60 protein-coding genes (2 of these 60 running past the window's edge) are annotated in these 56,178 nt (G+C 60.4%); 57 read left to right on the top strand and 3 right to left on the bottom strand.

Annotation, left to right across the window (positions count from 1 at the left end; translation table 11 throughout):
• From pseC to ACXX83_RS16665, 48 genes are all read left to right on the top strand, one after another.
• Positions 1-1,180, top strand: the 3' portion of a protein-coding gene (gene pseC / locus ACXX83_RS16900) for a UDP-4-amino-4,6-dideoxy-N-acetyl-beta-L-altrosamine transaminase (RefSeq protein WP_458549125.1). 11 nt of this gene lie to the left of the window's left edge; only the last 1,180 of its 1,191 coding nucleotides appear in the window; its start codon lies off the left edge, out of view; it ends in the stop codon at positions 1,178-1,180.
• A complete protein-coding gene (locus ACXX83_RS16895) occupies positions 1,180-1,800 on the top strand; it encodes a pseudaminic acid biosynthesis-associated methylase (RefSeq protein ID WP_458549124.1) in 621 nt (206 codons plus the stop codon). Before pseC ends, ACXX83_RS16895 begins: the two co-directional genes overlap by 1 nt.
• Positions 1,797-2,504 carry a pseudaminic acid cytidylyltransferase gene (pseF, locus tag ACXX83_RS16890; protein WP_217836004.1) on the top strand — a complete coding sequence of 236 codons (708 nt, stop codon included), beginning with the start codon at positions 1,797-1,799 and terminating at the stop codon, positions 2,502-2,504. The genes ACXX83_RS16895 and pseF overlap by 4 nt, the downstream gene beginning before the upstream one ends.
• On the top strand, positions 2,501-4,006 hold the full coding sequence (pseG, locus tag ACXX83_RS16885) for a UDP-2,4-diacetamido-2,4,6-trideoxy-beta-L-altropyranose hydrolase (RefSeq protein ID WP_458549123.1): 1,506 nt from the start codon (positions 2,501-2,503) through the stop codon (positions 4,004-4,006). The genes pseF and pseG overlap by 4 nt, the downstream gene beginning before the upstream one ends.
• Positions 3,999-5,051 carry a pseudaminic acid synthase gene (gene pseI, locus ACXX83_RS16880; protein WP_217836002.1) on the top strand — a complete coding sequence of 351 codons (1,053 nt, stop codon included), beginning with the start codon at positions 3,999-4,001 and terminating at the stop codon, positions 5,049-5,051. Before pseG ends, pseI begins: the two co-directional genes overlap by 8 nt.
• Positions 5,052-5,278: 227 nt before the next feature.
• The gene (locus tag ACXX83_RS16875) at positions 5,279-6,205 is read left to right on the top strand and encodes a ketoacyl-ACP synthase III (RefSeq protein WP_056721553.1); all 927 of its coding nucleotides are present in this window, start codon (positions 5,279-5,281) and stop codon (positions 6,203-6,205) included.
• 89 nt (positions 6,206-6,294) lie between these two features.
• Positions 6,295-7,587: a motility associated factor glycosyltransferase family protein gene (locus ACXX83_RS16870; protein WP_217836001.1), complete on the top strand. Its 1,293-nt coding sequence runs from the start codon at positions 6,295-6,297 to the stop codon at positions 7,585-7,587.
• Positions 7,584-7,850: a hypothetical protein gene (locus ACXX83_RS16865; protein ID WP_217836000.1), complete on the top strand. Its 267-nt coding sequence runs from the start codon at positions 7,584-7,586 to the stop codon at positions 7,848-7,850. The genes ACXX83_RS16870 and ACXX83_RS16865 overlap by 4 nt, the downstream gene beginning before the upstream one ends.
• A 244-nt stretch (positions 7,851-8,094) precedes the next feature.
• Positions 8,095-8,946 (top strand): flagellin domain-containing protein, encoded by an 852-nt coding sequence (locus ACXX83_RS16860; RefSeq protein WP_015096259.1) that lies wholly within the window; start codon positions 8,095-8,097, stop codon positions 8,944-8,946.
• A 72-nt stretch (positions 8,947-9,018) separates the two neighbouring features.
• Positions 9,019-9,372: a flagellar protein FlaG gene (locus ACXX83_RS16855; protein WP_217835999.1), complete on the top strand. Its 354-nt coding sequence runs from the start codon at positions 9,019-9,021 to the stop codon at positions 9,370-9,372.
• A gap of 83 nt (positions 9,373-9,455) precedes the next feature.
• Complete coding sequence (gene fliD / locus ACXX83_RS16850; RefSeq protein WP_458549122.1) at positions 9,456-10,892, top strand: flagellar filament capping protein FliD; 1,437 nt, start codon at positions 9,456-9,458, stop codon at positions 10,890-10,892.
• Positions 10,893-11,021: 129 nt separating this feature from the next.
• Positions 11,022-11,417 carry a flagellar export chaperone FliS gene (fliS, locus tag ACXX83_RS16845; protein ID WP_217835997.1) on the top strand — a complete coding sequence of 132 codons (396 nt, stop codon included), beginning with the start codon at positions 11,022-11,024 and terminating at the stop codon, positions 11,415-11,417.
• A 10-nt stretch (positions 11,418-11,427) separates the two neighbouring features.
• The gene (fliT, locus tag ACXX83_RS16840) at positions 11,428-11,724 is read left to right on the top strand and encodes a flagellar protein FliT (protein WP_015096255.1); all 297 of its coding nucleotides are present in this window, start codon (positions 11,428-11,430) and stop codon (positions 11,722-11,724) included.
• Between the two features lie 172 nt (positions 11,725-11,896).
• Positions 11,897-13,372, top strand: a complete 1,476-nt coding sequence (locus ACXX83_RS16835; protein WP_458549121.1) for a sigma-54 dependent transcriptional regulator — start codon at positions 11,897-11,899, stop codon at positions 13,370-13,372.
• A gap of 128 nt (positions 13,373-13,500) precedes the next feature.
• A complete protein-coding gene (locus tag ACXX83_RS16830) occupies positions 13,501-14,706 on the top strand; it encodes a sensor histidine kinase (RefSeq protein ID WP_458550211.1) in 1,206 nt (401 codons plus the stop codon).
• Positions 14,707-14,711: 5 nt separating this feature from the next.
• Positions 14,712-16,097, top strand: a complete 1,386-nt coding sequence (locus ACXX83_RS16825; protein WP_458549120.1) for a sigma-54-dependent transcriptional regulator — start codon at positions 14,712-14,714, stop codon at positions 16,095-16,097.
• Positions 16,098-16,347: 250 nt separating this feature from the next.
• Positions 16,348-16,674 carry a flagellar hook-basal body complex protein FliE gene (fliE, locus tag ACXX83_RS16820; RefSeq protein ID WP_102674967.1) on the top strand — a complete coding sequence of 109 codons (327 nt, stop codon included), beginning with the start codon at positions 16,348-16,350 and terminating at the stop codon, positions 16,672-16,674.
• Between the two features lie 16 nt (positions 16,675-16,690).
• Positions 16,691-18,478, top strand: a complete 1,788-nt coding sequence (gene fliF / locus ACXX83_RS16815; protein WP_458549119.1) for a flagellar basal-body MS-ring/collar protein FliF — start codon at positions 16,691-16,693, stop codon at positions 18,476-18,478.
• Positions 18,471-19,490: a flagellar motor switch protein FliG gene (gene fliG, locus ACXX83_RS16810; protein WP_007983391.1), complete on the top strand. Its 1,020-nt coding sequence runs from the start codon at positions 18,471-18,473 to the stop codon at positions 19,488-19,490. The genes fliF and fliG overlap by 8 nt, the downstream gene beginning before the upstream one ends.
• A gap of 4 nt (positions 19,491-19,494) precedes the next feature.
• Positions 19,495-20,292, top strand: a complete 798-nt coding sequence (gene fliH, locus ACXX83_RS16805; protein WP_217835993.1) for a flagellar assembly protein FliH — start codon at positions 19,495-19,497, stop codon at positions 20,290-20,292.
• Entirely contained in the window at positions 20,282-21,640 is a 1,359-nt protein-coding gene (gene fliI, locus ACXX83_RS16800; RefSeq protein ID WP_217835992.1) for a flagellar protein export ATPase FliI, read from the top strand. Before fliH ends, fliI begins: the two co-directional genes overlap by 11 nt.
• A gap of 6 nt (positions 21,641-21,646) precedes the next feature.
• Positions 21,647-22,096, top strand: coding sequence for a flagellar export protein FliJ (gene fliJ, locus ACXX83_RS16795; protein WP_102699429.1), 450 nt, complete (start codon positions 21,647-21,649; stop codon positions 22,094-22,096).
• Between the two features lie 137 nt (positions 22,097-22,233).
• Positions 22,234-22,533, top strand: a complete 300-nt coding sequence (locus ACXX83_RS16790; protein WP_126046775.1) for an STAS domain-containing protein — start codon at positions 22,234-22,236, stop codon at positions 22,531-22,533.
• A gap of 5 nt (positions 22,534-22,538) precedes the next feature.
• Complete coding sequence (locus ACXX83_RS16785) at positions 22,539-24,245, top strand: ATP-binding SpoIIE family protein phosphatase (protein WP_458549118.1); 1,707 nt, start codon at positions 22,539-22,541, stop codon at positions 24,243-24,245.
• 84 nt (positions 24,246-24,329) lie between these two features.
• Complete coding sequence (locus ACXX83_RS16780; protein WP_217838457.1) at positions 24,330-24,629, top strand: Hpt domain-containing protein; 300 nt, start codon at positions 24,330-24,332, stop codon at positions 24,627-24,629.
• A 100-nt stretch (positions 24,630-24,729) separates the two neighbouring features.
• Positions 24,730-26,097, top strand: coding sequence for a flagellar hook-length control protein FliK (locus ACXX83_RS16775; protein WP_458549117.1), 1,368 nt, complete (start codon positions 24,730-24,732; stop codon positions 26,095-26,097).
• Between the two features lie 238 nt (positions 26,098-26,335).
• Positions 26,336-26,839, top strand: coding sequence for a flagellar basal body-associated protein FliL (fliL, locus tag ACXX83_RS16770; protein WP_095963853.1), 504 nt, complete (start codon positions 26,336-26,338; stop codon positions 26,837-26,839).
• A 9-nt stretch (positions 26,840-26,848) separates the two neighbouring features.
• Positions 26,849-27,817, top strand: coding sequence for a flagellar motor switch protein FliM (gene fliM / locus ACXX83_RS16765; RefSeq protein ID WP_015096242.1), 969 nt, complete (start codon positions 26,849-26,851; stop codon positions 27,815-27,817).
• A 66-nt stretch (positions 27,818-27,883) separates the two neighbouring features.
• Positions 27,884-28,330: a flagellar motor switch protein FliN gene (gene fliN, locus ACXX83_RS16760; RefSeq protein ID WP_015096241.1), complete on the top strand. Its 447-nt coding sequence runs from the start codon at positions 27,884-27,886 to the stop codon at positions 28,328-28,330.
• Positions 28,331-28,786 (top strand): flagellar biosynthetic protein FliO, encoded by a 456-nt coding sequence (gene fliO, locus ACXX83_RS16755; protein WP_225923705.1) that lies wholly within the window; start codon positions 28,331-28,333, stop codon positions 28,784-28,786.
• Complete coding sequence (fliP, locus tag ACXX83_RS16750; protein ID WP_015096239.1) at positions 28,786-29,544, top strand: flagellar type III secretion system pore protein FliP; 759 nt, start codon at positions 28,786-28,788, stop codon at positions 29,542-29,544. The genes fliO and fliP overlap by 1 nt, the downstream gene beginning before the upstream one ends.
• Positions 29,541-29,810, top strand: a complete 270-nt coding sequence (fliQ, locus tag ACXX83_RS16745; RefSeq protein ID WP_015096238.1) for a flagellar biosynthesis protein FliQ — start codon at positions 29,541-29,543, stop codon at positions 29,808-29,810. The genes fliP and fliQ overlap by 4 nt, the downstream gene beginning before the upstream one ends.
• 3 nt (positions 29,811-29,813) lie before the next feature.
• On the top strand, positions 29,814-30,596 hold the full coding sequence (gene fliR, locus ACXX83_RS16740) for a flagellar biosynthetic protein FliR (protein ID WP_217835989.1): 783 nt from the start codon (positions 29,814-29,816) through the stop codon (positions 30,594-30,596).
• Positions 30,597-30,599: 3 nt separating this feature from the next.
• Positions 30,600-31,739 (top strand): flagellar biosynthesis protein FlhB, encoded by a 1,140-nt coding sequence (gene flhB / locus ACXX83_RS16735; protein ID WP_458549116.1) that lies wholly within the window; start codon positions 30,600-30,602, stop codon positions 31,737-31,739.
• A 196-nt stretch (positions 31,740-31,935) separates the two neighbouring features.
• Entirely contained in the window at positions 31,936-34,065 is a 2,130-nt protein-coding gene (gene flhA / locus ACXX83_RS16730; protein WP_217835987.1) for a flagellar biosynthesis protein FlhA, read from the top strand.
• A gap of 11 nt (positions 34,066-34,076) precedes the next feature.
• Positions 34,077-35,405, top strand: a complete 1,329-nt coding sequence (flhF, locus tag ACXX83_RS16725) for a flagellar biosynthesis GTPase FlhF (protein WP_217835986.1) — start codon at positions 34,077-34,079, stop codon at positions 35,403-35,405.
• Between the two features lie 116 nt (positions 35,406-35,521).
• A complete protein-coding gene (gene fleN, locus ACXX83_RS16720; protein ID WP_007975361.1) occupies positions 35,522-36,352 on the top strand; it encodes a flagellar synthesis regulator FleN in 831 nt (276 codons plus the stop codon).
• On the top strand, positions 36,349-37,089 hold the full coding sequence (gene fliA / locus ACXX83_RS16715; protein ID WP_007975362.1) for an RNA polymerase sigma factor FliA: 741 nt from the start codon (positions 36,349-36,351) through the stop codon (positions 37,087-37,089). The genes fleN and fliA overlap by 4 nt, the downstream gene beginning before the upstream one ends.
• 167 nt (positions 37,090-37,256) lie before the next feature.
• Positions 37,257-37,628: a chemotaxis response regulator CheY gene (locus ACXX83_RS16710; RefSeq protein WP_003183998.1), complete on the top strand. Its 372-nt coding sequence runs from the start codon at positions 37,257-37,259 to the stop codon at positions 37,626-37,628.
• A gap of 21 nt (positions 37,629-37,649) precedes the next feature.
• Entirely contained in the window at positions 37,650-38,438 is a 789-nt protein-coding gene (locus tag ACXX83_RS16705) for a protein phosphatase CheZ (protein WP_217835985.1), read from the top strand.
• 48 nt (positions 38,439-38,486) lie between these two features.
• Positions 38,487-40,748 carry a chemotaxis protein CheA gene (locus tag ACXX83_RS16700; protein WP_458549115.1) on the top strand — a complete coding sequence of 754 codons (2,262 nt, stop codon included), beginning with the start codon at positions 38,487-38,489 and terminating at the stop codon, positions 40,746-40,748.
• Between the two features lie 48 nt (positions 40,749-40,796).
• On the top strand, positions 40,797-41,927 hold the full coding sequence (locus tag ACXX83_RS16695) for a protein-glutamate methylesterase/protein-glutamine glutaminase (protein WP_458549114.1): 1,131 nt from the start codon (positions 40,797-40,799) through the stop codon (positions 41,925-41,927).
• Positions 41,927-42,667: a flagellar motor protein gene (locus ACXX83_RS16690; protein ID WP_007980738.1), complete on the top strand. Its 741-nt coding sequence runs from the start codon at positions 41,927-41,929 to the stop codon at positions 42,665-42,667. Before ACXX83_RS16695 ends, ACXX83_RS16690 begins: the two co-directional genes overlap by 1 nt.
• 15 nt (positions 42,668-42,682) lie before the next feature.
• Positions 42,683-43,573 (top strand): flagellar motor protein MotD, encoded by an 891-nt coding sequence (gene motD / locus ACXX83_RS16685; protein ID WP_458549113.1) that lies wholly within the window; start codon positions 42,683-42,685, stop codon positions 43,571-43,573.
• A 43-nt stretch (positions 43,574-43,616) separates the two neighbouring features.
• Positions 43,617-44,405, top strand: coding sequence for a ParA family protein (locus ACXX83_RS16680; RefSeq protein ID WP_217835981.1), 789 nt, complete (start codon positions 43,617-43,619; stop codon positions 44,403-44,405).
• Between the two features lie 126 nt (positions 44,406-44,531).
• Positions 44,532-45,467, top strand: coding sequence for a CheW domain-containing protein (locus ACXX83_RS16675; RefSeq protein WP_217835980.1), 936 nt, complete (start codon positions 44,532-44,534; stop codon positions 45,465-45,467).
• A gap of 73 nt (positions 45,468-45,540) precedes the next feature.
• Entirely contained in the window at positions 45,541-46,026 is a 486-nt protein-coding gene (locus tag ACXX83_RS16670) for a chemotaxis protein CheW (RefSeq protein WP_007980742.1), read from the top strand.
• Complete coding sequence (locus tag ACXX83_RS16665) at positions 46,027-46,419, top strand: DUF2802 domain-containing protein (RefSeq protein WP_458549112.1); 393 nt, start codon at positions 46,027-46,029, stop codon at positions 46,417-46,419. It begins immediately after the preceding gene.
• A 188-nt stretch (positions 46,420-46,607) separates the two neighbouring features.
• On the opposite strand, the gene ACXX83_RS16660 is transcribed toward ACXX83_RS16665, so the two are convergent.
• Positions 46,608-46,907: an EscU/YscU/HrcU family type III secretion system export apparatus switch protein gene (locus ACXX83_RS16660; RefSeq protein WP_458550210.1), complete on the bottom strand. Its 300-nt coding sequence runs from the start codon at positions 46,905-46,907 to the stop codon at positions 46,608-46,610.
• A gap of 472 nt (positions 46,908-47,379) precedes the next feature.
• On the opposite strand from ACXX83_RS16660, the gene ACXX83_RS16655 reads away from it, so the two are divergent.
• Positions 47,380-48,300, top strand: coding sequence for an EamA family transporter (locus ACXX83_RS16655; RefSeq protein ID WP_458549111.1), 921 nt, complete (start codon positions 47,380-47,382; stop codon positions 48,298-48,300).
• 270 nt (positions 48,301-48,570) lie between these two features.
• Here the strand turns inward: ACXX83_RS16655 and ACXX83_RS16650 are convergent, their stop codons facing one another.
• Both ACXX83_RS16650 and fliK read right to left on the bottom strand, forming a co-directional pair.
• On the bottom strand, positions 48,571-48,900 hold the full coding sequence (locus tag ACXX83_RS16650) for an EscU/YscU/HrcU family type III secretion system export apparatus switch protein (protein WP_217835976.1): 330 nt from the start codon (positions 48,898-48,900) through the stop codon (positions 48,571-48,573).
• Entirely contained in the window at positions 48,897-50,471 is a 1,575-nt protein-coding gene (fliK, locus tag ACXX83_RS16645; RefSeq protein ID WP_458549110.1) for a flagellar hook-length control protein FliK, read from the bottom strand. Before fliK ends, ACXX83_RS16650 begins: the two co-directional genes overlap by 4 nt.
• Positions 50,472-50,670: 199 nt before the next feature.
• Here fliK and ccmA point away from each other — a divergent pair, with 199 nt between their 5' ends.
• From ccmA to ACXX83_RS16605, 8 genes are all read left to right on the top strand, one after another.
• A complete protein-coding gene (gene ccmA / locus ACXX83_RS16640; protein ID WP_458549109.1) occupies positions 50,671-51,306 on the top strand; it encodes a cytochrome c biogenesis heme-transporting ATPase CcmA in 636 nt (211 codons plus the stop codon).
• On the top strand, positions 51,303-51,971 hold the full coding sequence (ccmB, locus tag ACXX83_RS16635; protein ID WP_007980754.1) for a heme exporter protein CcmB: 669 nt from the start codon (positions 51,303-51,305) through the stop codon (positions 51,969-51,971). The genes ccmA and ccmB overlap by 4 nt, the downstream gene beginning before the upstream one ends.
• Before the next feature lie 73 nt (positions 51,972-52,044).
• Positions 52,045-52,800 carry a heme ABC transporter permease gene (locus ACXX83_RS16630; protein WP_015096219.1) on the top strand — a complete coding sequence of 252 codons (756 nt, stop codon included), beginning with the start codon at positions 52,045-52,047 and terminating at the stop codon, positions 52,798-52,800.
• Entirely contained in the window at positions 52,797-52,973 is a 177-nt protein-coding gene (gene ccmD, locus ACXX83_RS16625; RefSeq protein WP_007980758.1) for a heme exporter protein CcmD, read from the top strand. Before ACXX83_RS16630 ends, ccmD begins: the two co-directional genes overlap by 4 nt.
• A complete protein-coding gene (gene ccmE, locus ACXX83_RS16620; protein WP_007980760.1) occupies positions 52,970-53,425 on the top strand; it encodes a cytochrome c maturation protein CcmE in 456 nt (151 codons plus the stop codon). Before ccmD ends, ccmE begins: the two co-directional genes overlap by 4 nt.
• Before the next feature lie 3 nt (positions 53,426-53,428).
• Positions 53,429-55,417, top strand: coding sequence for a heme lyase CcmF/NrfE family subunit (locus tag ACXX83_RS16615; RefSeq protein WP_007980762.1), 1,989 nt, complete (start codon positions 53,429-53,431; stop codon positions 55,415-55,417).
• On the top strand, positions 55,414-55,950 hold the full coding sequence (locus ACXX83_RS16610) for a DsbE family thiol:disulfide interchange protein (RefSeq protein ID WP_126046738.1): 537 nt from the start codon (positions 55,414-55,416) through the stop codon (positions 55,948-55,950). The genes ACXX83_RS16615 and ACXX83_RS16610 overlap by 4 nt, the downstream gene beginning before the upstream one ends.
• A protein-coding gene (locus tag ACXX83_RS16605; protein ID WP_458549108.1) for a cytochrome c-type biogenesis protein crosses the window boundary here: on the top strand, positions 55,947-56,178 show its 5' end (the start). 242 nt of this gene lie beyond the right edge of the window; 232 of the gene's 474 nt are visible here — the first part of the coding sequence; its start codon is at positions 55,947-55,949; the stop codon falls past the right edge of the window. The genes ACXX83_RS16610 and ACXX83_RS16605 overlap by 4 nt, the downstream gene beginning before the upstream one ends.

Here is a 56,178-nt window from a genome sequence, read left to right as displayed (position 1 = left end):
CGCTCGGCAAAGCCTCGATCAGGCGGACATCGACGCCGTGGTCAGCGTCCTGCAGTCTGACTGGCTGACCCAGGGGCCGACCATCGAGCGCTTCGAGCGGGCGATGGCCGAGCGCTGCGAAGCTGATTTTGCCGTGGCAGTGTGCAATGCCACGGCGGCCCTGCACATCGCTTGCCTGGCGGCCGGGCTCGGGCCGGGCGACTGGCTGTGGACGACACCGAACACCTTTCTCGCCTCGGCAAACTGTGGGCGCTACTGCGGTGCCGAGGTGGATTTTGTCGATATCGACCCGCTCACCTGGAACCTCGACGCCGGTGCGCTGGCTGTCAAGCTGGAGCGGGCCGAGCGTGAAGGCAGGCTGCCGAAAGTGCTCGTGGCCGTGGCGTTCTCGGGCCAGAGTTGCGACATGCGCAGGATTGCCGCACTGGCCAAGCGCTATGGCTTTACGGTGATCGAAGACGCGGCCCATGCCGCCGGTGCCTCCTACGCCGGGCGCCCGGTGGGGTGTGGCGAGTTTGCCGCGATGACCGTGTTCAGCTTTCACCCGGTGAAGATCATCACCAGTGCCGAGGGCGGCATGGTCATGACCAATTGCCCGGAACTTGCCGAGCGTTTGCAACGCCTGCGCAGCCACGGCATGACCCGGGATCCGCAGCAAATGACCGGACCCAGCCACGGTCCCTGGTACTACGAGCAGGTGGAACTGGGGTTCAATTACCGCATTACCGACCTGCAGGCGGCCCTTGGCTTGTCGCAGTTGAACAAGCTGGATGAGTTTATCGAGCGTCGACGTGAACTGGCGGCGCGTTATGACCGCTTGCTGGCGTATCTGCCGTTGACACTGCCCGGTGCACAACCTGAGGCCGAGTCGTCCTGGCACCTGTATGTGGTGCGGCTGCAACTCGATCAGATCACGCTCACCCATCGAGAGGTGTTCGAGAGATTGCGGGCCGCCGGGATTGGGGTGAACCTGCACTATATCCCCGTGCATTTGCAGCCTTACTACCGTGACCTGGGGTTCGCCGAAGGTGATTTCCCGCAGGCCGAGCGTTATTACGCCGAAGCCATCAGCTTGCCGTTGTATCCGTTGCTCAGTCATGAGCAACAGGACTATGTGGTCGAGCAGATGCAGCAACTGATCGAAATCATCCAGCCATTGCGACGTGTGGGAAATGTGTGATGCGTGAACTGACTGAGCAGGAGGCTTTCTGGCAGGGCGAATTCGGCAACCAGTACGTTGACCGCAATCTCGGACAGCCGCTGGTGGCGGCCAACCTGGCGCTGTTCGCCAAGGCACTGACACGGGTCGGACACCTCGACAGCCTGTTGGAACTGGGCACCAATGCCGGTAACAACCTGCAGGCTCTGCACCAGCTGTTGCCGCGCTGCGAGTTGTTCGGCGTGGAGATCAATGCCAATGCGTGCGCCGCTGCCAAGACGTTGGGTATTGCCCACCTCTGGCACGGCTCGCTGTTCGATTTCCCTCGCGAGCGCACCTTTGACCTGACCCTGAGCAAAGGCGTACTGATTCACCTGGCACCGGAGTTGCTGCCGGCTGCGTACGCGCAACTGTATGAGCTGAGCCAGCGCTACATATTGATCGCCGAGTACTACAACCCGGCGCCGGTCGAGGTTCCGTATCGCGGCAACAGCGGCAAGTTGTTCAAGCGCGATTTTGCCGGTGAAATGCTCGATCGCTATGACGACCTGCAACTGCTCGATTACGGTTTTGGCTACCACCGCGATCCACAATTCCCGGTGGATGACATTACCTGGTTTGTCCTGGAAAAACGCCGTTGAACAACGTCGCCATCATCCCGGCCCGCGGTGGCAGCAAACGCATACCCCGCAAGAATCTCAAGCCGTTCGCCGGTGTGCCGATGATTGCCCGCTCGATTCAGGTTGCCCTGGAGTGCGGGTTGTTTTCCCGGGTGGTGGTCAGCACCGACGACGAGGAAATCGCCGGGCTGGCGCGCGACTGTGGCGCTCAGGTGCCCTTCATGCGCCCGGCGGAACTGGCCGACGACTTCACGGGCACCGCCGCGGTGATCGCCCATGCCCTGCAAGCATTGCGCGAACAGGGGGATAATTTTGACCGGGCCTGTTGCATCTACGCGACCGCACCGTTGTTGCAATCGCGATTTCTTGTCCAGGGGCTGAGTCTGCTGGAACAGCATCCCGACAAGTCTTTTGCATTCTCGGTGTGCGACTTCGGTTTTCCGGTCCAGCGAGCCCTGACCCTTGATGAGCAGGGCGCCCTGACGGCGCTGTACCCGCAGTATCGTGATACCCGCTCCCAGGATCTGCCGAGCGCCTATCAGGATGCCGGGCAGTTCTACTGGGGGCGCAGCGATGCCTGGCTGCGTGGCGAAGTGCTGTATTCACCGTACAGCCTGCCGGTCATCCTGCCGCGGCATCTGGTGCAGGACATCGACACACCGCAGGACTGGACGCGCGCGGAATACCTGTATGCCGCGCTCAAGGCCGCAGGTGAGCTGCAATGAGAGTGCTGATTCGTTCTGACGCCTCGCCGACCATCGGCAGCGGCCACATCGCGCGCTGCCTGTGCCTGGCCCGCGTATTGCGCCGGCAAGGCAGCCACGTGGCTTTCGCCTGTCGCTTGCTGCCGGGGCATCGGCTGGAGGCACTGCGGGCCGAAGGTTTCGAAACCTTTGAACTGCCCGAGCGCTACAGCGACGAAGACCCGGAGCAAGCCATCGAATCCATGTTGCCCTGGCAGGCGGACATCGCCGCGCTCGGGCCGTTGCTGGAACACCAGCCGGCGTTCGACTGGATCATTGTCGACCACTACGGCCTCGATCATCACTGGCAGACCGCCGCCCGGCGCTTTGCGCCACGGATCGCCGTGGTCGATGACCTCGCCACGCGGACCTACAGCGCCGACCTGTTGCTGAACCAGAATCTCTCGGGTACGCCAGAGGCTTATACCTCGCTGCTGGCGCCCGGCTGCCGGACTTTGTTCGGTCCGCGGTTCGCCATGTTGCGCGACGAGTTCTGCTGCCCGGCCATCGAGATCAAGCCACGGGCTCGACGTGTACTGGTGAATTTTGGCGGGTTCGACGCGGCCATGCAGACCCATCATGCAATGCTGGCGCTGGCGGACTTTCCCGAACTGGAGGTCGATTTTGTCGCCGGTGCGGGTAATCCGGCCTGGGCGCAGATGCAGGCGTTGGCGGCCAGTCGCCCGCATTGGCGCCTGCACAGTTTTGTCAGCGACTTTTATCGATTGATGACCGAAGCCGACCTGTTTGTCGGAGCGGGAGGCGGCACCAGTTGGGAACGGGCGGCCATGGGGTTGCCGACGATTTGCATTGCCGTATCGAACAACCAGCAGGCCAACGGCGAGGTCATGGCGGCCGCAGGCGCTCATGTGTTCATGGGGGCGCGCGAGCAAGTCAGTGTCGAGCAACTGCGCCTGGCCATCGGCTTTGTCGCGGGTAACCAGGGTTTACGCCAGAGCCTGGCGCGGCAATCGCGACAACTGGTCGATGGACGGGGTGCGCAGCGGGTGGCGGCTGCACTGGCGGGTGCAGTGCTGAGGGTGCGAGCGGCGACCCTGGGTGATGCGCAACTCTTGTTCGATGGGCGCAACACTGAGGCCGTGCGTCGCTGGTCGCTGGAGACCGGCGTGATCGAATGGTCGGCGCATCAGAACTGGCTGACGGCGAGCCTGAGCAATGTCCGGCGGCTGTTGTTGATTGCCGAGGCTGATGACGGCCCTGTAGGTGTGCTGCGCTATGACCTGCGTGGCTTTACCGCCGAAGTGTCGATTTATCTGTTCGAAGGCCGGTTCGGCCTGGGCTGGGGCAGGGCGCTGCTGGCCCGTGGAGAATCTGTTGTGAAGGCCCACTGGCCGGAACTGGAGTCGCTCAACGCCCAGGTCATGCCCGCTAACCAGCCGTCGCTGAAGGTCTTTCGCGAAGCCGGTTTTACCCAGAGTGACTGCGCGTTCACGCGCGTATTGAAGGATCACGCAGATGACTAGCTTCAAGATTGGCGAGCGCCTGATCGGTGCCGATGCACCGCCCTTCATCATTGCCGAGATGAGCGGCAACCATAACCAGTCCCTGGACATGGCGCTGCAAATTGTCGAGGCCGCGGCCAGGGCCGGTGCCCATGCGTTGAAGCTGCAGACCTACACGGCCGACACCATGACCCTGGACCTGGCCGAGGGCGAGTTTTTCATCAAGGACCCGAACAGCCTGTGGGCCGGTACTTCGTTGTACGCGCTGTACGAAAAGGCCCACACACCCTGGGAATGGCATGCACCGATTTTCGCACGGGCCAAAGAACTGGGCCTGCTGGCGTTCTCCACGCCATTCGATGACAGCGCCGTGGACTTTCTCGAAAGCCTCGACGTGCCGGCCTACAAGATCGCCAGTTTCGAAAACACCGACCTGCCGCTGATACGCCGGGTGGCCGCGACGGGCAAGCCGCTGATCATTTCCACCGGCATGGCCAGCATCGCCGAACTCGATGAAACCGTGCGCGCCGCCCGCGAGGCCGGGTGCAAGGATCTGGTGCTGCTCAAATGCACCAGCACCTATCCGGCATCACCGGCGAACAGCAACGTACGTACGATTCCTCATTTGCGCGAGTTGTTCGATTGCCAGGTGGGGCTGTCCGATCACTCCATGGGTGTCGGTGTGTCCGTGGCGGCGGTGGCGCTGGGTGCAACGGTGGTGGAAAAGCATTTCACCCTCGAGCGTGCGGCCGGTGGCGTCGATGCCGCTTTCTCGCTGGAGCCCTCTGAACTGGCCAGCCTGGTGATTGAAACCGAACGCGCCTGGCAAGCCATGGGGCACGTGCATTACGGCGTCAGCGAGGCCGAGCGCCCATCCCTGATGTACCGTCGATCGCTGTATGTCACCCGGGACATGGAGGCCGGCGAGCCCTTCAATGCGACCAACCTGAGAGCCATCCGTCCGGGGCTCGGGCTGGCGCCCAGGCATGCCCCAAGCCTGCTGGAACGCCGTGCCCGTCAGGCCATCAAGCGTGGAACCGCGCTGGATTGGTCGTTGGTCGAATAACCCATAAGCGGGGTGAATCGGCAAAATAGAGTGACCTGCGAGTCATAACGCGCATCTTCACTGTATTGTATTGACCGGGAAGATGGCGCCTGACCCCTTTATCGGGTTCAGTGATAGCCCTTTACGCTTCCCGGCCGTCGCCCCAGGGTGACGCAAATCCAGGTTTGTCGGCGCCCCTCGATTCCTGCGAGTGGTGGTATTGGGCTGTTTATTATTGGGAAGCCGTAATGATTGGCATAAAAAGCATTGCGAGCTACGTTCCTGTAGCCGGCGTGGACAATTACGCACAAGGTGCAAAATTCGAGAAGGATGAAGAATTCATCCTGGGCAAGATCGGTTCGGCTTTCCTGCCGCGCAAGGGCGTTGATCAGGAAACTTCCGATCTGTGCGTTGAAGCGGCCAATGCGCTGTTTGCCAGCAACCCTGATCTGAAACGTGAATCCATCGATGCGTTGATCGTCGTCACCCAGAACGGTGACGAAGAAGGCCTGCCGCATACCGCGGCCATCGTGCAGGACAAGCTCGGCCTGCCGACCAATGTCGCCGCGTTCGATATTTCCCTGGGCTGTTCCGGTTACGTCTACGGCATCTATGCGATCAAGGGCTTCATGGAGGCCGCCGGCCTGAAGAACGGCCTGCTGATCACTGCCGACCCGTATTCGAAGATCGTCGACCCGGAAGACCGCAACACCACCATGCTGTTCGGCGATGCCGCCACCGCCACCTGGATGGGTGAAAATCCGACCTGGGCACTGGGCAAGGCCAAGTTCGGCACCGACGGTTCCGGCGCTCCACACTTGAAAGTCACCGACGGCGTGTTCTTCATGAACGGTCGCCAGGTATTCAACTTCGCACTGCTCAAGGTGCCGGCGCATTTGCACGAGTTACTGGGCGAGTCGCAACTGAGCGCTGACGACATCGATGCGTTCTGCATTCACCAGGGCAGCGCGGCGATTGTCGACGCGGTGGCACGGCGCTTCGAGGAGTGTCCGCAGAAGTTCATCAAGGACATGGTCGAGACCGGTAACACGGTGTCGTCGAGCATTCCATTGCTGCTGGAAAAGCATATTCTCGATTCCGAATGGAAGCGCGTTGCGCTCAGCGGTTTCGGAGTGGGGCTGTCATGGGGTTCGGCGATCATCTATCGTCCTTGAGTAAAAGTCTTTTCATAAAAGGCCGGTACAAAAAAGCGCCCAAGGGTTAACCTTGAGCGCTTTTTTGCTTGTAAGGAATGCGAGGTAGCATGAGCGAATGCTTTGAAGACAATGCTCAGGTTATCCAGCGGCGCTGGCCGCCGCTGTATGCGCGATTGAAAAAGGAAGATCGCCTGGCCGTCGAGGTCGACCTGATCGAGGGGCGGGACTCGACGTTGTGCGTGGGCGGTATCCAGCTCACCAGCCGGCATGATCGTCTGCACGAGGCGCGCCTGCAGGCCGCCAGCCTCCCGCTCGACAAACCACAGCTGCACGTTTACGGCACCGGTTTCGGCGATTTGCCTTGCGTTCTGCTGGAGCGCGCGGGGCTTGAAAAGCTATACGTCCATATTCTCAACGGCGCACTGTTCGCGCTGGTGTTGCAACTGATCGACCAGCGCCAATGGCTGAGTGATCCGCGCGTGCAACTGCTGTATGCCGGCGATATGTCGGACATCTGCACACCGTTTTTTGCATTGCCGGCCGAATTGCTGCTGGCGGATGATTTCAGCGCGAAGATTCGTGATCGCCTGGTCAGCGAAGTGCACCTGAGTTTCAACAATCGGGAATTCGATCCGCAGTCGCCGGCCATTCAGCAGCGCTTGCAGGATACCCTCGAAGTGCTGCTGGCCGATGATGATGTGGCACAGCTATTTGGCACCTGCTCCGATCGTGAAATCTATGTGATCGGCACAGGGCCCAGTCTTGAAGGGAATTTCGAGCGCCTGGCCGCCGTACGCAATCAAACGCCACGACCTCTGTTCATCACTGTGGATACCGCTTACAAACCCCTTCGCGAGCACGGGATCAAACCTGACCTGGTCGTGAGCATTGACCAGCGCATCAGTGTGCTGCACTTGCCGGGCGAGGGCTCCGAAGGCATTCCGCTGGTGTACTTGCCATTGAGCGATCCATACATGCTCAAGGCCTGGAAAGGCAAGCGATACGGCGGTTACTCCGCCAGCCCGATCTATGCGGCGTTGCGTGGGCAACACCCGCGTGCACAACTCTACGTCAGTGGCAGCGTGATCCATCCGGCGGTCGATCTGGCAGTGAAAATGGGCGCGCAGCGCATCACGCTGTTCGGTGCCGATTTTTCCTTTCCAATGAACAGGACGCATACCGGCTGGAATGATGGGGATCTGGGGCCACCCGTGAATCAGGCCAGGCACTGGGTGCACGATGGTCATGGGCAGAAGGTCAAGACACAGTTGAATTTCCGCAGCTACCTGTGCGAGCTCGAGCGATACATCGCGAGGCATCCCGAGGTGCGTTTTTTCAATAGCAGTCGGGCTGGGGCAATGATTGCCGGGACGCAGTTCAATCAGGATTTCGTGCAATGAAGCCTCTAGTGGAAGGCATCGATGAGTGCCGGCAGTGCGCGGGGTTGTTTCGCCTTGGGCGTGATGTCGAAGCGGCGTTGATCATGGTTGATCTGTTCGATGAAACCCAGCGACTGTTTGCTAAGGCACCCCAGGATGCTCAGCAGGCCTGGGCTTTGATGCTCAGGCAAATGCTGGACTGTCAGGAGCGCCAGGATTGGCTGGGACTTGCCGACTTCATGGAGTATGAGCTGGTCGATTTGCTGGAAAGCCTGCCGGCCTGAATGGGTGGCGACGGCTTTGGCACGGGCCTTTGTGGGCCGGACAGTTTCATGGCGTCATTTTTTTACGGTTGAGGGGGCGCTAAGCCCTTGTTTTCTCGGAGGTGGCAGGGTGATGGCAATTTTTTTTAAAAAAGCCCTCAAGCAACCTGCCAACCCGACGATAACTATTACGAAGGTTCTCTAGGCCATACCCGGCGGTTGCCAGGGCCGGAAGCCGCAGTACCCAACCAACGAGGAATTCGTCATGGCTTTAACCGTAAACACTAACACCACGTCGCTGGGCGTTCAGAAAAACCTGAACCGTGCTACCGATGCACTTTCGACCTCGATGCAGCGTCTGTCTTCCGGCCTGAAAATCAACAGCGCCAAGGACGACGCCGCCGGCCTGCAGATCGCAACCCGCATGGCTGCACAGATCCGTGGTGGTACCCAGGCAATCCAGAACGCCAACGACGGTATCTCCGTTGCCCAGACCGCTGAAGGCGCTCTGCAGGCTTCGACCGACATTCTGCAGCGTATGCGTGAACTGGCTGTTAAAGCACGTAACGGTACCAACAGCACTGCTGACCAGACCGCTACCAACTCCGAATTCGCTCAGATGTCTGACGAGATCACTCGTATCTCTGCTTCGACCAACCTGAACGGCAAAAACCTGCTGGACGGTACGGCTGGCACCATGCAGCTGCAAGTTGGCGCCAACACTGGTTCGGCCAACCGCATCGACCTGGTACTGAGCTCCAAGTTCGACGCCGTTTCCCTGTCCGTAGGCAGCGGTACTGTTGTTCTGACCGGTGCAACTTCCGCCACCCTGTCGGCCAACATCGACAACGCGATCACCGCTATCGACGCTGCTCTGGCATCGATCAACGCCACCCGCGCAAACCTGGGTGCTTCGCAAAACCGTCTGACCAGCACCATCTCCAACCTGCAGAACATCGTGGAAAACACCACTGCTGCACAAGGCCGTGTTCAAGACACCGACTTCGCCCAGGAAACCGCGAACCTGACCAAGCAGCAAACCCTGCAACAGGCTTCTACCTCGGTTCTGGCACAGGCCAACCAACTGCCTTCCGCTGTACTGAAGCTGCTTCAGTAATTTCGGAATGAGTTTGGGCGGGGGAGTGTGCTTGCACGCTCTCTCGCTTTTTTACTTTAAGAGGTGATGGGCATGGAGATGAGCGTAAAGCTTGGCGTGTCTTATCCGGCTCCCCAGCCAGCGAGCACCGTCACGGACAAGGCGCCGGAAAAGCCTAAGGCCGTCAACGTGGCTGCGGAGGCGGACAAGAAGCCGGACAAGGATGACACCCATCTGAAGCAGGCGGTGCAGCAGATCGAAAAGTTTGTACAGTCGATCAAGCGCAACCTGGAGTTCTCGATCGACGAGCAATCCGGAAAGGTCGTCGTCAAAGTGATTGCAAGCGAAACGGGCGAAGTCGTGCGACAGATTCCCTCCGCAGAGGCCCTCAAGCTGGCAGAGAGCCTGAGCAATGCGAGCCACGTATTGTTCGACGCCAAAGTCTGATAGCTGGCATGAATAGTGTTTGTACGTTCTTTGGACGCAGGTAAAGGTCAAAAGAGTGGCAGCAACCTGAAGGGAGACTAAAAATGGCAAGTCCAATTTTGCCGGGCACGGGCCTTGGCTCTGGCCTGGATATCGGTGCGATCGTTACTGCGCTGGTCAACGCCGACAAATCGGCGAAACAGACGCAGATCGATACTCAGACCAAAACCAACACGCTGAGGATTTCCGGTGTCGGTTCCCTGAAAAGCGCACTGACGGCCTTTCAGACTGCACTGACCAATCTCGGTAGCAAGACCAATCCTGCGTTTGCGGGTTTTAGCGCCACTTCGGGTACCCCGTCGATTCTGGGTGCAACGTCCGACAATACTGCCGTTGCCGGTACCTACAGCGTTGTTGTGAATAACCTGGCCACCAGCTCGAAAGTAGCCAGTGCTTCTTTTGCCGGCGGTGCCGCCAGTGCCATTCCGAGTGGTACTCTGAAAATCAGTCAGAATGGCACTGATTACGATGTCACGATTCCGGCCAATGCGACCTTGCAAAGCACCCGGGATGCCATCAACTCTGCACAGGCGAGCAATGGTATTTCTGCCAACATCGTGACCGACAGCACGGGTGCGTCGCGACTGGTGATCAGCTCGAACAAGACCGGTGCGGGTTCCGACCTTGTGGTCAGCGGTATCGCCGGCCTTGAAATCGATGGTACCCAACCGATGGGCGCCAACCCTTCGGCTTCCAGTTCAGGTGCGGTCAACGGGATTGCGGTGGACGCATCGTTGACCATCGACGGTCTGGCAGTGACCAGCAAGAGTAATACCGTTACCGGTGCAGTCAGTGGCTTGACCCTGAACCTTGCTTCCGTGAGCCCTGGCACGCCGCCGGCTGCTGCGACCATCACTGTCGCGGCCAACACCACCGGTTTGCAGACATCGATCCAGACGTTCGTTGATTCCTACAATACCCTGATGAACACCATCAACAACCTGTCCAAGGCGACAGCGGATGCCGATGGCAACCTGACGGTTCAGGCGGCATTTACCGGTGACTCGATGCCGCGCCAATTGATTTCCGATATTCGCGGCGTGTTGACGGCTCCGGGGGCGGGCGGTCCATTGGCCGTGCTGTCGCAGCTCGGCGTGATGACAGACGAGAAAACGGGCAATCTGGCGTTCAACACGACGACGTTCAACAAGACGATGTCCACCAGTGGCATGAGTGGTCAGGTACAGCAGCTGTTCAGCGGTACCAATGATACCAATGGCCTTTTGGCGCGCATGGGCACTGCGATCAAGCCCTATGTGTCGACAGGCGGGTTGCTTGATCAGCGCAATACCAACCTGCAGAACCTGAGCAAGAACCTTACGAACCAGCAGTTGGCGCTGGACTTGCGTGTCGAGAACATGACCAAGACGTTGACCGCCAAATACAACGCAATGGACCTTCTGGTCGGGCAAATGAAAGCGACGGCGACAAGCATCACCTCGTTCTTCACGACCTTGAACGCCCAGAAGTCCAACAACTAGTCATGAGTTGACGACAAAAACCCGGCTACGCCTTTTCGCGTGTGCCGGGTTTTTGTCTTCTGATCTAAAGTTTTTTGACTCGCTGACGATACACTGGTCATACGAGTCATTGTGGTAATGAGGTAGAACATGAATCCAATGTTAGCCCTTCGGCAGTATCAGAAAGTGGGTGCGCACGCCCAGACGTCCGAAGCGAGTCCGCATCGTTTGGTACAAATGCTCATGGAAGGTGGCCTGGACCGCATTGCGCAGGCCAAAGGCGCCCTGGAGCGCAAGGATGTTCCCGGCAAGTGTGTATCGATCAGCAAGGCGATCGGCATCATCGGTGGCTTGCGTGAAGGCCTGGATCTTGAAAATTGCGCCGATACCCTGGGCGAACTCAACAGTCTCTACATCTACATGATGAAGCGCCTGGCCGAGGCGAACATCAACAACGACCCGAAGATTCTCGATGAGGTCGCGGGCCTGCTTCGCACGGTGAAAGAAGGCTGGGACGGTATTGCTGAGCCGGGTCCGCAGTTCTAAGGAGATCGCCATGAGTCTTGTATTGCAGCGAATAGAACAAACTCGTGAAGCGCTGGTCGGTGCCCTGGCCGAGCGCGACTGGGAGGCTATCGGTCAATTGGACCTGGATTGCCGTTCCTGCATGGAAGACGTTTTGAGCGAGGCTTCGCTGGACGAGGAAGTTCTGCGCAGCAATCTTGAGGAGCTGCTGTATGTCTACAAGCAGCTTCTTGAGGTGGCGATGGGGGAGAGGCAGGCGATAGTCGACGAAATGTCTCAGATCCAGCAAGCGCGGAACGCGGCAAAGGTTTACCATCTGTTTGGTTAATTAACCCCAAGTTAATCCAGACATGTGCGCCATAAATTTGACTGTGCACGGTTTTTTGACTTAACTAGTGGCTGGTTCCAGATTTCAGTCGTCTTCAGGCATATCAGGCCTGCAAGCGTTTAGCTTGCCCCAGCATTTTGGGCATTGAGTTGACTAGGGAAGTTGCTATTGCATGTGGCGTGAAACCAAAATTCTGCTGATTGATGACGATAGCGTCCGCCGCCGCGACCTGGCGGTGATTTTAAATTTTCTCGGCGAAGAAAATTTACCCTGCGGTAGCCATGACTGGCAGCAGGCTGTCGGCTCTTTGTCGTCAAGTCGTGAAGTAATCTGTGTCCTGATCGGGACGGTCAATGCTCCTGGTGCACTTCTGGGCTTGCTAAAGACACTCTCGACCTGGGATGAGTTCCTTCCGGTTTTGTTAATGGGCGATAATTCTTCCATTGACCTGCCGGAGGACCAGCGTCGCCGGGTACTTTCGACCCTCGAAATGCCGCCCAGCTACAGCAAGCTGCTCGACTCGCTGCACCGTGCCCAGGTCTATCGCGAGATGTACGACCAGGCCCGCGAGCGCGGTCGTCATCGCGAGCCCAACCTTTTCCGCAGTCTTGTCGGTACCAGCCGGGCGATCCAGCACGTCCGCCAAATGATGCAGCAAGTCGCCGATACCGATGCCAGCGTGCTGATCCTCGGTGAGTCCGGTACCGGCAAGGAAGTGGTTGCGCGCAACCTGCATTACCATTCCAAGCGCCGCGAAGCGCCGTTCGTGCCGGTCAACTGCGGGGCGATCCCGGCCGAGTTGCTGGAAAGCGAATTGTTCGGTCATGAGAAGGGCGCCTTCACCGGGGCAATCACCAGCCGTGCCGGTCGATTCGAGTTGGCCAATGGCGGCACCCTGTTCCTCGATGAAATCGGTGACATGCCGTTGCCGATGCAGGTCAAGCTGCTGCGCGTATTGCAGGAGCGCACTTTCGAGCGCGTGGGCAGCAACAAGACCCAGAGCGTCGACGTGCGCATCATTGCCGCGACCCACAAGAATCTCGAAAGCATGATCGAGATCGGCACCTTCCGCGAAGACCTGTACTACCGCCTGAATGTGTTCCCGATCGAGATGGCGCCGCTGCGAGAGCGGGTCGAGGACATTCCGCTGCTGATGAACGAGCTGATCTCGCGCATGGAGCACGAGAAGCGCGGTTCGATCCGTTTCAACTCGGCGGCGATCATGTCGCTGTGCCGGCATGGCTGGCCGGGCAACGTCCGCGAACTGGCCAACCTGGTGGAGCGCATGGCGATCATGCATCCATACGGCGTTATCGGTGTGGTCGAGTTGCCGAAGAAATTCCGCTACGTCGACGATGAAGACGAGCAAATGGTCGACAGCCTGCGCACCGATCTGGAAGAGCGCGTGGCCATCAACGGCCATACCCAGGACTTCACGGTCAACGCCATGTTGCCGCCGGAGGGCCTGGACCTGAAGGACTACCTCGGCGGCTTGGAGCAAGGGTTGATTCAGCAGGCGCTGGATGATGCCAATGGCATCGTGGCGCGCGCGGCCGAGCGTCTGCGTATTCGTCGTACCACGCTGGTGGAAAAGATGCGCAAGTACGGCATGAGTCGTCGTGATGGAGACGAACAGGCGGATGATTGACGCCTGTTTTTCAACACATTCATTTATAAGAAGTTTTTTTTAGGCATGGGTATTGCTTTGTCCCTCGCAACGTTCCGTTTCACTGACGGTCAGCCAAGCGAGAGAGCACAATGCCCCCATCCGCCCAGATATCTCCTGCCTCAGATGCTTTTGGGGATGCTTCGCGGCAAACGTCGTCCGTAGAGCAGGCGAGCCGTCTGGGCCTTGAGCAGGCATTCGTGCTGTTCAATCAGATGTCCAGTCAGTTGACCGATTCCTACAGCATGCTTGAAGCCCGGGTCACCGAGCTCAAAGGTGAGCTGGCGGTGGTCAGCGCCCAGCGCATGCAGGAGCTGGCGGAAAAAGAACGCCTGGCCAACCGCCTGCAAAATCTCCTTGATCTGTTACCCGGTGGTGTCATCGTCATCGACGCTCAGGGCATCGTGCGCGAAGCCAATCCGGCGGCGTGCGAGTTGCTGGGCCTGCCGCTGGAAGGTGAGTTGTGGCGCCACGTCATTGCCCGCTGCTTTGCGCCGCGCGAAGACGATGGCCATGAGGTCTCCCTCAAGGATGGCCGGCGTCTTTCGATCGCCACGCGCTCGCTGGACGCCGAGCCTGGCCAGTTGGTGTTGCTCAATGACCTGACTGAAACCCGCCATCTGCAGGATCAATTGGCTCGGCATGAGCGTCTGTCGTCGTTGGGGCGCATGGTCGCGTCCCTGGCTCATCAGATACGCACGCCGCTGTCCGCCGCGTTGCTGTACGCCAGTCATTTGACCGAGCAAGCGTTGCCGGTCGCTACCCAGCAGCGCTTTGCCGGGCGTCTCAAGGAGCGCCTGCATGAGCTCGAGCACCAGGTGCGCGACATGCTGGTGTTTGCTCGTGGTGAGTTGCCGCTGACCGACCGCATAACCCCTGGCCAACTGATGCAATCGCTGCAGGCGGCCGCACTGACCCACGTGCAGGATCTGCCGATCCGCTGGCAGTGCGACAGTCATTCGGGGGAGTTGCTGTGCAATCGCGACACCCTGGTCGGCGCGATCCTCAACCTGATCGAGAACGCCATTCAGGCCGGTGCCGGTCAATTGCGCCTGAAGATTCACCTCTACACCCGCGGCAACACCCTGCGCCTGTGTGTCAGTGACAGCGGCTCGGGTATCGATGCCGCGGTTCTGGCGCGATTGGGCGAACCCTTTTTTACCACCAAGACCACGGGAACAGGTCTTGGTCTGACCGTGGTCAAGGCAGTGGCCCGTGCGCATCAGGGAGAATTGCAGCTGCGTTCGCGGCTCGGTCGCGGCACTTGCGCGCAGGTGATCCTGCCGCTGTTCAGCAACGCTCAGGGCGCGGAGTGACAGAGATGGGCATCAAGGTACTGTTGGTCGAGGACGACCGTGCGTTGCGCGAGGCACTGGCTGATACGCTGTTGCTCGCGGGGCACGATTACAAGGCGGTGGGTTCGGCGCAAGAGGCGCTGGCAGTTGTCGGCAGCGAGGCCTTCAGCCTGGTGATCAGCGACGTCAACATGCCGGGCATGGATGGCCACCAGTTGCTGGGCCTGCTGCGAGCGCGGCAGCCGCAGTTGCCGGTGTTGCTGATGACGGCTCACGGTGCGGTCGAGCGTGCGGTCGATGCGATGCGCCAGGGGGCGGCGGACTACCTGGTCAAGCCATTCGAACCCAAGGCGTTGCTCGATCTGGTGGCGCGCCATGCCCTGGGCAGTCTTGGCCTGGCCGAGGGTGAGGGGCCGGTAGCGTTCGAGCCGGCGAGCGCGCAGTTGCTCGAGCTGGCGGCGCGGGTTGCGCGCAGTGATTCCACGGTGTTGATCTCGGGTGAGTCGGGCACGGGCAAGGAGGTGCTGGCGCGTTACATCCATCAGCATTCTCATCGGGCCAGTCAGCCGTTCATTGCGATCAACTGCGCCGCGATCCCGGACAACATGCTCGAAGCGACATTGTTCGGTCACGAGAAAGGTTCCTTTACCGGCGCCATTGCCGCGCAAGCCGGCAAGTTCGAGCAGGCCGACGGCGGCACCCTGCTGCTCGACGAAATTTCCGAGATGCCCCTGGGACTCCAGGCCAAATTGCTGCGCGTGCTGCAGGAGCGCGAGGTCGAGAGGGTTGGGGCGCGTAAACCGATCGCGCTGGATATTCGCGTGGTCGCAACCACCAATCGCGACCTGGCGGGTGAAGTGGCGGCGGGGCGCTTTCGCGAAGACCTCTATTATCGCCTGTCGGTGTTTCCGCTGGCCTGGCGTCCGCTGCGTGAGCGCACCGCTGACATTCTGCCGCTGGCCGAGCGTCTGTTGGCCAGGCACGTCAATAAGATGAAGCATTCGGCTGCCAGGCTGTCGCCCGAGGCTCAGGCGTGCCTGATCGGTTATCCGTGGCCAGGCAATGTGCGTGAACTGGACAACGCGATTCAGCGCGCGCTGATTTTGCAGCAGGGCGGTCTGATCCAGCCGCAGGACTTCTGCCTGGCCGGGCCGGTGGCCTGTGCTCCGTTGCCTGTGTCGGTTGCGGCGCCGGTGCGGTCAGTGGAGGTCGAGTCCGAGTCGGCCGGTGCGCTGGGGGATGACCTGCGTCGCCGTGAGTTCCAGATGATCATCGATACCCTGCGCGCCGAACGCGGTCGGCGCAAAGAGGCGGCCGAGCGCCTGGGGATCAGCCCGCGAACCCTGCGCTACAAGCTGGCGCAGATGCGCGATGCCGGCATGGATGTGGAAGCGTATCTGTTCGCCACCTGAAAGTAGATGCGCGCAACGCCGATCTAAAACTGTGGGAGCGAGCCTGCTCGCGAAGGCGGTGTGTCAGGTGCATGAATGTCGACTGACACACCGCCTTCGCGAGCAGGCTCGCTCCCACAGTGTTTTGCAGTGATTTGCGGGCCAAAGAGCTTTTGTTTGGAGTGGCCATGGAGCTGGCACCCTTGTTGCTAACACCTCATGACCCGCCGAGTGAGTGTCAAAAAATTGCGGGTCGTCAAAGAGAGAAACCATGAGCCAAGGTATTGAATTCAATCGGTTGATGCTGGATATGCGCGCCATGCAAATGGATGCCATGTCTGCGCCGAAATCGACTGCCGCCCCTGAAGTGGCGGGCAGCAGCTTTTCCGACATGCTCGGCCAGGCCGTCAATAAAGTGAACGACACCCAACAGGCTTCCACTCAGTTGGCCAGCGCCTTCGAAATCGGCAAAAGCGGCGTCGACCTGACAGACGTGATGATTTCCTCGCAGAAGGCCAGTGTGTCATTCCAGGCGTTGACCCAGGTGCGCAACAAGCTGGTTCAGGCCTACCAAGACATCATGCAGATGCCGGTTTAAAGGACGAGATTGAGTCATGGCAGAAGCAGTCGCCGATAATGTTCCGGCCAAGGCCACTCCAATAGACGGCAAACCGCCGCTGTTCGGGTTGTCCTTCCTGGAAAACCTTTCCGAGATGACCATGTTGCGTCAGGTGGGCCTGTTGGTCGGTCTGGCGGCGAGCGTGGCGATTGGTTTTGCCGTGGTGTTGTGGTCTCAACAGCCGGACTACCGGCCTCTGTACGGCAGCCTTGCCGGCATGGACGCCAAGCAGGTCATGGATACCCTGGCCTCCGCCGATATTCCGTATACCGTCGAACCCAATTCCGGTGCCTTGCTGGTCAAGTCCGAGGACCTGTCCCGTGCGCGGCTCAAACTCGCGGGCGCTGGTGTCACTCCCAGCGACGGCAACATCGGTTTTGAAATCCTCGACAAGGAACAGGGGCTGGGCACCAGCCAGTTCATGGAAGCGACCCGCTATCGTCGCGGACTCGAAGGCGAACTGGCCCGCACCATTTCCAGCCTGAACAACGTCAAGGGTGCCCGCGTGCACCTGGCGATCCCGAAGAGTTCGGTGTTCGTGCGCGACGAGCGCAAGCCGAGCGCTTCGGTGCTGGTTGAACTCTATTCCGGTCGCTCCCTCGAGCCAGGCCAGGTCGTGGCGATCATCAACCTGGTGGCGACCAGCGTTCCCGAGCTCAGCAAGTCGCAGATCACCGTCGTCGACCAGAAGGGCAACCTGCTCTCGGATCAGGCGGAGAACTCCGAACTGACCATGGCCGGCAAGCAGTTCGACTACAGCCGCCGCATGGAAAGCATGCTCACCCAGCGCGTGCACAACATCCTGCAGCCGGTGCTGGGCAACGATCGCTATAAAGCCGAAGTGTCCGCCGACGTGGACTTCAGTGCGGTCGAGTCGACTTCCGAGCAGTTCAACCCGGATCAACCGGCGTTGCGCAGCGAGCAGTCGGTCAACGAACAACGTACCGCCAGCAATGGTCCGCAGGGCGTACCGGGTGCCTTGAGCAACCAGCCGCCATCGCCGGCCTCCGCGCCGCAAACCACGGGCGGCACGCCGGGTGCAGCCGGCATGGTGCAGCCAGGCCAGCCACTGGTTGATGCCAATGGCCAGCAAATCATGGACCCGGCGACCGGCCAGCCGATGCTTGCTCCGTACCCTGCGGACAAGCGTCAGCAATCGACCAGGAACTTCGAACTCGACCGTTCCATCAGCCACACCAAACAGCAGCAGGGCCGGTTGAATCGCCTGTCGGTGTCGGTGGTGGTCGATGATCAGGTCAAGATCAACCCGGCCAACGGCGAAACCACTCGTGCGCCATGGAGCGCCGATGAATTGGCGCGCTTCACACGCCTGGTTCAGGACGCGGTCGGCTTCGATGCCAGTCGTGGCGACAGCGTCAGTGTGATCAACATGCCGTTCTCCGCCGAGCGCGGTGAGGTGATTGCCGATATTCCGTTCTACTCCCAGCCGTGGTTCTGGGACATCGTCAAGCAAGTGCTGGGTGTGCTGTTCATTCTGGTGCTGGTGTTCGGTGTGCTGCGTCCGGTGCTCAACAACATCACCGGTGGTGGCAAAGGCAAGCAGTTGGTCGGTATCGGCAGCGACGTCGAATTGGGCGGCATGGGTGGTCTGGATGGCGAACTGGCCAACGACCGTGTCAGCCTCGGTGGCCCGACCAGCATTCTGCTGCCGAGCCCGAGCGAGGGTTATGACGCTCAGTTGAACGCAATCAAGAGTCTGGTGGCAGAAGATCCGGGTCGTGTGGCCCAGGTCGTGAAAGAGTGGATTAACGCAGATGAGTGATAACCGAGCCGTTGCCGCCAAACTGTCCAAGGTCGACAAAGCCGCGATCCTGTTGCTGTCCCTGGGCTCCACCGACGCGGCCCAGGTGCTGCGCCACATGGGCCCCAAAGAGGTTCAGCGCGTGGGCGTGGCCATGGCCCAGATGGGTAATGTGCACCGCGAGCAGGTCGAACAGGTGATGAGCGAGTTCGTCGATATCGTCGGCGACCAGACCAGCCTGGGCGTCGGCTCCGACGACTATGTGCGCAAAATGCTCACCCAGGCCCTGGGCGAAGACAAGGCCAACGGCCTGATCGACCGCATCCTGCTCGGTGGCAACACCAGCGGCCTCGACAGCTTGAAGTGGATGGAGCCGCGCGCCGTCGCCGACGTGATCCGTTATGAGCACCCGCAGATCCAGGCGATCGTGGTGGCCTACCTTGATCCGGACCAGGCCGGCGAAGTGCTCGGCAACTTCGACCACAAGGTGCGACTGGACATCATCCTGCGCGTGTCCTCGCTGAACACCGTGCAACCGGCGGCCCTGAAAGAACTCAACCAGATTCTCGAGAAGCAGTTCTCCGGCAACTCGAATGCCTCGCGCACCACCCTGGGTGGCATCAAGCGGGCAGCGGACATCATGAACTTCCTCGACAGCTCGATCGAAGGCCAGCTCATGGATTCGATCCGCGAAGTCGACGAAGACCTGTCCGGTCAGATCGAAGACCTCATGTTCGTGTTCAACAACCTGGCCGATGTCGACGACCGCGGCATCCAGGCGCTGCTGCGCGAGGTGTCCTCCGATGTGCTGGTGCTGGCCCTCAAGGGGTCGGACGAAGGGGTCAAGGAGAAGATCTTCAAGAACATGTCCAAGCGTGCCGCCGAACTGTTGCGCGACGACCTGGAAGCCAAGGGCCCGGTGCGCGTCAGCGACGTGGAAACCGCGCAGAAGGAAATCCTCACCATCGCCCGCCGTATGGCCGAAGCCGGAGAAATCGTTCTCGGCGGCAAGGGCGGCGAGGAAATGATTTAACACCATGGTCAAGAATGATGATGCACCCACTGACCTGATCCGGGCCAGGGATGTCAGTGGCTTCGATACCTGGGCGTTGCCCAGTTTCGACCCGCCGGAACCCGAGCCGGAGCCTGAGCCTGAACCCGAGCCGCCGGAAATGGAGGAAGTGCCGCTGGAGGAAGTCCAGCCACTGACCCTCGAAGAACTCGAAAGCATTCGCCAGGAAGCCTACAACGAAGGTTTCGCGGTGGGTGAGAAGGAAGGTTTCCACAGCACCACGCTCAAGGTCCGCCAGGAGGCCGAAGTGGCCCTGACGGCCAAGATCGCGGCGCTGGAGCAATTGATGACGCATCTGTTCGAGCCCATCGCCGAACAGGACACCCAGATCGAAAAGTCCCTGGTCGACCTCGTGCAGCACATCACCAGACAGGTGATCCAGCGCGAACTGGCCATCGACTCGACGCAGATCGAACACGTCATGCGCGAAGCGCTCAAGCTCCTGCCGTTGGGCGTGGGTAATGTGCGGCTGTACATCAATCCGCAGGATTTCGAACAGGTCAAAGCCCTGCGCGAACGCCATGAAGAAACCTGGCGCATCGTCGAAGACGAGTCGTTGTTGCCCGGCGGCTGCCGGGTCGAAACAGAGCACAGTCGCATCGATGCCACGGTGGAAACCCGTGTCGCGCGGGTGATGGACAAGCTGTTCGACCAGTTGCACGAGCAGGCCCTGCACCCGGCCGCGCCAGACCTGAGCCTGGAACTGCCGGTCGACAGCAAGCCTGCTGCCGCACCAGCACCGGATGCACCTGATGCGCCTTGAACGCACCAGCTTCGCCAAGCGTCTGGGCAGCTACGCCGAGGCCACGGGGCTGGAGGGCGCACCGATCCTCGAAGGGCGCCTGCTGCGCATGGTCGGCCTGACCCTCGAAGCCGAAGGCCTGCGCGCCGCCATGGGCAGCCGCTGCATGGTCATCAATGACGACAGCTATCACCCGGTGCAGGTGGAAGCCGAGGTCATGGGCTTCTCTGGCAGCAAAGTCTTTCTGATGCCGGTCGGCAGTGTCGCCGGCATCGCACCCGGCGCCCGAGTGGTGCCGTTGGCGGACAACGGTCGCCTGCCCATGGGCATGAGCATGCTCGGAAGGGTGCTCGACGGTGCCGGTCGTGCACTGGACGGCAAGGGCGGGATGAAGGCCGAAGACTGGGTGCCGATGGACGGCCCGACCATCAACCCGCTCAAGCGTGAGCCCATCAGCGAACCGCTGGACGTGGGCATCCGTTGCATCAACGGCATGTTGACGGTCGGTCGTGGTCAGCGGCTCGGCCTGTTTGCCGGTACCGGTGTCGGTAAATCGGTATTGCTGGGGATGATGACGCGCTTTACCGAAGCCGACATTATCGTCGTCGGCCTGATCGGTGAGCGGGGTCGTGAGGTCAAGGAATTCATCGAGCACATCCTCGGTGAAGAAGGACTCAAGCGTTCAGTGGTCGTGGCGTCCCCGGCGGACGATGCGCCGCTGATGCGACTGCGCGCCGCCATGTACTGCACGCGTATCGCCGAATATTTCCGCGACAAGGGCAAGAATGTCCTGTTGCTGATGGATTCCCTGACCCGTTTTGCCCAGGCCCAGCGGGAAATCGCCCTGGCCATCGGCGAGCCACCGGCGACCAAGGGCTATCCGCCATCGGTGTTCGCCAAACTGCCGAAACTGGTGGAGCGGGCCGGTAACGCGGAAAAGGGCGGCGGTTCGATCACTGCGTTCTACACCGTGCTGTCCGAAGGCGACGACCAGCAGGACCCGATTGCCGACTCTGCACGGGGTGTACTCGACGGGCACATCGTGCTTTCCCGGCGCCTGGCCGAGGAAGGGCACTACCCGGCCATCGATATCGAAGCGTCCATCAGCCGGGTCATGCCGGCGGTGGTGTCGCCGGAGCACATGGCTCGTGCGCAATATTTCAAGCAGCTGTGGTCGCGTTATCAACAGAGTCGCGACCTGATCAGCGTCGGCGCCTATGTCGCCGGCGGCGATCGCGAGACCGACCTGGCGATTTCCCTGCAACCGCAATTGGTCAAATACCTGCGGCAGGGCCTCAACGACAGCATCAGCCTGGGTGAAAGCGAAGCGTATCTCGCCTCGATCTTCGCGCCCGCGGCGAGCGGTTAAGCGGTCATGGCCCAGAGTCGGGCAGGAAGGCTGGCGCCGGTGGTGGAAATGGCCGAAAAGGCCGAGAAAACCGCGGTCCAGCGCCTGGGGCACTTTCAAGGGCAGGTTCGCCTGGCGGAAAGTAAACTCGCCGACCTCGAAGCCTTCCGCCTCGACTATCAGGAGCAATGGATCGTACGCGGCAGCGGCGGCGTCTCGGGCCAATGGCTGCTGGGTTATCAGGGCTTCCTGGCGCAGCTGGGCACGGCCATCGACCAGCAGCGGCAAAGCCTGGCCTGGCATCAGAACAACCTGAACAAGGCCCGGGAAACCTGGCAGCAGGCATTTGCCCGGGTCGAAGGCCTGCGCAAGCTGGTTCAGCGCTATGCCGATGAGGCGCGGGCGCTCGAAGACCGGCGCGAACAAAAGTTGTTGGACGAATTATCCCAACGATTGCCACGGCAGGATCAGTATTGAATCGGGTGGACCTCGTTATCGTTCATCGCGGGCAAGCCACGCTCCCACAGGATTTGCGCCATTTCCAGCCTTGCCCCAACCTCTACCAGCTGCTAAACCTTGTACAGCAGGTTTACAAATGACAAGGAAGCCATGACATGCCAGTTGTTACAGAAGTCTCACCCGATGGGCGAAAGCTGACGATCTCGGTCAAGGGGCGTTTCGATTTCGCCAAGCATCAGGAGTTTCGTCAGTCCTACGAAGATAAAGAGCTATCGGCGGTTGTGGTCGACCTGAAAGACGCCACTTACCTCGACAGCTCGGCCCTGGGCATGCTGCTTTTGCTGCGCGATCACGCCGGTGGCGACGACTCCGATGTGCGCGTGGTCAACAGCAATACCGACGTGCGCAAAATCCTCGCCATCTCCAACTTCGACAAACTGTTCGACATCAGTTGATTGCCATGCAGCCACTGGAGCCGCTGACGATCCTGATTGCCGAGGACAGCGCCGCCGATCGTCTGCTGTTGGCGAGCATCCTGCGCCGCCAGGGGCACGAAGTGCTGACGGCGGCCAACGGCGCCGAAGCGGTCGACACGTTTCGCCAGCAACAACCGCACCTGGTGTTGATGGATGCGATGATGCCGGTCATGGACGGCTTCGAGGCAGCCCGGCAGATCAAGGCCCTGGCCGGGGAAACCCTGGTGCCGATCATCTTCCTCACGTCCTTGTCCGAAAGCGAGGCGCTGGCCCGTTGTCTGGAGGTCGGCGGTGACGACTTTCTGGCGAAACCCTATAACCAGGTGATTCTCGCGGCCAAGATCAAGGCGATGGATCGCTTGCGGCGCTTGCAGGACACCGTTCTGCAGCAGCGTGACCAGATCGCCAGGCACCACGACTACCTGCTCAACGAGCAGCGTGTGGCCAAGGCGGTTTTCGACAAGGTGGCGCACGCCGGCTGCCTGAACGCCGCGCCGAATATCCGTTATCTGCAATCACCCTATGCGCTGTTCAACGGCGACCTGTTGCTGGCCGCGTTCACCCCGGCCGGCGACATGCACGTATTGCTGGGCGACTTCACCGGCCACGGTCTGCCGGCAGCCGTGGGCGCCATGCCCCTGGCCGAAGTCTTCTACGGGATGACCGCCAAGGGCTATGGCCTGGCGCAAACCCTGCGCGAAATGAATGCCAAGCTCAAGCGCATCCTGCCGGTGGACATGTTCTGCTGCGCCACCATGCTGTGCCTGAGTTTTCAGCGTCGTTCGGTGGAGGTCTGGAACGGTGGAATGCCCGACGGTTACCTGCATCGCATTGCCAGTGGCGAGCGTACGCCTCTGCCGGCTCGGCACCTGCCTTTGGGGGTGCTGAGCCCGGAATCCTTCGACGAGCGCACCGAAGTGTTTCCCATGGCGCTCGGGGATCGGGTGTTCCTCTTGTCCGATGGGGTGATCGACACCTGCGGCGCCAATGAACAGTTGTTTGGCGTGCAGCGATTGCAGCAGGTGTTCGCCGCCAATCGTCAGCCGGATGTGCTGTTCGAAGAGATAGAGCAGGCGCTGCGCGATTTCGGTGGTCAAGCGCGCGACGATGTCAGCATGGTCGAAATCAGCCTGCTGGAGCCGGAGCAGGTCACGCCACCGGCATTGGTCTACTCCGACAGCGGCCAGTCGTGCCCGCTGGACTGGTCGGTGAGTTTCGAGTTCCGCGCCGCCACGCTCAAGCGATTCAATCCCTTGCCCTATCTGTTGCAGTTGCTGCTTGAGGTGCATGGCCTTCGGGCTCAGAGCGGTGCGCTCTACAGTGTGTTGGCGGAGCTCTATTCCAATGCGCTGGAACACGGCGTGCTGGGGCTGGATTCGAGCCTCAAGCGCAATGCCTCGGGTTTTGCGCGATATTATCAAGAGCGCAATGCCCGGCTCGGCGAGCTGCAGGAAGGCTATGTGCGGATCCATTTGCAGGTGACGCCGACAGACGACGGCGGTTGCCTGACGATTCAGGTCGAAGACAGCGGCGAGGGGTTCGATGTCGAGCGGGTGATGGAAAGGCCTTTGGACGCCATCCGCCTGTCGGGACGCGGGATCAACCTGATCCGCCAGTTGGGGCGTAATGCCCGCTGGACCGACAATGGTCGAAGTGCACGCGTGGAGTTTATCTGGGAGGCTCTGGCATAATCCGCGCATTCTTGATCAAGGAGTGAGCAAGTGGACGACGACACACATGTGGATCGCAGCGTGCTGAGTGCATTGCGGGAAGTGATGGAAGAGGGTTATCCGGATCTGCTGGATATCTTTCTTGCGGACTCCGAAGAGCGCCTGGAAGTCCTGAGAGCGGCTGACAGTGCCGCACGGCTCGCTGAAACCGCCCATAGCTTCAAGGGCAGCAGCAGCAATATGGGCGCCCTCAGGCTGACCGAACTTTGCCGCCAGCTTGAGCAGCAGGCTGCCAGTTTGCCATGCGCGGCCGTTCAGGAACTGGTCGGCAAAATCGACCGCGAATTCGCCAATATCCGCCCTCTCTACGAAGCAGAGCGAAAGCGTTGCTCGGCGAAAATCTGAGCAAACGCTGCTTTGGTTCTCTATCGAGTGAAACTGGCTCGACCTTTGCAGTTATCTAACCCAACTGTACTTACGAGCCCTGTGCAGCGGAGACCGTTTCATGCCCGTTACCCCCAATATTCTGCTTCAGGCCTCCAGGCAGGCCAAGACTCAGGCTACCTGCGCCAATCCTCCGGCAGTGACCGCAGAGCCCGGGGACAAGGCCGCAAGCTTCGCTCATGTCTACGCCAATCAGGCCCAAAGCAAACCCAATGCGGTGGCCGATGCTCCGCTCAAACCTGATCGTGACAAAACCTCCGTTGTCGGCGCGAAGAAGGACGCTGGCGACGACAAGTCTGCCGCGGGGGAGCCAGTGGTTGCCGAAGGCGGCAAATCCTTGCCTGCCGACCAATCGGTGCAGGCTGACGACAAGACCGCCGGCGATGATGCGGCAGAGGTCGACCCGGCTCTGGTCGTCGATGCCGCGCCGGTCGATCCGGCGCTTGATCCCGCATTGCCGCAAGCGATACAGCCAGTGGCGTCAGTGCCAGCAACGCCAGCAGCGCCTGCCGTAGCCGATGCGGTGCAGCCAACGGTTGAAGCGCCGGTTGCTGCGGCGCTCTCGGCTGCAAATGCTCCGGTGCCGACCAGCGCTGACGGCGACTTCGATCCCGAGGCCGATCCACTCGACGCCCTGCCGGCGTTACGCCTGGCGATGGAGCAGAGCGGTCACGTGTCGGCTTCCAGTCAGGCGCAGCCAAAGGCCGCACCGACACAGGCGCCCGCCCAGGCGGACGGTGAGCTGACGTCGGCGCAAAACTTTGCCGCCGGCATGGCGACCATGCTGGATGTTCAGGTCGACAAGGACAGTGCCGGCAAAGGTGAAGAAAAAGCTTTCAGCGGCTTGATCGATGACGGTCTGAAGGATCTCAAATCTGCCGGCAGCGACACCCGTGTCGATGATTTCGCCAGCCGTCTGGCCGCGCTGACCCAGGCGGCCACACCGAAGACAGCCAATGCCTTGCCGGTAAACCAGCCGATCGCCATGCACCAGAGCGGCTGGACCGAAGAGGTGGTGAACCGGGTCATGTACCTGTCCAGCGCCAACCTCAAGGCCGCGGACATCCAGTTGCAGCCCGCTGAACTGGGGCGTCTGGACATTCGGGTGAACATGGTTCCCGATCAGCAGACCCAGGTCACGTTCATGAGTGCGCATCCGGGCGTCCGTGAGGCGCTGGACAGCCAGGTCCATCGCTTGCGCGACATGTTTGCGCAGCAGGGCATGGGGCAGGTCGATGTCAACGTTTCGGACCAGTCCCGTGGTTCGCAACAAGGGCAGGAACAAGCCCGGCAAAGCCAGACCGGACGGACCAGCGCCAGCGGCGGCCGCCTCGACTCCATGGATGACGACCTGATGCCGGGCGTCGCTGAAGTGGCTGCCAGTACCGCCAGTGTGATCGGCTCCAGCGCGGTCGATTACTACGCCTGATCGGGTTAATCACCCATCCCTGTGGGAGCGAGCCTGCTCGCGAAAGCGGTGTAACAGTCGATGGAAATGTTGACGGTTAGAATGCTATCGCGAGCAGGCTCGCTCCCACAGTGGTTTTGCCGTGTTCTTCGGAATGCTGGCAGTCCACCGCTCCATCCCCCTCCAACCGTTCTGGCATAACACTTGCTCTTGCCTTGCCGTGCGACTGTGAAACCCCGAATAGTGACGGATTATTGGCATGGCGAAGAGCGACGCAGCAGTAAAAGACCCCGCAACCAAAGGCAAACTCAAGCTGATTATCCTGATCGTGGTGGCCCTGCTGCTGGCGATCGGTGTGTCCGTGGGCGCGACCTGGTACTTCATGCACAGCGCTCAGAACAAGCCTGCCGCCGCCGTGGTGGACGCCGCTCCCGTCGGCAAGCAGCCAGCGATTTTCGAGCCGATGGCACCGGCTTTCGTGGCCAACTTCAACCAGAACGGCCGCCAGCGCTACATGCAGGTGAGCATCACCATGCTCGCGCGCAACCCGGCGGATCTGGAGGCGCTCAAGGTCCACATGCCGGTGATCCGCAACAACCTGGTCATGCTGTTCTCCGGCCAGGACTTTGCGACCCTCGCGTCGCCGGTCGGCCAGGAAATGCTGCGGCAGAAGGCCACCGCCAGCGTCCAGGAAGTGGCGCAGAAAGAGCTCGGCAAAGTGGTGATCGAACAGTTGCTTTTCACTAATTTCGTACTGCAGTAGGAACACGACATGGCCGTGCAGGACCTGCTGTCCCAGGATGAGATCGACGCGCTGTTGCATGGCGTCGACGATGGTCTGGTACAGACCGAAAACGCTGCCGAACCCGGCAGCGTCAAAAGCTACGACCTGACCAGCCAGGATCGCATCGTCCGTGGACGCATGCCGACCCTGGAAATGATCAACGAACGTTTCGCTCGTTATACCCGCATCAGCATGTTCAACATGCTGCGTCGCTCGGCAGACGTAGCGGTCGGCGGCGTGCAGGTGATGAAGTTCGGCGAATACGTGCACTCGCTGTACGTGCCGACCAGTCTCAACCTGGTCAAGATCAAACCCCTGCGCGGCACCGCGCTGTTCATCCTCGACGCCAAGCTGGTGTTCAAGCTGGTGGACAACTTCTTCGGTGGCGACGGCCGGCACGCCAAGATCGAAGGGCGTGAATTCACCCCGACCGAACTGCGTGTGGTGCGCATGGTGCTGGAGCAGGCGTTCGTCGATCTGAAGGAAGCCTGGCAAGCGATCATGGAAGTCAACTTCGAGTACATCAACTCCGAAGTGAACCCGGCCATGGCCAACATCGTCGGCCCGAGCGAAGCCATTGTGGTGTCGACCTTCCACATCGAACTCGATGGCGGTGGCGGCGACCTGCACGTGACCATGCCGTACTCGATGATCGAGCCGGTGCGCGAGATGCTCGACGCCGGCTTCCAGTCGGACCTCGACGACCAGGACGAGCGCTGGGTCAACGCCCTGCGCCAGGACGTGCTGGATGTCGACGTGCCGATCGGTGCGACGGTGGCCCGTCGTCAACTGCGCCTGCGCGACATCCTGCACATGCAGCCGGGGGATGTGATCCCGGTCGACATGCCGGAAGAAATGATCATGCGCGCCAACGGCGTACCGGCCTTCAAGGTCAAGATGGGTTCGCACAAGGGCAACCTGGCGTTGCAAGTGATCGAGCCGATCGAGCGCCGTTGACCGGCGCTCCTACCCATTCGCGATTAACCGAATTCTGAACTTTTGCTCGCCGAGGACACTGACATTATGAACACGCAAGACGACCAGGCCCTGGCCGATGAGTGGGCCGCGGCCCTGGAAGAAACCGGTGATGCCGGGCAGGCTGACATCGACGCATTGCTTGCCGCCGATTCCGGCAATTCCGCGTCCAACCGCCTGCCAATGGAAGAGTTCGGCAGCGTGCCGAAAAACAACGATCCGGTGAGTCTCGAAGGCCCGAACCTGGACGTGATCCTCGATATCCCGGTGTCGATTTCCATGGAAGTGGGCAGCACCGACATCAACATCCGCAACCTGCTGCAACTGAACCAGGGCTCGGTGATCGAGCTGGATCGCCTGGCCGGCGAGCCGCTGGACGTGCTGGTCAACGGCACGCTCATCGCCCACGGCGAAGTGGTGGTGGTCAACGAGAAGTTCGGCATCCGCCTGACGGACGTGATCAGCCCAAGCGAACGCATCAAGAAGCTGCGCTGAGTGAAAAAGTTTCTCGGGGCTGTGCTGGGGAGCGCGCTGGCCATGCCGTTCAGCGTGCTGGCGGCCGAGCCGGTCGCTACGGCGACCACGGCTGCTGCGCCAGCGGTGAGCAGTGGTGTGGCTGGGCAACTGACGCAGTTGGTGTTCGGCTTGCTGCTGGTGCTGGGGTTGATCTTCTTCCTCGCCTGGTTGCTGCGTCGGGTCCAGCAGGCCGGTCCGGCCGGCAAGGGGCAGGTGATCGAGATTGTCGGCTCCCGCGCGCTGGGGCCGCGCGACCGCCTGATGCTGGTGCAGGTCGGCAACGAGCAGATTCTGCTTGGCCTGAGCCCAGGCAACATCACTGCGCTGCACGTCCTCAAGGAGCCGGTGCAGGTGCCGGGCACCGAGAAGCCGACGCCGGAGTTTGCGCAGCGCCTGCTGGAGATGCTGGGTAAAGATCAGAAGGATAAGAAGTAATGGGTGCGCTACGCATCGTTTTGACGCTGGCCCTGATGCTGGCCGCACCGCTGGCATTCGCCGCCGATCCGCTGTCGATCCCGGCCATCACCCTGGGCACCAATGCGCAGGGTGCACAGGAATACTCGGTCAGCCTGCAAATCCTGTTGATCATGACCGCGCTGAGTTTTATCCCGGCGTTTGTCATGCTGATGACCAGCTTCACCCGGATCATCATTGTCTTCTCGATCCTGCGCCAGGCCCTGGGTCTGCAGCAGACGCCGTCGAACCAGATTCTCACCGGCATGGCGCTGTTCCTGACCCTGTTCATCATGGCGCCGGTGTTCGACCGGGTGAACCAGGATGCCTTGCAACCCTATCTGGCGGAAAAACTGACGGCCCAGGATGCGGTCGCCAAGGCGCAGGTGCCGATCAAGAATTTCATGCTCGCCCAGACCCGCACCAGCGACCTTGAGCTGTTCATGCGCCTGTCCAAGCGCACTGACATCGCGACACCGGATCAGGCGCCGTTGACCATCCTGGTACCGGCCTTCGTGACCTCCGAGCTGAAAACGGCGTTCCAGATCGGCTTCATGATCTTCATTCCGTTTCTGATCATCGACCTGGTCGTGGCCAGTGTGCTGATGGCCATGGGTATGATGATGCTCTCGCCGCTGATCATTTCCCTGCCGTTCAAGATCATGTTGTTCGTGCTGGTGGATGGCTGGGCGCTGATCATCGGCACCCTGGCCAGCAGCTTTGGCGGTGTCTCGCCATGACCCCTGAAGTCGCCGTAGACATTTTCCGCGAAGCCCTGTGGTTGACCACCATGATGGTTGCCGTGCTGGTGATTCCTAGCCTGCTGGTGGGGTTGTTGGTGGCGATGTTCCAGGCCGCCACCCAGATCAACGAACAGACCCTGAGCTTTTTGCCGCGCCTGTTGGTGATGCTGGTGACGCTGATCGTCGGCGGGCCTTGGCTGGTACAGACCTTCATGGAATACATTCTGCAGCTGTACGGCAGTATTCCTCAGGTCATCGGCTAAATCATGTCACTGCTAGCGCTGACCGATACGCAGATCAGCACCTGGGTGGCGACGTTCATGTTGCCGCTGTTTCGCGTCGGCTCCCTGCTGATGGTCATGCCGGTGTTTGGCACGACCCTGCTGCCTCGGCGCATCCGCCTGTATTTCGCGCTGGCCATTACCGTGGTCATTGCGCCGGGGCTGCCACCGATGCCGCCAGTCAATCCCCTGGATCTGAGCGGGCTGTTGTTGATCGCCGAGCAAATCCTCATCGGCGCGGTGATGGGGTTTTCCTTGCAACTGTTCTTCCAGGCCTTCGTGGTCGCCGGGCAAATTGTCGCCATCCAGATGGGCATGGGTTTCGCTTCGATGATCGACCCGGCCAACGGCGTCTCGACGGCGGTGATCGGGCAATTTTTCACCATGCTGGTGACGCTGCTGTTCCTGTCCATGAATGGCCATCTGGTGGTGTTCGAGGTCCTCACCGAGAGCTTCACCACGTTGCCGGTGGGTGGCGGCCTGATGGTCAACCATTACTGGGAGCTGGCCGGCAAGCTCGGCTGGGTGCTCGGTTCGGCGTTGTTGCTGGTGTTGCCGGCAGTCACCGCGCTGCTGGTGGTCAACATCGCGTTTGGCGTCATGACCCGGGCGGCGCCGCAACTGAATATTTTCTCGGTCGGCTTCCCGCTGATCCTGGTCCTGGGGCTGTTTATCGTCTGGGTCGGGCTGGCGGACATTCTCAATCAGTATCAACCGCTGGCCACCGAGGCCTTGCAGTTGTTACGCGAAATGGCGCGGGCGAGCTGAGTCATGGCTGAGAGCGAAAGCGGTCAGGACAAAACAGAAGACCCCACGGAGAAGCGCAAGCAAGACTCCCGTGAAAAGGGTGAGATAGCGCGGTCCAAGGAACTCAACACCCTGGCGATCATGCTGGTCGGTGCCTCGGCGTTGCTGATTTTTGGCGGCGCCATGGCGCAGGACATGATGGAGCTGATGCGCTTCAATTTCTCGCTGCCGCGGGAGGTGATTCTGGATCAGCGCTCCATGGCCAACTACCTGATGCGCTCGGGACAGATTGCCCTGTGGTCGATCCAGCCAGTGATGATCACCTTGGTGCTGGCGGCCATCATCGGTCCGATTTCCCTGGGGGGCTGGCTGTTCGCGGCAAGCTCCATGGCGCCCAAGTTCAGCCGTTTGAACCCCGGTCCCGGCCTCAAGCGCATGTTCTCGACCAAGGCGCTGGTCGAGCTGCTCAAGGCCCTGGCCAAGTTCATCATCATCCTGTTCGTAGCGCTGGCGGTGTTGTCGTCGGACATCGACGACCTGCTGCGTATCGCCCATGAACCCCTGGACATGGCAATCATCCACAGCCTGCAAGTGGTGGGCTGGAGCACCTTGTGGATGGCGTGCGGGCTGATCCTCATCGCTGCGGTAGATGTGCCGGTGCAGCTCTGGGAAAGCCACAAGAAACTGCTGATGACCAAGCAGGAAGTGCGCGACGAGCACAAGGACCAGGAGGGGCGGCCGGAGGTCAAGCAGCGGATTCGACAGCTGCAGCGTGAGATGTCCCAGCGGCGGATGATGGCCGCCATTCCCGAGGCTGACGTGGTCATCACCAACCCCACGCACTACGCTGTGGCCCTCAAATACGATCCGGAGAAGGGCAGTGCGCCGGTATTGCTGGCCAAGGGTAACGACTTCCTGGCCCTGAAGATCCGCGAGATCGCCGCGGCCAACGAGATCCTGCTGCTGGAGTCACCGGCGCTGGCGCGCTCGATTTATTACTCCACCGAACTGGAGCAGGAAATCCCCGGCGGGCTCTATCTGGCGGTTGCGCAGGTACTGGCCTACGTCTATCAGATTCGACAGTACCGGGCGGGCAAGGGCAAGCGGCCTGATCCGCTCAAGGATGACCTGCCGATTCCGCCGGATTTGCGCCGCGATTCCTGAGTCTAGCGCTCCCACAGGTTCGGCGATAACTTGTGGGAGCGTGGCTTGCCCGCGATGACGTCAGCCCAGGCAGCACATATCCCACTGAAAAATCGCTCTATTTCTCCCTTTGCAAAAGTTGGAAAGCTTCTTGCAGTAGCCGCCCTGCGCCTGCGTCAGGCGTCAAAAGTTTGCTTTAAAGGAACGGGGAAAACCGGTGGATCGCTCTCAGTTAATCAACAGTGCCCGCAGCAACATTGCCGACCTCAGTCGGGGCAATCTGGGCGTGCCGCTGTTGCTGCTGGTCATGCTGGCGATGATGATGTTGCCGGTGCCGCCGTTCCTGCTCGACGTGTTCTTCACCTTCAACATTGCCCTGTCCATCGTCGTGCTGCTGGTGTGCGTCTACGCTTTGCGCCCGCTGGATTTCGCGGTGTTTCCGACCATTTTGCTGGTGGCGACGCTGTTGCGCCTGGCATTGAACGTGGCCTCCACGCGGGTGGTGATGCTCCACGGCCAGGACGGTCACGCAGCCGCCGGCAAGGTGATCCAGGCGTTCGGTGAAGTGGTGATCGGCGGTAACTACGTGGTCGGTATCGTGGTCTTCGCGATCCTGATGATCATCAACTTCGTCGTGGTGACCAAGGGTGCGGGGCGGATCTCCGAGGTGAGCGCGCGTTTCACCCTCGATGCGATGCCCGGCAAGCAAATGGCGATCGACGCCGACCTCAACGCCGGCCTGATCGATCAGGCCCAGGCAAAGGCCCGCCGCTCGGAAGTCGCCCAGGAAGCCGAGTTCTACGGTTCCATGGACGGTGCCAGCAAATTCGTCCGTGGTGACGCCATTGCCGGCCTGTTGATCCTGTTCATCAACCTGATCGGCGGCATGGCGGTCGGTATCTTCCAGCACGGCATGACCTTCGGCGATGCCGGCAAGGTGTATGCGCTGTTGACCATCGGTGACGGTTTGGTGGCGCAATTGCCATCACTGTTGTTATCGACAGCGGCGGCGATCATGGTGACCCGTGCGTCCGGTTCGGAAGACATGGGCAAACAGATCAATCGCCAGATGTTCGCCTCGCCCAAGGCGCTGGCGGTGGCGGCAGGCTTGATGGCGGTCATGGGCCTGGTGCCCGGCATGCCGCACTTCTCGTTCCTGAGCATGGCGGCCCTGGCGGCCGGTGGCGCCTACCTGTTCTGGAAAAAGCAGAACGTCGCCAAGGTTCAGGCCCTGCAAGAGGTCAAGCGCCAGCAGGAGCTGCTGCCGTCGCCGGCCCGTGCCCAGGAAACCAAGGAGCTTGGCTGGGATGACGTGACGCCCATCGACATGATCGGCCTGGAAGTGGGCTATCGCCTGATTCCGCTGGTGGACCGCAACCAGGGCGGTCAGTTGCTGGCGCGGATCAAGGGGGTGCGCAAGAAGCTGTCCCAGGATCTGGGCTTCCTGATGCCGACCGTGCATATCCGCGACAACCTCGACCTGGCGCCGAGTGCCTATCGCCTGACCCTGATGGGGGTGATCCTGGCGGAAGCGGAGATTTACCCGGATCGCGAGCTGGCGATCAACCCGGGGCAGGTCTACGGCACGCTCAACGGCATTACCGCCAAAGATCCGGCTTTCGGCCTGGAGGCGGTCTGGATCGAAATCAGCCAGCGTACCCAGGCGCAATCCCTCGGTTACACGGTGGTCGATGCCAGTACAGTAGTGGCTACCCACTTGAACCAGATACTCTACAAGCATTCCAGTGAACTGATCGGTCACGAAGAAGTGCAGCAACTCATGCAATTGCTGGCCAAAAGCTCGCCGAAACTGGCTGAGGAGCTGGTGCCGGGCGTGGTTTCGCTGTCGCAACTGCTCAAAGTGCTGCAAGCGCTGTTGGCCGAGCAAGTGCCGGTTCGCGATATCCGCAGCATTGCCGAGGCCATCGCCAACAATGCCGCCAAGAGTCAAGATACCGCCGCGCTGGTGGCTGCCGTGCGGGTTGGCGTCTCCCGCGCAATCGTCCAAAGCATTGTAGGCACTGAGTCGCAGCTGCCAGTTATCACGCTGGAGCCAAGGTTGGAACAGATATTGCTCAATAGTCTGCAAAAGGCAGGACAAGGCTCGGAAGAGGGCGTTCTGCTGGAGCCAAGCATGGCTGAGAAACTGCAACGCTCGCTGATCGACGCGGCGCAGCGCCAGGAGATGCAAGGTCAGCCGGTGATTCTGCTGGTGGCCGGTCCGGTTCGCGCGATGCTCTCGCGATTCGGCCGGCTCGCAGTCCCGGGTTTGCACGTGTTGGCTTACCAGGAAATCCCTGACAACAAGCAAGTGACCATCGTTGCGACAGTAGGGCCCAACGGCTGAGGTAGTGGTTTATGCAAGTTAAGCGTTTTTTCGCCGCCGATATGCGTCAGGCCATGAAGCTGGTTCGCGATGAGCTGGGCGCTGATGCAGCCATTATCGGCAACCGCCGGATTGCCGGGGGCGTCGAGCTGACGGCTGCGCTGGATTACAAGTTGTCGGCGCTGGCACCGCGTGTTCCGAACATGGAGCTCGAAGACGAGCTGCGCAAGACTCAGTCGCGGATCGTCACCGCCCAGGCCGAATTGAGCCTGCGTGGCGATGGCGAGAGCGACAATGCGACCAACCGCCAGTTGTTCGCCGGTTTGCCGCTCACCGCAGCCGAGCCGCTGATCGAACCTACGTATGACCAACCTCGTCGCCCCGCACCGGCTGCTGTACCAGCGTCCGGTGGCGTGGACCCGCGTGCGTTCGACTCGATGCGCTCCGAGCTCAACAGCCTGCGCGAACTCATGGAAGTACAACTCGGGTCCCTGGCCTGGAACCAGCTGCAAGGCAGCCGTCCGGATCAGGCCAACCTCTGGCGTCGCCTGCAACGCATTGGCCTGTCTGGCCCGCTGTCTCGAGACCTGCTGGCACTGATCAGCGAAATCCAGGAGCCTCGTCAGGCCTGGCGCATGTTGCTGGCACACCTGGCGCGCATGATCGTTACCCCGGAAGTCGAGCCGCTGGAAGAGGGCGGAGTCATCGCCATGGTCGGCCCTGCCGGCATGGGCAAGACCACCACCCTGGCCAAGCTGGCTGCCCGTTACGTGCTCAAGTACGGCGCGCAGAACATTGCGCTGGTGAGCATGGACAGCTTCCGCATCGGTGCCCAGGAGCAACTCAAGACCCTGGGGCGCATTCTCAATGTGCCGGTGACCCACGTCGATCCGGGCCAGTCCCTGGTGCAGGCGCTCGATCCATTGCTGCGCAAGCGCGTGGTGCTGATCGATACCGCCGGCCTGCAGGCCAGCGACCCGGCCCTGCGCATGCAGCTCGAAAGTCTGGCTGGTCGTGGCATCCGCTCAAAAAATTATCTGGTCCTGGCAACCACCAGCCAGAAACAGGTTCTAACCGCCGCTTATCACAGTTACAAGCGTTGCGGGCTTGCCGGCTGCATCCTGACTAAACTGGATGAAACGGCAAGCCTGGGCGAAGTGTTGAGCCTGGCCATCAGTCATGAGCTGCCAGTGGCGTACCTGACCGATGGCCCGCGGATTCCGGATGATCTCCATCTGCCGCGCCGTCATCAGTTGGTCAGTCGCGCCGTCAGTGTGCAAATGCAGGAAGAACCCAGCGAAGAAGCCATGGCTGACATGTTCGCTGACATCTACCACAGCCCGACCAAGCAGGTTGGCTGAGGTAATAATGAATCGTTTTTGTACCTACATCGATGGTCTGCCATGCATTGTTCCGTTTGTGAACGCGCAGCCAGTAATGTGGCCTCCGTCTATGCAAGACAAGGTAAAGAAATAACATGGGCAGCATGCATCCCGTACAGGTGATCGCGGTGACCGGCGGCAAAGGTGGCGTCGGGAAAACTAACGTGTCAGTGAACTTGTCCCTGGCTTTGGCTGAGCTTGGCCGGCGCGTCATGCTGCTGGACGCCGACCTGGGACTGGCGAACGTCGACGTTCTGCTGGGCCTGACACCCAAACGTACCCTGGCCGACGTGATCGAGGGCCGCTGCGAACTGCGCGATGTACTGCTGCAGGGACCTGGCGGCATCCGTATCGTTCCGGCCGCATCCGGCACTCAGAGCATGGTGCATCTGAGTCCTGCGCAACACGCGGGCCTTATCCAGGCCTTCAGTGATATCGGCGACAACCTCGACGTATTGGTGATCGACACCGCTGCGGGCATTGGTGAGTCGGTCGTCAGCTTCGTTCGTGCAGCCCAGGAAGTGCTGCTGGTGGTGTGCGACGAGCCGACCTCGATTACCGATGCCTACGCCTTGATCAAGTTGCTCAATCGCGACTACGGCATGAACCGCTTCCGCGTCCTGGCCAACATGGCCCAGAGCCCGCAGGAAGGGCGCAACCTGTTCGCCAAGTTGACCAAGGTCACGGATCGCTTCCTCGACGTCGCCCTACAATACGTCGGCGCGGTGCCCTACGACGAAAGCGTGCGCAAGGCTGTGCAGAAGCAGCGCGCCGTCTACGAGGCCTTCCCGCGTTCCAAGTGCTCGCTGGCGTTCAAGGCCATCGCGCAGAAGGTCGATACCTGGCCGCTGCCTGCCAACCCGCGCGGGCACCTGGAGTTTTTCGTCGAGCGTCTAGTGCAGCAAACAGCAGGACCTGTTCTATGACAGCCAGCGGTTACAACCTCTACAAAAAATCGGCTCGTGATGCGCAGTACGAGCTGATCGAGCGTTACGCGCCGCTGGTTAAACGCATTGCTTACCACTTGCTGGCGCGTTTGCCGGCCAGTGTCCAGGTCGAAGACCTGATCCAGGCCGGGATGATCGGCCTGCTTGAGGTATCGACCAAATATGACGCCAGCAAAGGCGCCAGTTTCGAGACGTACGCGGGCATTCGAATCCGCGGCGCCATGCTCGATGAAGTGCGCAAGGGGGACTGGGCGCCACGTTCGGTCCACCGCAATACGCGCATGGTCAGCGACGCCATTCGCTCGATTGAAGCGAAAACCGGCCGTGACGCTAAAGATCACGAAGTTGCGGCCGAACTCCAATTGAGTCTCGACGATTACTACGGAATTTTGAACGACACCCTGGGCAGCCGGTTATTCAGTTTCGACGATCTGTTGCAGGACGGCGAACACGAAGGGCTGCACGAGGATGGCGCGAGTGCTCATACCGAGCCGTCACGCGATCTGGAAGATGAACGCTTCCAGGCTGCGCTGGCGGATGCGATTGCCAATTTGCCGGAGCGTGAGCGACTGGTGTTGGCGCTGTACTACGACGAAGAGTTGAACCTCAAGGAAATCGGTGAGGTCCTGGGGGTCAGCGAATCGCGGGTCAGCCAGTTACACAGCCAGTGCGCGGCCCGCTTGCGGGGGCGTTTGGGGGAGTGGCGAGCGCGCTGAAGGCAGTGTGGGGACACTGCGAAAGAGGCTGGTGTGGTGTTGAACTGCGCCGGTCCCGATCTGTTGTGCTCCAGACAGTCATTGAGTGCTTTGCCGGATTGATTGAAATGGCGCGTCCAGGTGCTGGGCGCGTTTAAGACTGCTTGGAGGTCGAATTGGACAAGAACATGAAAATCCTCATCGTTGATGACTTCTCAACGATGCGGCGGATCATCAAGAACCTGCTGCGTGACCTTGGGTTCACCAACACCGTCGAGGCCGACGATGGCACTACCGCCATTCCGGTGCTCAACAGCGGAAGCATCGACTTTCTGGTAACGGACTGGAACATGCCAGGTATGACTGGCATCGATCTGCTGCGTCACGTGCGTGCCGATGAAAAGCTCAAGCACCTGCCGGTGCTGATGGTGACCGCTGAAGCCAAGCGTGAGCAGATCATCGAAGCGGCCCAGGCCGGCGTTAACGGCTATGTGGTCAAGCCCTTCACGGCCCAGGCGTTGAAAGAAAAAATCGAGAAGATTTTCGAACGCATCGGTTGATGAGTGCGCCACGGGGGAGCTATGGGCAATAACGAAACTTCATTGGGCGACTTTGAATCGACCCTGAAAAAACACGCCGTCGAATTGGTCGAGAGCCTTGAAAAAGGCAAGTTCGGCGACGCGGTGCAATTGATCCATGAGCTCAACCAGACCCGAGACCGCGGCCTGTATCAGGAAGTGGGCAAGCTCACTCGCGAACTGCATAGCGCGATCGTCAATTTCCAGATTGACCCGCACATGCCGCAAGCCGAAGAAGTGTCGCAGATCACCGACGCCACCGAGCGCCTGGGCTATGTGGTCAAGCTGACCGAGGCGGCGGCCAACCGCACCATGGATCTGGTGGAAAATGCCACGCCGCTGGTCAACAGCCTGGCGGACGAAGCCCAGGCCTTGAGCACGGACTGGGGGCGCTTCATGCGTCGTGAAGTCGGTGCCGAAGAGTTTCGTGAACTGGCCCGTCGGGTCGACGGCTTCCTGGCACGCAGCGGCACGGACAATCGCGCGGTGTCGGGCAACCTCAACGACATCCTGCTCGCCCAGGATTACCAGGACCTCACGGGGCAAGTGATCAAGCGTGTGACCCAACTGGTCACCGAAGTTGAAAGCAACCTGCTCAAGCTCGTGCTGATGGCCAGTCAGGTGGACCGCTTTGCGGGCATCGAACATGACCGTGAAGCGATGCTTGCGCAAAAAGATCCACAAAAACATCTCTCTCAGGGTGAAGGTCCGCAGATTCATGCCGATAAAAGAGAAGACGTTGTGTCCGGTCAGGACGATGTGGACGATTTGCTATCCAGCCTGGGATTTTAGAATTTTAGGTATTTTGGGTTTTTAGACCTGTTAGGAGCACCCCCCCTGATGAGCTTCGGCGCCGATGAAGAGATCCTTCAGGATTTCCTGGTTGAGGCCGGCGAGATTCTAGAGCAACTGTCCGAGCAACTGGTCGAGCTGGAAAGCCGTCCGGATGATGCGGATTTGCTCAATGCAATTTTTCGCGGTTTTCACACTGTAAAAGGGGGCGCCGGCTTCCTCCAGCTCAACGAACTGGTGGAGTGCTGTCACATCGCCGAGAACGTGTTCGACATCCTGCGCAAGGGTGAGCGTCGCGTCGACTCGGAACTGATGGACGTGGTTCTCGAAGCGCTGGACGCGGTGAACGGCATGTTCAGCGAAGTCCGCGAGCGCAGCCCGATCACGGCTGCGACACCTGAACTGCTGGCGGCGCTGGCCCGTCTGGCCGAGCCGCAATCGGCTGACGAAGAGGTTACTGCACCTGTCGCCGCCGTGGTTGAAGCGCCGGTGGCTGAAGCCGATTCCGGCGATATTACCGATAACGAATTCGAGCAATTGCTAGACTCGCTCAATGCCGTCAAGGCACAGGCCGAGGCGCCGGCGGTTGCCCACGCACCTGCAAGCGAAGCACCTGCAAGCGACGAAATCACCGATGCCGAGTTCGAGTCGTTGCTCGATCAGTTGCACGGTAAAGGCCAGTTTGCCGTCGATGCGATTGCGCAGGCTCCGGCTGCGCCAGAAGCACCGAAAGCGCCGGGCGACAGTTCCGATATTACGGACGACGAATTTGAAGCACTGCTCGACCAGTTGCATGGCAAGGGCAACTTTGCTGTCGAGGCACTGGAGTCCGCCATTGCTTCGGTGCCTGCACCTGCTGCCCCAAGCGCGGTGGCGGCTGGCAGCGATCTGATTTCCGATCACGAGTTCGAAGCGCTGCTCGACGAATTGCATGGCAAAGGCAAGTTCAGCGAAGTCGGCACCGCGACGGCGGCCAATGGTTCGAGCGCTGCAGTTGCGGCACCGGCACCGGCAGCCAAGGCTGTGGCGCCCAAACCTGTGGCCAAGGCCCCCGAGCCAAAAGCCGAAGCACCGGCCGGCGCTGCACCGGCTGCTGCCCGCGCCCCGGCCGCGCCACCGGCGGAAAAACCGGCAAGCGAAGCCGAGACCACCGTACGGGTCGATACCGCGCGTCTGGACGAGATCATGAACATGGTCGGCGAGCTGGTGCTGGTACGTAACCGCTTGGTCCGCCTGGGTCTCAACAGTGGCGACGAAGCCATGTCCAAGGCTGTATCGAACCTCGACGTGGTCACCGCCGACCTGCAAACCGCGGTCATGAAGACCCGGATGCAACCGATCAAGAAAGTTTTCGGGCGCTTCCCGCGCCTGGTTCGCGACCTGGCTCGCCAGCTCAAGAAAGAGATCAACTTGGAGCTGGTCGGCGAAGAAACCGACCTCGACAAAAACCTCGTCGAGGCCCTGGCCGACCCGCTGGTCCACTTGGTGCGCAACGCGGTCGACCACGGCATCGAGTCGCCGGAAGAACGCGAAGCCTCGGGCAAGGCCCGTGGCGGCAAGGTGATTCTGGCGGCCGAGCAGGAAGGCGATCACATCCTGCTGTCGATCTCCGATGACGGTAAAGGCATGGACCCGAATGTCCTGCGTTCCATCGCGGTGAAACGCGGCGTGATGGACAAGGATGCGGCCGATCGACTGAGCGACACCGAGTGCTACAACCTGATCTTCGCCCCGGGGTTCTCGACCAAGACCGAGATCTCCGACGTGTCGGGTCGCGGCGTGGGCATGGACGTGGTGAAAACCAAGATTTCCCAGCTCAACGGTTCGATCAACATCTACTCGGCCAAGGGCCAGGGTTCGAAGATCGTCATCAAGGTGCCGCTGACCCTGGCGATCATGCCGACGCTGATGGTCATGCTCGGCAACCAGGCGTTTGCGTTCCCGCTGGTGAACGTCAACGAGATCTTCCACCTCGACCTGTCGACCACCAACGTCGTGGACGGCCAGGAAGTGGTGATCGTGCGGGACAAGGCGTTGCCATTGTTCTACCTCAAACGCTGGCTGGTCAGCTCCGCCGCTCACGAAGAGCAGCGCGAGGGCCATGTGGTGATCCTTTCGGTGGGCACACAGCGAATCGGCTTTGTCGTCGATCAACTGGTGGGCCAGGAAGAAGTGGTCATCAAGCCATTGGGCAAAATGCTCCAGGGAACGCCGGGCATGTCCGGCGCCACCATTACCGGTGACGGCCGCATCGCGCTGATTCTCGATGTTCCGAGCATGCTCAAGCGTTACGCCACCCGGCGTATTTGATTCTGCTGGAGCGGGGCGCCTGGCCTCGCTCCATCTAATGGAGTGTTTATGGCAGTCAAAGTCCTGGTGGTGGACGATTCGGGGTTTTTCCGCCGCCGCGTCTCGGAAATTCTTTCAGCGGATTCCAATATCCAGGTCGTCGGTACGGCGACCAACGGCAAAGAGGCGATCGATCAGGCGCTGGCCCTCAAGCCCGACGTGATCACCATGGACTACGAGATGCCGATGATGGACGGCATCACTGCCGTGCGGCACATCATGCAACGCTGCCCGACCCCGGTCCTGATGTTCTCCTCGCTCACCCATGAAGGCGCCCGGGTCACCCTCGATGCGCTGGATGCCGGCGCCGTGGACTTCCTGCCGAAGAATTTCGAAGACATCTCGCGCAACCCCGAGAAGGTCAAGCAACTGCTGTGCGAGAAGATCCTGAGCATCTCGCGCAGTAATCGTCGTGTCAGTCACTACAGCGCTCCGGCGCCTGTCGCTGCGCCAGCGCCGACGCCAGCGCCTTCCAGCGTGGGCAGTTTTGCCAGCAGCGCGCCCGCGCGTCCGGCACCGGCACCGATCCCGGCGCGTACGCATGCCCCCGCTACGTCGTCGCCCGCGCCAAAACGCAAAAACTACAAACTGGTGGCCATCGGTACGTCCACCGGCGGCCCGGTGGCACTGCAGCGGGTGTTGACCCAATTGCCGGCCAACTTCCCGGCCCCGATCGTGCTGGTCCAGCACATGCCGGCCGCTTTCACCAAGGCCTTCGCCGAGCGCCTGGACAAGCTCTGCCGCATCAGCGTCAAGGAAGCCGAGGATGGTGACATCCTGCGTCCGGGCCTGGCGTTGCTGGCGCCGGGTGGCAAGCAGATGATGATCGACGGTCGCGGCGCGGTGAAAATCCTCCCGGGTGACGAGCGTCTCAATTACAAGCCGTGCGTGGACATCACCTTCGGTTCGGCAGCCAAGTCCTACGGTGACAAAGTTCTGGCGGTCGTCCTGACCGGCATGGGCGCCGATGGCCGCGAAGGCGCGCGCCTGCTCAAGCAGGGCGGCAGTTCGATCTGGGCGCAGGACGAAGCCAGTTGCGTGATCTACGGCATGCCGATGGCCATTGTCAAAGCTGAACTGGCCGACGCGGTGTACAGCCTCGACGACATTGGCAAGCACCTGGTCGAGGCCTGTATCTGATGGATGTTCTAAGCCTGATCGGCATCATCATGGCCTTTGTCGCGATCATCGGCGGCAACTACCTTGAAGGCGGTCATCTGGGCGCCCTGGCCAACGGCCCGGCAGCGTTGATCGTGCTCGGCGGAACCATCGGCGCGGCGCTGCTGCAATCACCGATGAGCGCCTTCAAGCGCGCCATGCAGATCCTCGCCTGGATCCTGTTCCCGCCTCGCGTCGACCTGGCCGGTGGCATCGACCGCGTGGTGAACTGGAGCCTGACCGCCCGCAAGGAAGGCCTGCTGGGTCTTGAAGGTATCGCCGACGCCGAGCCTGACAACTACGCCCGCAAAGGCCTGCAATTGCTGGTCGACGGCGCCGAGCCGGAAGCGATCCGCAGCATTCTGGAAGTGGATTTCTACACCCAGGAAAGCCGCGATATCGAAGCGGCCAAGGTCTTCGAAAGCATGGGCGGTTATGCGCCGACCATCGGCATCATCGGTGCGGTGATGGGCCTGATTCACGTCATGGGCAACCTGGGGGATCCGTCGCAACTGGGTAACGGCATCGCCGTGGCCTTCGTCGCCACCATCTACGGCGTGGCCAGTGCCAACCTGGTGCTGCTGCCGATTGCCGCCAAACTCAAAGCCATCGCGCTGCGCCAGTCGCGTTATCGCGAAATGTTGCTGGAAGGGCTGCTGTCGATCGCCGAAGGTGAAAACCCTCGTTCCATCGAGTTGAAGCTTCAGGGCTTCATGGATTGATGGGAGACATGGATCATGGCACGTCGTCGCCAGCATGAAGAACACGTCAACCACGAACGCTGGCTGGTGTCCTACGCGGACTTCATCACCTTGCTGTTCGCCTTTTTCGTGGTGATGTACTCCATCTCTTCGATCAACGAAGGCAAGTACAAGGTCATTTCCGAGGCGCTGGTCGGGGTCTTCACCGATTCCGATCGTTCGCTCAAGCCGATCCCCATTGGTGACGAGCGGCCGAAGACCGTGACCCCGGCCAAGCCGCTGGTCAAGGACAGTGACCAGGTCGATGCCGGTGTCTCCGGCGCCAGCGATCCTCTCAAGAGCATCGCCGACGACATCAGCGCGGCGTTCGGTGACCTGATCAGCTCCAACCAGATGACCGTGCGCGGCAACGAGTTGTGGGTCGAGATCGAGCTCAATTCCAGCCTGTTGTTCGGCAGCGGCGACGCCATGCCCAGCGACATCGCGTTCAACATCATCGACAAGGTCGCAGCGATCCTGAAGCCCTTCGACAACCCGATCCATGTCGAAGGTTTCACCGACGATCAACCGATCCGCACCGCGCAGTACCCGACCAACTGGGAGCTGTCCTCGGCGCGCTCGGCCAGCATCGTGCGCATGCTGGCGATGCAGGGGGTGAACCCCGGTCGCTTGGCGTCGGTGGGCTACGGCGAGTTTCAGCCGGTGGCCAACAATGCCACCGCCGAAGGCCGCGCTCGCAACCGCCGCGTGGTGCTGGTGGTGTCGCGCAACCTCGATGTTCGCCGCAGCCTGACCGGCACCGGAACCGCCCATGCGCAACCGGATGCCGCGTTGAAGCGTGCTGGCACACAAACTGCACCGACCCCGGTCAAGTCGCCGGTACGAGAGAACGCCGTCAATTCTCCGTCACCCGCATTAACACGTTGAGCTATTTCTCGGCCGATCCGTTCGGTCGGGAGGAACATTCCGAATGAGAGTCTGGGCAGTCGCCAATCAAAAGGGTGGTGTCGGTAAAACCACCTCCTCCATCGCTTTAGCCGGGTTGCTGGCCGAGGCGGGCAAGCGCGTGGTCGTGGTCGATCTCGACCCCCACGGCTCCATGACCAGCTACTTCGGCTACGATCCCGACAGCCTGGAACACAGCAACTACGATCTGTTCCTGCACAAGGGCAACGTGCCCCAAGGCCTGCCGGGCCAACTGTTGCTGTCGACCAGCGACGAACGCATTTCCCTGTTGCCGTCCAGCACCGCGCTGGCGACCCTCGAGCGCCAGTCGCCGGGGCAGAGCGGTCTGGGCCTGGTGATTGCCAAGAGCCTGGCACAACTGTGGCAGGACTTCGATTACGCCGTGATCGACAGCCCGCCCTTGCTCGGCGTGCTGATGGTCAATGCCTTGGCGGCGAGCCAGCAACTGGTGATCCCGGTGCAGACCGAACACCTGGCGGTCAAGGGCCTCGAGCGCATGGTCAACACCCTGGCGATGATCAACCGCTCGCGCAAACAGGCACTGCCTTTCACCATCGTGCCGACCCTGTTTGACCGTCGCACCCAGGCGTCCCTCGGAACCTTGCGCGTGCTGCGCGACAAATTCCCCGAGGAAATCTGGCAAGGCTATATCCCGGTGGACACGCGCCTGCGCGATGCCAGCCGTGCCGGGCTGACGCCTTCGCAGTTCGACGGCAAGAGCCGTGGCGTTCTCGCTTACCGTGCGTTGCTCAAGCATCTGCTGGCAGCGCAACTTGTTGCGCAGGTGGCGTGAGATGACCTCGATCCCTGTAGGAGCGAGCCTGCTCGCGATGGACGTCAACGATGACGCGGGAAACCTGGCACCCCGTGGCGCTCACAGGTTCATCGCGAGCAAGCTCGCTCCTACAAGTGAGCGCTCATGAATCGACTGGTAAAGACAACATCGCGCCCGCAACTGGCGTTGCAGTCGTATCTGGATAACTTGCTGCAAGACGCAACCGAGGAGATGGCCGAGGTTGTCGAAGCGGTGAGCGTCGTCGAAGAGCAAGGCGTGCTGGACGAGTTCCAGGCTGCCGTTCTCGAAGAACAGGCCCGGGATGCGCAGCAATTCGCGGTAGCAGCCACTGCGGTGACTGCGCCTTTGGCCAGGACTTCCATCGTCGTGATCGATGCACCGGAACCTGTTCTGGCACCGATATCGACCATTGCGCCTTTGTTGCAAACCCTGGTGGCTCCGATCGAAGAGGCCGAAGTGCTGGAGACTCCTGTTATCGAGGAGCCTCAGGTACTTGTGCCGCCCGTCGTCGAAGTGCACCTGCCACCAAGCAATACGCCGCCACCGGTGGACACCGAAGGTCGTCCGTCCTGGGCCGCCGAGCCTTTCGAATGCCTGTTGTTCGATGTCGCCGGCTTGACCCTGGCGGTGCCGCTGGTGTGCCTGGGGTCGATCTATTCCCTGGCCGGTCACGAGCTGACGCCGTTGTTCGGCCAGCCGGAGTGGTTCCTGGGCATCCTGCCGAGCCAGGCCGGCAACCTCAAGGTGCTCGACACCGCGCGTTGGGTCATGCCCGACCGTTACCGCGACGATTTCAAGCAGGGCCTGCAATACGTGATTTCGGTCCAGGGCTATGAATGGGGCCTGGCGGTGCATCAGGTCAGCCGCTCGCTGCGTCTGGACCCGAATGAAATCAAATGGAGAAGTCACCGGGGCCAGCGGCCATGGCTCGCCGGCACGGTGATTGAACACATGTGCGCCTTGCTCGACGTGGCCTCCCTGGCGGAGTTGATCGCCAGTGGCGGGGCAAAGCACATGTCCGGCAGCAAGCCGAACCACAAACCGACAAACATCAAATAAACAACAGGTGACGTCATTCGATGGCGTTGCACGGAACACACACCGCCAGGGCGGTTTCTTGAGGGGTCAGGGTATGAATGACAAGGCAACGGCGGCAAAAGGTTCCGAAGATCCGATCCTGCAATGGGTCACCTTCAAGCTGGACAACGAGACCTACGGCATCAACGTGATGCGTGTCCAGGAAGTCCTGCGCTACACCGAAATCGCCCCGGTCCCGGGTGCCCCGAGTTACGTGCTGGGCATCATCAACCTGCGCGGCAACGTCGTCACCGTGATCGACACCCGCCAGCGCTTCGGCCTGATGAATGCCGAGATCAGCGACAACACCCGTATCGTCATCATCGAAGCCGACAAGCAGGTTGTCGGGATCATGGTCGACAGCGTGGCCGAAGTGGTTTACCTGCGTCAGTCGGAAATCGAAACCGCGCCGAACGTGGGTAACGAAGAGTCCGCCAAGTTCATTCAAGGCGTGTGCAACAAGAACAACGAATTGCTCATCCTGGTCGAGCTGGACAAGATGATGAGCGAAGAAGAATGGTCGGAACTGGAGAGTATCTGATTGATTCTCGAGGTTGCGGTCATTGTCCTGTTCCTGTTCTGGGCAGGCACGCTGGCAATGTTTCTGGCCTACATTCGCGCCCAGAAGCAGATCGCCGCGCAACAGGCCCAGAGCGATGCGCAGCGCGACCAGCGCATCAAGGACCTGGGCAAACGCGTTGACAACTACCAGAACGGCAACGTGCGCATGGGCGAAGACCTGCATGAACTGCGGGCGATCGTTGCGCCGTTGCCGGACAAACTCGCTCAGCTGGAACAGCGCGACCCGACCAGCCTGTCGTTTGCCCAGGCAGCACGATTGGTCGGGATGGGCGCCAGCGTCGACGAACTGACCCAGTCCTGCGGCTTGACCCAGGCTGAGGCAGAGTTGATGAGCAAGTTGCACAAGAACTAGTTACCTGTAGGAGCGAGCCTGCTCGCGATGGACGTTAACGATAACGCGGGCATTCTGAATGAACGCGTCGCACTTGAGTCCATCGCGAGCAGGCTCGCTCCTACAATGGTTCGGAGTCGTTCACAAACTCCGGAGCCACCTCTGCCCCCTGTGGGAGCGGGCTTGCCCGCGATGGCGTCCTCGAAACTTCAATAATCATCCCCGCGTTCGGTGATGTCCTTCTCGACCATCGGCGCATCCGGGTCCTGTCCCGCCGGAAACTTCCCCTTCAAACTCCACGCAAACGCAATGATCTCGGCAATCGTCAGATACAGCTCCTGTGGAATGCTGTCCCCAAGCTCCATGCGCGCCAGCAGCCTCACCAACTCGGCATTTTCGTAGATCGCCACTTGGCAGTCGCGGGCGATCCGCAGAATTTTTTCCGCCAGTTCTTCGTCGCCCTTGGCGGTGAGGGTGGGGGCGATTTGCCAGATGATTATTCGAATGATGGATAAGTTACGTCACTTTGAGTGTTGCAGAATGATTCAAAAATTTTCCTTTCCAGAGAATCCAAGTCCTACTTTAAGAAGTCCTGAATAGACCGTCGCGGCCAACTAAGTCCTACAGGATGAAGTATGAATATTCCTACATCTTAATCTGTGTTTTAACGACTTTTTTGTTTTGATGGCAATGGGCTTGTCGTTTGTGCGTTGACAGGTGGAAACACAATTCTTTAAGTTTTGTTAGCGAGGGGTGATCAAAAGTAATCGATAAAGGAAAGGGGGGGATGAGGAAAATTTATACTCTGGGCGCTGGTCATATGGGTGACGGCAGAAGAACGGGCGCGGATACAAAACCTTTTGGTGGATGAAGTAATGAATTGGACAAGGAAGGGTGAAGCCTATTGCAGTATGCACGAGGATGACAAAGTAATATGGCTGTATGAAATAGTTGAAATAATTTTGTGGGAAAGGTAGAGGGATGCTGCCTTCAAATAGAGGTCGACATTTTTTTATCGGCGCGCTCAGTGGGGTATTGGCGAACGTGCTATTGGGGTTGTCTTCTGTTTTTTGGAAGTATATTGGGTCGTTGAGTGCGTTGGCGTTGCTCAGTTATAGGGTTTACTTGTCTTTGCTGACGGTATTTCTTGTCGTGTACGCTGGTCGGGAGCTAAGACCGCTTTTTGCTCAACTTAACATTAGGCTACTAATTTTACATGCCGTTGCAGCCATACTGATAGCGATCAACTGGGGGACGTTCATATGGGCATCTGTCCATGGTCGGGTACTTGAAAGCAGTCTCGGTTACCTGGTGGCGCCAATTTTAAGTATCGCGATGGGTATCGTTGTTTACAAAGAGCCAGTCACCGTGTTCAAAGCCGTGGCCGTGTTGATGATGCTGATCAGTGTGGTGAGTCTTTTCGTGTTGAGTAATGATCTTGATATAAGAGTTTATCTAAGTATCGGTCTGGCTTGGGGCTTTTATTCGTGCCTGAAAAAAATGACATCTTTGAATGTTTTTAGTGGCTTGTTGTTAGAGTCTCTTGTGCTTTCTTTTTTTTGCACTTTGTTTTTTATATTTTCAGATCTCGGCATGGCGATTCCTGATCATTTTGGTTTGTGGCGCACGCTTCTTGTTTTTAGTTGTGGTGTTGTATCTATTATTCCGTTAGCGCTGTTTTCGTTTTCAGCTAAAAGGCTTTCTGTAATGTCTATGGGCTTGTCCCAGTTTGTATTGCCACTCACGCAGTTTTTTGTGGCGACGATAATTTACAAGCAGGCTGCCTCTCCAATAACTGTACTGGCTCTTTTAGTCGTAATCATTGGGTTGTTAGTAGTTGTGTTCGAACCAATTCTCAAAAAACTGTGTTTTTGTGGTGGTGGAGGGCGAGATGAAGAATAAATATAAAGTCGTCGTAATTGGCCTGGGTGTTGTTGGAAGTACTTCGCTTTGGATCAGTAAGTTTGCCCGGCGTTTTTTATGTTTCTGCATGCTCCGGGCATGGCTTTAAGTTCGCGACGGGTTTGGGAGATGTACCGCTTTAGATGGTTTTTTTCAGAGGAAGTATCGATGTTTTACGCAGGCAGGTTTTCTGTTAGCAGTAAGTAATGGTATTCAATAGGTACGAGGGGTATGTGCTGATCTCCGTTGTTGAGTGTTTCTCAGTGTTGATCAATAGTCGTCCCCACGATCCGTCACATCCTTCTCCACCATCAGCGCATCCGGCCCCATCCCCGCCGGAAACTTCCCCTTCAAACTCCACGCAAACGCAATGATCTCGGCAATCGTCAGATACAGCTCCTGTGGAATGCTGTCCCCAAGCTCCATGCGCGCCAGCAGCCTCACCAACTCGGCATTTTCGTAGATCGGCACTTCGCAGTCGCGGGCGATCCGCAGAATTTCTTCCGCCAGTTCTTCGTCGCCCTTGGCGGTGAGGGTGGGGGCGTGGGTGCCGTCGTATTTGAGGGCGATGGCCTGGCGTGGGGTGTTGGGGTTTTTCATGCGGTTTCGTCGACCCAACGTTGTTCGAGGCGGGTTTGTGGGCCTTGGGGCAGTGTGCCGAGGTGGCAGTCCAGGTCACCGACGTTCAGGCCGGCGGCCAGCAGGCGATCACGCAGCCCGGTCAGGTTGCTTTCGATCAGGCTGGCGGTGTACGGCCGTTCGGCCCAGAGCTGGCTGGAGAGGCTGCCCTTGATCAATTGCGCCTGGATTTGCAGGGGCCCCAACGGCTCCATGGCGAAGGCCAGTTCGACTCGCCACAGCTGTTGCTTGGGTTCGCGTTCTTCGCGACGCTCCTTTGGCTGTTCTTTCTCGGGGGCGTCCTCGCGCTGGAACTTGACCTGCAAGGGCACGATGTCCTGCATGTTGCGCATCGGGATTTCCAGTTGCCAGGTGCTCATCAGCCGTCCGTCGGCGGTGACGCCGGTTTGTTCCAGGCTCGACAGCTGATGGCTTTGCAGGCGTGAAACCGCAGCGGCGGCCAGGCGTAGCAAGTGTTCGAGGTCGTTTTCGCCTTCGCCGCTTTGCAGCAGGCGTTCGGGCAGCGGGAAACCGCTCGGCGACGGTTTGGCGCTGACCTGGCCGAGCATGCCCAGGGCATTGCGGACAAAATTCGGCATGGCCTGGGCCAGGGTGTTGGCGGCGATGATCGCGGCAAGGCTGCTGTTGGCCGGCAAGCCCTGGCTCAACTGCGCAACCAGCTTGAGCAGGTCGCCTTTCATGTCCGGCGCGAGTGTCGGGTTTTGCCCGTTCAGCAGTTTGCTTTCGAGGAACGCACCACTGCTGGCCAGCGCCAGGGCCAGACCCTTGGGTGTGCTCAGTTGCTGGACATCCGGCAGGCCGGCGAGCAACCGGGCAGCGGCGCTGCGCAGTTCGGCTGAGGTCTGGTCCGAGGGCGCAAGGTTCTGCAGGCGCTGGAGCAAGCCATCCAGTGAGCCTTGGCGGCTTTGCTGGTCGACCAGTTGCCGGGTGACCGCCAGTTGTTCCTGGCGGCTGCTCAGGGGCACGAATTTCAATGTCTGGCTGTCTTGCACCTGCGCGCTCAACAAGGTGCCGATGCGCAAGGGCTGCGGACTGTCGATGCTCAGGGTGCTGCCGCTCAGTGCGGTGTTGAGCAGGCTCACCATCGAGCGAAACACCAGGGGCTGGCCGGGCACTTGCGGCAGCACTTGCGAGGTCAGCACCTTGCCCTGCAGCAGGGTGCCAACGGGCAGTTGCGCGGTGTCGAGGCGGGTGAGGGGGGCGACGCTGGAGGCGATGGCCTGTTGCACCGTCACGGCCAGGTTGCCGGCCGAGGGCTGGCTGACGACCAGCGTGGTGCCCAGGGCCAGCGGTTGATTGCTGGTGGTCTGGACCGTGGTCTGGCGGCCGCTGTCGAGGGTGACCTTGAGCAGCATCTGGAAAGTCTGATCCGCCTGCTTGAGCGACAACACTTCGGCCTGGGCGGTTTGACCGACGCTGATCAGCCCCTCCACCGGCGTCAGCAATTTGAGCAACTCACCGCTGAGCACCTGTGGGCGTGAAGTCGCCGGGAGGGCCTGCGGCAGCGGTAGGATGTTCATTTCGCCTGTCATACGCGGTCACAACCTGAGGAAAATGCACTCTTTAGAGTAGGGCCTGGCATGTATAATGCCGCGCCGTTGTATCCAAAAATGGCGAAAACTTTGCAATTGTTTGACGCAGCTCTCTAGAACAAGACGTCATTGCATCTATGCTGCATCTCTTTAACGGCCGCGCCAGTGCCGACTTGAACCGTATAAGGCCCGTGAACCCTTGACCAGTCCTGTCCTGCAAACCGTTGCCCTTGCCTGTGAGCGAGACCTTCGGCTGCTCTTCGAAAATCTCGATTTGAGACTGGCCAGTGGCGAAATGATGCAAATCAGTGGCCCCAACGGCAGTGGCAAGACCAGCCTGTTGCGCCTGCTCTCGGGGCTGATGCAGCCGACCGCCGGTCAGGTGCTGCTCAACGGCCAGCCGCTGAACGAGCAACGCGGCGAACTGGCGCGCAACCTGTTGTGGATCGGCCACGCAGCCGGGATCAAGGATTTGCTGACACCGGAAGAGAATCTGAGCTGGCTGTGTGCCTTGCATCATCCGGCGACCCGTGAAGCGATCTGGCAGGCCCTGGCTGCGGTCGGGCTGCGCGGATTCGAGGATGTGCCTTGTCACACCCTGTCCGCCGGTCAGCAGCGCCGCGTCGCGTTGGCGCGCCTGTACCTGGACAGCCCGCCGTTGTGGATCCTCGATGAACCCTTTACCGCCCTCGACAAGCAGGGCGTGGCGCAACTCGAAGAGCACCTGGCCGGCCACTGCGAACGCGGCGGCATGGTGGTGTTGACCACTCACCACACGCTGAGCCGGATGCCGGCCGGTTATCGCGATATCGATCTGGGGAGCTGGGCCGTATGAGTGTGTTCGGCCTGTTGGTCGCCCGCGAGGCGCGTCTGCTGTTCCGTCGTCCGGCGGAGCTGGCCAATCCGCTGGTGTTCTTTGCCATCGTCGTTTCGCTGTTCCCGCTGGCGGTCGGACCCGAGTCTCAATTGTTGCAAACCTTGTCTCCGGGCTTGGTCTGGGTGGCGGCACTTTTATCGGTTCTGCTCTCGCTGGACGGGCTTTTCCGCAGTGATTTCGAAGACGGATCCCTTGAACAGTGGGTCCTTTCGCCGCACCCCCTGGCTCTTCTGGTTTTGGCCAAAGTGCTGGCACACTGGGCTTTTTCCGGCCTGGCACTGGTTTTGCTGGCCCCCTTGCTGGCACTGATGCTCGGTTTGCCTGCCGCCTGTCTGCCGGTGTTGCTGCTTTCGTTGCTGCTCGGTACACCGGTATTGAGCCTGCTCGGTGCGGTGGGCGCGGCGCTGACGGTCGGCTTGAAGCGCGGTGGCCTGTTGCTGGCCCTGCTGATACTGCCGTTGTACATCCCGGTGTTGATCCTTGGCAGTGGCGCCTTGCAGGCAGCCTTGCAGGGAATGCCGGCGACCGGTTATCTCCTGTGGCTTGGTAGCCTGACCGCCCTGGCGATAACCCTGACACCTTTTGCAATAGCCGCTGGCCTGAAGATCAGCGTCGGCGAATAATGAGGTCTGGTTAAAAAACGACCAGTAAAGACCCTCGCTCTTCACAGTAAAGAGCAACCGTGATGGAAACAGTATGAACTGGACGTGGTTTCACAAGCTCGGCTCGCCCAAATGGTTTTACGGCATCAGCGGCAAAATGCTGCCCTGGCTGAGCGTCGCGGCGTTGCTGCTGATCAGCGTTGGCGTGGTCTGGGGGCTGGTCTTCGCGCCGCCGGACTACCAGCAGGGCAACAGCTTCCGCATCATCTATATCCACGTTCCGGCCGCCATGCTGGCGCAGTCCATCTACGTGATGCTGGCGGTGTGCGGCATCGTCGGGCTGGTGTGGAAGATGAAACTGGCCGACGTCGCCCTGCAATGCGCGGCCCCCATCGGTGCCTGGATGACCGCCGTGGCACTGGTCACCGGGGCGATATGGGGCAAACCGACCTGGGGCTCGTGGTGGGTCTGGGATGCACGCCTGACGTCCATGCTTATCCTGCTTTTCCTGTACTTCGGTCTCATTGCGCTGGGCAACGCGATCAGCAATCGTGACAGTGCGGCCAAGGCCTGTGCGGTGCTGGCGATTGTCGGCGTTATCAACATCCCGATCATCAAGTACTCGGTGGAGTGGTGGAACACCCTGCACCAGGGCGCGACCTTCACCCTCACCGAAAAACCGGCAATGCCTGCCGAGATGTGGCTGCCTTTGCTGCTGACGGCGCTGGGTTTCTACTGTTTCTTCGGCGCGGTGCTGTTGCTGCGCATGCGTCTTGAAGTGCTCAAGCGCGAAGCCCGGGCCAGTTGGGTCAAGGCCGAAGTGGAAAACAGCCTGGAGGTCGCTCGATGAGTTTTGCTTCATTCGGCGACTTCATCGCCATGGGTCATCATGGCCTGTATGTCTGGTCAGCCTATGGCATCTGCCTGGCGGTACTGGCCCTCAACGTGGCGGCGCCGATCCTGGCCCGCAAGCGGTATCTGCAACAAGAGGCGCGTCGTCTGCGCCGGGAGAACGGCAAGTGAATCCGCTGCGCAAAAAGCGTCTTATCATCATTCTCGCGATCCTGGTCGGGGTCGGCGCTGCCGTCGGCCTGGCCCTGAGCGCACTGCAGCAGAACATCAACCTGTTTTACACACCGACCCAGATCGCCAACGGCGAAGCCCCCCATGACACGCGCATCCGCGCCGGTGGCATGGTCGAGGCCGGTTCCTTGCAGCGTTCCGGCGATTCGCTGGACGTGAAGTTCGTCGTCACCGACTTCAACAAATCCGTGACCATCACCTATCGCGGCATCCTTCCGGACCTGTTCCGCGAAGGGCAGGGCATCGTTGCCCTGGGCAAGCTCAATGCCGATGGCGTGGTAGTGGCCGATGAGGTGCTTGCCAAGCACGACGAGAAGTACATGCCGCCGGAAGTGACCAAGGCGTTGAAAGACAGCGGTCAATCGGCTCCAACGCCCGCGAAGGAGGGTTGATCCATGACATCCGGCATCTTTATTCCCGAACTGGGTCATCTGGCGATGATCCTGGCCCTGTGCTTCGCTTTGGCCCAGGCCGTGGTGCCGCTGTTCGGTGCCTGGCGCGGTGACCGCCTGTGGATGAGCCTGGCCCAGCCGGCCGCGTGGGGACAGTTCAGCTTTCTGCTGTTTGCCTTCGGTTGCCTGACCTACGCCTTCATGGTCGATGACTTCTCCGTGGCCTATGTGGCCAACAACTCCAACAGCGCCTTGCCGTGGTACTACAAGTTCAGCGCGGTGTGGGGTGCCCACGAAGGGTCCCTGCTGTTGTGGGCCTTGATTCTCGGTGGCTGGACCTTTGCGGTGTCGGTGTTCTCCCGGCAGCTGCCACAGGTCATGCTGGCCCGCGTGCTGGCGGTGATGGGCATGATCAGCACCGGTTTCCTGCTGTTCCTGATCATGACCTCCAACCCGTTCAAACGCATCCTGCCGCAAATGCCCAGCGACGGTGCCGACCTCAACCCCTTGCTGCAAGACATCGGCCTGATCGTGCACCCGCCGATGCTGTACATGGGCTACGTCGGTTTCTCGGTGGCCTTCGCCTTCGCCATCGCCGCGCTGATGGGCGGTCGCCTGGATGCCGCGTGGGCACGCTGGTCTCGTCCGTGGACCATCGTGGCCTGGGCGTTCCTCGGCATCGGCATCACCCTCGGTTCGTGGTGGGCGTACTACGAACTCGGCTGGGGCGGCTGGTGGTTCTGGGACCCGGTGGAAAACGCCTCGTTCATGCCATGGCTGGTGGGTACCGCGCTGATTCACTCGCTGGCGGTCACGGAAAAGCGTGGCGTGTTCAAGAGCTGGACCGTGTTGCTGGCCATCGCTGCGTTCTCGTTGAGCCTGCTGGGCACCTTCCTCGTGCGTTCCGGCGTGTTGACCTCGGTGCACGCCTTTGCCTCCGATCCGGAACGCGGCGTGTTCATCCTGATTTTCCTGCTGTTCGTGGTCGGCGGTTCATTGACGCTGTTCGCCCTGCGCGCGCCGGTGGTCAAGAGCCAGGTCGGCTTCAACCTGTGGTCCCGGGAAACCCTGCTGCTGGGCAACAACCTGGTGCTGGTGGTGGCCGCCTCGATGATCCTGCTGGGCACCTTGTACCCACTGATTCTCGATGCCATGACCGGCGCCAAGCTGTCGGTCGGCCCGCCGTACTTCAACGCGCTGTTCATTCCGTTGATGGCGTTGTTGATGGTGGTGATGGCGGTCGGCGTGATCGTGCGCTGGAAAGACACCCCGGTGAAATGGCTGCTGAGCATGCTGACGCCGGTATTGCTCGGCAGTGCGGCCATGGCCGTGGTGGCTGGCGTCGCGTACGGGGACTTCAACTGGGCAGTGCTCGCGACCTTCATGCTTGCCGCCTGGGTGCTGTTGGCCGGTGCGCGTGACATTGTCGACAAGACCCGCCACAAAGGCCTGATCAAAGGCCTGCCCACCCTGACCCGCAGCTACTGGGGCATGCAGATCGCACACCTTGGTATTGCCGTGTGTGCGCTGGGTGTCGTGCTGTCGAGCCAGAACAGTGCCGAGCGCGACCTGCGCCTGGCGCCGGGCGAGTCCATGGACCTGGCCGGTTATCACTTCATCTTCGAAGGCGCCAAGCACTTCGAAGGCCCGAACTTCACGTCCGACAAGGGCACCGTCCGGGTGATCCGCAACGGCAAGGAAATCAGCGTGCTGCACCCGGAAAAACGCCTGTACACCGTGCAGAACTCAGTGATGACCGAAGCCGGCATCGACGCCGGTTTCACCCGCGACCTCTATGTCGCCCTCGGTGAACCGCTGGGTAACGGCGCCTGGGCTGTGCGCGTACACGTCAAGCCGTTCGTGCGCTGGATCTGGTTCGGTGGTTTGCTGACAGGTGCAGGTGGTTTGCTGGCGGCACTGGATCGGCGTTATCGGGTCAAGGTCAAAAGCCGTGTGCGCGAAGCACTGGGCATGTCGGGAGCCACTGCATGAAGCGTTGGTTGATGTTGCTGCCACTGGCGATTTTTCTGGTGGTTGCCGTATTTCTCTACCGTGGGTTGTACCTGGATCCGGCCGAGTTGCCTTCGGCCATGATCAACAAGCCGTTTCCGGAGTTTTCCCTGCCGTCGGTGCAGGGCGACAAGACCCTGACCCGTGCCGACATTCTGGGCAAGCCGGCGCTGGTCAACGTATGGGGCACCTGGTGCATTTCCTGCCGGGTCGAGCACCCGGTGCTGAACAAGCTGGCCAAGCAGGGCGTGGTGATCTACGGCATCAACTACAAGGACGTCAACGCCGATGCCTTGAAGTGGCTGACGGACTTCCACAACCCGTATGTGCTGGACATCCGTGATGACGAAGGCTCGCTGGGCCTGAACCTCGGCGTGTACGGCGCGCCGGAAACCTTCTTCATCGACGCCAAGGGCATCATCCGTGACAAGTTCGTCGGCGTGATCGACGAGCAGGTCTGGCGCGAAAAACTGGCGGGCAAGTACCAGGCGCTGGTCGACGAGGCCAAGCCATGAAGCGCTGGATTGCTGCCGCTGTCCTGGGCTTGAGTATGGCCGGTGTGGCCCACGGGGCCATCGACACCTATGAGTTTGCCAAGGAAGGTGACCGCGAGCGTTTTCGCGAGCTGACCAAGGAGCTGCGTTGCCCCAAGTGCCAGAATCAGGACATTGCCGATTCCAACGCACCGATTGCCGCCGACCTGCGCAAAGAGATTTTCCGCATGATCGGCGAAGGCAAGGACA

The organism is Pseudomonas sp. GNP012 (genome assembly GCF_054343835.1).
This window is presented reverse-complemented; position numbering and strand designations above follow the sequence as displayed.

Excerpts from the sequence above, each read along its gene's own strand:
- ACXX83_RS16870 (WP_217836001.1), top strand. The coding sequence starts at position 6,295 with ATGAGCGAATGCTTTGAAGACAATGCTCAGGTTATCCAGCGGCGCTGG.
- ACXX83_RS16690 (WP_007980738.1), top strand. The coding sequence starts at position 41,927 with ATGGATGTTCTAAGCCTGATCGGCATCATCATGGCCTTTGTCGCGATC.
- fliH (WP_217835993.1), top strand. The coding sequence starts at position 19,495 with ATGGTCAAGAATGATGATGCACCCACTGACCTGATCCGGGCCAGGGAT.
- ACXX83_RS16705 (WP_217835985.1), top strand. The coding sequence starts at position 37,650 with ATGGGCAATAACGAAACTTCATTGGGCGACTTTGAATCGACCCTGAAA.
- ACXX83_RS16695 (WP_458549114.1), top strand. The coding sequence starts at position 40,797 with ATGGCAGTCAAAGTCCTGGTGGTGGACGATTCGGGGTTTTTCCGCCGC.
- fliP (WP_015096239.1), top strand. The coding sequence starts at position 28,786 with ATGGGTGCGCTACGCATCGTTTTGACGCTGGCCCTGATGCTGGCCGCA.
- ACXX83_RS16825 (WP_458549120.1), top strand. The coding sequence starts at position 14,712 with ATGGGCATCAAGGTACTGTTGGTCGAGGACGACCGTGCGTTGCGCGAG.
- ACXX83_RS16855 (WP_217835999.1), top strand. The coding sequence starts at position 9,019 with ATGGAGATGAGCGTAAAGCTTGGCGTGTCTTATCCGGCTCCCCAGCCA.
- ACXX83_RS16775 (WP_458549117.1), top strand. The coding sequence starts at position 24,730 with ATGCCCGTTACCCCCAATATTCTGCTTCAGGCCTCCAGGCAGGCCAAG.
- ACXX83_RS16655 (WP_458549111.1), top strand. The coding sequence starts at position 47,380 with ATGCTGCCTTCAAATAGAGGTCGACATTTTTTTATCGGCGCGCTCAGT.
- flhF (WP_217835986.1), top strand. The coding sequence starts at position 34,077 with ATGCAAGTTAAGCGTTTTTTCGCCGCCGATATGCGTCAGGCCATGAAG.
- fliD (WP_458549122.1), top strand. The coding sequence starts at position 9,456 with ATGGCAAGTCCAATTTTGCCGGGCACGGGCCTTGGCTCTGGCCTGGAT.
- ACXX83_RS16680 (WP_217835981.1), top strand. The coding sequence starts at position 43,617 with ATGAGAGTCTGGGCAGTCGCCAATCAAAAGGGTGGTGTCGGTAAAACC.
- ACXX83_RS16630 (WP_015096219.1), top strand. The coding sequence starts at position 52,045 with ATGAACTGGACGTGGTTTCACAAGCTCGGCTCGCCCAAATGGTTTTAC.
- ACXX83_RS16675 (WP_217835980.1), top strand. The coding sequence starts at position 44,532 with ATGAATCGACTGGTAAAGACAACATCGCGCCCGCAACTGGCGTTGCAG.
- pseI (WP_217836002.1), top strand. The coding sequence starts at position 3,999 with ATGACTAGCTTCAAGATTGGCGAGCGCCTGATCGGTGCCGATGCACCG.
- fliF (WP_458549119.1), top strand. The coding sequence starts at position 16,691 with ATGGCAGAAGCAGTCGCCGATAATGTTCCGGCCAAGGCCACTCCAATA.
- fliN (WP_015096241.1), top strand. The coding sequence starts at position 27,884 with ATGAACACGCAAGACGACCAGGCCCTGGCCGATGAGTGGGCCGCGGCC.
- ccmB (WP_007980754.1), top strand. The coding sequence starts at position 51,303 with ATGAGTGTGTTCGGCCTGTTGGTCGCCCGCGAGGCGCGTCTGCTGTTC.
- fleN (WP_007975361.1), top strand. The coding sequence starts at position 35,522 with ATGGGCAGCATGCATCCCGTACAGGTGATCGCGGTGACCGGCGGCAAA.
- ACXX83_RS16895 (WP_458549124.1), top strand. The coding sequence starts at position 1,180 with ATGCGTGAACTGACTGAGCAGGAGGCTTTCTGGCAGGGCGAATTCGGC.
- ACXX83_RS16710 (WP_003183998.1), top strand. The coding sequence starts at position 37,257 with ATGAAAATCCTCATCGTTGATGACTTCTCAACGATGCGGCGGATCATC.
- fliM (WP_015096242.1), top strand. The coding sequence starts at position 26,849 with ATGGCCGTGCAGGACCTGCTGTCCCAGGATGAGATCGACGCGCTGTTG.
- ACXX83_RS16835 (WP_458549121.1), top strand. The coding sequence starts at position 11,897 with ATGTGGCGTGAAACCAAAATTCTGCTGATTGATGACGATAGCGTCCGC.
- ACXX83_RS16780 (WP_217838457.1), top strand. The coding sequence starts at position 24,330 with ATGGAAGAGGGTTATCCGGATCTGCTGGATATCTTTCTTGCGGACTCC.
- ACXX83_RS16865 (WP_217836000.1), top strand. The coding sequence starts at position 7,584 with ATGAAGCCTCTAGTGGAAGGCATCGATGAGTGCCGGCAGTGCGCGGGG.
- ACXX83_RS16860 (WP_015096259.1), top strand. The coding sequence starts at position 8,095 with ATGGCTTTAACCGTAAACACTAACACCACGTCGCTGGGCGTTCAGAAA.
- ccmD (WP_007980758.1), top strand. The coding sequence starts at position 52,797 with ATGAGTTTTGCTTCATTCGGCGACTTCATCGCCATGGGTCATCATGGC.
- pseG (WP_458549123.1), top strand. The coding sequence starts at position 2,501 with ATGAGAGTGCTGATTCGTTCTGACGCCTCGCCGACCATCGGCAGCGGC.
- ACXX83_RS16670 (WP_007980742.1), top strand. The coding sequence starts at position 45,541 with ATGAATGACAAGGCAACGGCGGCAAAAGGTTCCGAAGATCCGATCCTG.
- fliG (WP_007983391.1), top strand. The coding sequence starts at position 18,471 with ATGAGTGATAACCGAGCCGTTGCCGCCAAACTGTCCAAGGTCGACAAA.
- ACXX83_RS16875 (WP_056721553.1), top strand. The coding sequence starts at position 5,279 with ATGATTGGCATAAAAAGCATTGCGAGCTACGTTCCTGTAGCCGGCGTG.
- fliQ (WP_015096238.1), top strand. The coding sequence starts at position 29,541 with ATGACCCCTGAAGTCGCCGTAGACATTTTCCGCGAAGCCCTGTGGTTG.
- fliR (WP_217835989.1), top strand. The coding sequence starts at position 29,814 with ATGTCACTGCTAGCGCTGACCGATACGCAGATCAGCACCTGGGTGGCG.
- fliA (WP_007975362.1), top strand. The coding sequence starts at position 36,349 with ATGACAGCCAGCGGTTACAACCTCTACAAAAAATCGGCTCGTGATGCG.
- fliI (WP_217835992.1), top strand. The coding sequence starts at position 20,282 with ATGCGCCTTGAACGCACCAGCTTCGCCAAGCGTCTGGGCAGCTACGCC.
- ACXX83_RS16790 (WP_126046775.1), top strand. The coding sequence starts at position 22,234 with ATGCCAGTTGTTACAGAAGTCTCACCCGATGGGCGAAAGCTGACGATC.
- fliS (WP_217835997.1), top strand. The coding sequence starts at position 11,022 with ATGAATCCAATGTTAGCCCTTCGGCAGTATCAGAAAGTGGGTGCGCAC.
- ACXX83_RS16615 (WP_007980762.1), top strand. The coding sequence starts at position 53,429 with ATGACATCCGGCATCTTTATTCCCGAACTGGGTCATCTGGCGATGATC.
- flhB (WP_458549116.1), top strand. The coding sequence starts at position 30,600 with ATGGCTGAGAGCGAAAGCGGTCAGGACAAAACAGAAGACCCCACGGAG.
- ACXX83_RS16610 (WP_126046738.1), top strand. The coding sequence starts at position 55,414 with ATGAAGCGTTGGTTGATGTTGCTGCCACTGGCGATTTTTCTGGTGGTT.
- ACXX83_RS16785 (WP_458549118.1), top strand. The coding sequence starts at position 22,539 with ATGCAGCCACTGGAGCCGCTGACGATCCTGATTGCCGAGGACAGCGCC.
- ACXX83_RS16650 (WP_217835976.1), bottom strand. The coding sequence starts at position 48,900 with ATGAAAAACCCCAACACCCCACGCCAGGCCATCGCCCTCAAATACGAC.
- fliT (WP_015096255.1), top strand. The coding sequence starts at position 11,428 with ATGAGTCTTGTATTGCAGCGAATAGAACAAACTCGTGAAGCGCTGGTC.
- fliE (WP_102674967.1), top strand. The coding sequence starts at position 16,348 with ATGAGCCAAGGTATTGAATTCAATCGGTTGATGCTGGATATGCGCGCC.
- fliK (WP_458549110.1), bottom strand. The coding sequence starts at position 50,471 with ATGACAGGCGAAATGAACATCCTACCGCTGCCGCAGGCCCTCCCGGCG.
- ACXX83_RS16700 (WP_458549115.1), top strand. The coding sequence starts at position 38,487 with ATGAGCTTCGGCGCCGATGAAGAGATCCTTCAGGATTTCCTGGTTGAG.
- motD (WP_458549113.1), top strand. The coding sequence starts at position 42,683 with ATGGCACGTCGTCGCCAGCATGAAGAACACGTCAACCACGAACGCTGG.
- fliJ (WP_102699429.1), top strand. The coding sequence starts at position 21,647 with ATGGCCCAGAGTCGGGCAGGAAGGCTGGCGCCGGTGGTGGAAATGGCC.
- fliL (WP_095963853.1), top strand. The coding sequence starts at position 26,336 with ATGGCGAAGAGCGACGCAGCAGTAAAAGACCCCGCAACCAAAGGCAAA.